Origin of the sequence: Streptomyces roseicoloratus (assembly GCF_004117935.1) — a bacterium.
GTDB lineage: Bacteria > Actinomycetota > Actinomycetes > Streptomycetales > Streptomycetaceae > Streptomyces > Streptomyces roseicoloratus.
Map to the genome: position 1 here is coordinate 56536 of NZ_SDOY01000140.1, position 57671 is coordinate 114206.

Consider the following 57671-nt stretch of genomic DNA (forward strand, 5'->3'; position numbering starts at 1 on the left):
GCACCGAGTCCGGTGAGCCGCTGCAGATCATGTACCGCGTCGACGGCGAACCCCACCTGACGGAGGAGGTGCTCGACCACCTGGAGGGCTACCGCCGATCCGCCCCCGTACGGGCGGGCAACGCCGCCGCCGACCAGATCCAGCTGGACATCTACGGCGAGGCCGCGTACGCGCTCGCCCAGGCCGAGGACATCGGCAGCGTCCGCGGCTGGAGCGCCTTCGTCCGCGTCATCGACTGGCTCGCCGATCACTGGGACCGGCCCGACGAGGGCATCTGGGAGACCCGTGGCGGACGCCAGAACTTCACCTACAGCCGGCTCATGACCTGGGTCGCCTTCGACCGCGCCGTGAAGCTCGCCACCGCGCACTCCCGTCCCGGCGACGTGAACCGCTGGACGGACGCCCGCGACACGGTCCTGCGGCAGATCCTCGAGCGGGGCTGGAGCGAGAAGCGACGGGCGTTCGTGCAGCACTTCGACACCGAGGTCCTCGACGCCTCGCTGCTCCTGATGCCCAAGGTCGGCTTCCTCACCCCGACCGACCCCGACTGGCTGACCACGCTCGACGCCATGGACACCGAGCTGGTCAGCGACAGCCTCGTCTACCGCTACGACCCCGCCGCCTCCCCGGACGGCCTGCGCGGCTCGGAGGGCACCTTCAACCTGTGCAGCTTCCTGTACGTGGAGGCGCTCGCCCGGGCCGGACGTCTCCACCAGGCCCGGTACGCCTTCTCCAAGATGCTCACCTACGCCAACCACGTCGGCCTGTTCGCGGAGGAGATCGGCCCGTCCGGCGAGCAACTCGGCAACTTCCCGCAGGCCTTCACCCATCTGGCCCTGATCGACGCGGCCCTCGCCCTGGACGAGGAACTCGACCGCGTCGAGGGCCGGGCGCGGTAGGGCGTGTCCTCCGGGCCGGGGCGCGACGCCGACGGCATCGGCCGGGATTCGGGGGTCAGGCCCGAGGCCGACCGGTGCGGGGCAGCAGGGCCGCGGCGGTCAGCCCGCCCAGGCCGACGACCGCGAGCGCCGCCATCGCCACCGCGTACGCGCCCTTGGTGAGCCCCGCCACCAGGATCGTGCCGGCGACGGCCGTGCCGAGGGAGGAACCGAGGTTGGAGACACTGCGCGACAGGCCGGAGATCTCGCCCTGCTGCGTTTCGGGGAAGCACGACTGGACCACGTTCACCGACGGGGTGAGCATCACCCCGAGTCCCAGGCCGATCAGCAGCAGGCCCGGGGCGAACGCCCAGGCGCCGGGCTGCCGGGCGACGAGGACCAGGAGCGCGGCGATGCCCACGAGCGTCACGACGAAGCCCGCCATGATCAGGGTGCGCTGGGCGCGACGCCGGGCCAGCTTCTCCGCGGCCAGCGAGGAGGCCAGGATGCCGAGGGTCGCGGCGGTGAAGATGACGCCGGTCTCGACCGCGTCATAGCCGCGGACGACCTGCAGATAGGCGGCGACGGTGAAGGAGACGCCCATCAGCATCAGCCACTGCGCGTTCTGGGTGACCAGACCGAGGTTCGAGGTGCGGTCGCGGAACAGGTCCGTCGACAGCAGCGCCTCCCGGCCGGAGCGCTCGCGCCGGCGCACCCAGGCGAAGAAGCCGGCCAGCACCAGCGCACCGGCCAGCAGCAGGCCCAGCGCCAGCCACCCGTTGTCGTCGACCGCCAGGATGCCTGTCACCAGCAGCACCAGGCCCGCCGCCGACAGCACGGCGCCGACCGTGTCGAAGGGCCGGGCCGGGTCGGGCGGCAGCGGATCGTCGATGTGCCGGCTGAGCAGCACGATCACCACGATCACCAGCGCCTGGAACACGAAGGCGGCCCGCCAGCTGATGGCGCTGGTGATCAGCCCGCCGATCAGCGGACCGGCGGCCGCCCCGACCCCGCCCATCGCCATGATGGCGCCGAACGCCCGTGCCCGGGACGCCGTGTCGGTGAACAGCAGCGTGGTCAGGATGTAGACCGGCGGGATCAGCAGCGCCGTGCCCACGCCCTCCAGGACCGAGTTCCCGAGGATCAGCACGCCCAGGCCGGGCGCGACCGCGCTGAGCACCGCGCCCACCCCGTAGATCAGGAGACCCGCCACCAGACAGCGTTTGCGGCCCCATGTGTCGGTGAGTTTCCCGCCCGGGATCATCAGCGCGGCCATCACCAGGAGGAAGATCGTGATCGCGACCTGGACGCCCTGCACGGTGGTGTCCAGGTCCTCGCTGATGTCGTTGATCATCACGTTCATGTTCGAGCCCGCGAAGCTGCAGATGAACTGCGCCAGCGCCAGCGGCGCGAGGATCCGCCGCGCCGTCGGCGCCGGTCCCGAAGCTCCCTCAGCGGCCCTTCCCGCCATATCGCCCGTCCCATCCGTTCGCCGTCGAGAAGCACGCGGCGCCGCTCTCGGCGGGCCGGCGCGGCGCCCTCGTGACCGTCTCACGAACACCCGCCGACATGGCGGAGACGCGCAGTGCGCGACCGGGGTCCGTCACCGCGACGACACCGGGCGCCGTACGGGAACGCCACCGCGACCCCATCGGCGTGCCGTACGGGGAGACGCAGCACACGCCGGGCGGGGGCGCGGCGTGGCCCCGGGCCGGCGCCCGGACCGGCACTCGCCGTCGTGACCGGACGGGGGATTGCTCGTCGTGCCCTGCGGTCATCGCTGCGGCGTCAGGGCGTGAACAGGATCTTCACCGCGCCGTCGCGCTTCGTCTGGAACATCTCGTACGCCTCCGGGGCCTCCGTCAGCGGCAGCCGGTGGGTGGCGAAGTCGTCGACGCCCAGCGGGTCGTCGTCGGTGAGCAGCGGCAGCAGCCGGTCGACCCAGCGCAGCACGTTCGCCTGCCCCATGCGGAGCGTCAGCTGCTTGTCGAACATCGCGAAGAGCGGCATCGGGTCCGCCGCTCCCCCGTACACGCCGGACAGCGACACGGTGCCGCCGCGCCGTACCAGTTCCACCGCCAGGTGCAGCGCGGACAGCCGGTCCACGCCGAAGCGGCGCATCATGGGCCGGGCGACGGCGTCGGGCAGGCAGGCGACCACGGAGTGCAGCGTGCGGGCGACCGGCGCGCCGTGCGCCTCCATGCCGACCGCGTCGATGACCGCGTCGGGGCCGCGGCCGCCGGTGGCGTCGCGGACCCGCTCGACCGGTCCGCCGTCCTCGGAGGGCTCGACGACGTGGACCCCGCGGGCGGCCGCCCGGGCGCGCCGCTCGGGGACGGGGTCGATGCCGATGACGAGGCCGGCGCCGCGGTGCAGCGCGATGCGGGCGGCCATGTCGCCGATGGGGCCGAGGCCGAGGACGGCCACCGAGCCGCCCGGCGGCACGTCCGCGTACTCGACGGCCTGCCATGCCGTGGGCAGGACGTCGGAGAGGTAGACGAAACGGTCGTCCGGCGGGCCCTCCGGGACGGGGATGGGCAGGTTGTCGCCGAACGGCACCCGCAGGTACTCCGCCTGTCCGCCCGGGACCTGGCCGTACAGCTTGGTGTAGCCGAACAGGGACGCGCCCGTGCCGTGGTCGTGGACCTGTGTCGTCTCGCACTGGGAGTGCAGGCCGCGCTCGCACATCGGGCAGGTGCCGCAGCAGACGTTGAACGGCACGACGACGCGGTCGCCGGGCTTCACCCGCCGCACCTGCGGCCCCACCTCCTCGACCAGGCCCATCGGCTCGTGCCCGAGCACGTCGCCCGGGTCGAGGAACGGCCCGAGCACCTCGTACAGGTGCAGGTCCGATCCGCACAGCCCGCTCGTCGTGATCCGCACGATCACATCGGTGGGCTCCTGGATGCGCGGGTCCGGCACGGTCTCCACCGCGACGTTCCGCCGGCCCTGCCAGGTGACGGCCCTCATGCGGGCACCTTCCTTCCGTCCGGTCGTCGGGAAGATCCGGTGAGATCTCCGGTGAGTCGGACCGGCGGCTACCCGCGCCGGGCCGCGCTACTCCCGGCGCGCCCCTCCTTCTCGGTCGCTGGGCCGGGCGTCCCGGCGGACGCGCAGGCTCGGGAAGCCGGATGGGAGCGGCGTGCGGACGTCGTCCTCGCGGGCCACCACCCAGGCGGTCCCGTCGACGGTCACGGAGGGCCGGGCTCCGTGTGCGGAGCGGCGGAGGGCGAGCGGGGCGCTGACGTACGTGCCGGTCCTCGGTACGGGCAGACGCAGGGCCTCGGCCATCGCGCGGCCACGGGCGTTGCCCGTGAGGAGCAGGACGCCGTCCTCGCGCAGGGCGGCGCCCGCGCGCCGGATCACCGGATCGAGGACGCGGTCCCCGAGCCGGTCGTGGACGAGGGGGCGGAGGGCGGTGGCGGGCACGGGCCGGAACGGGACGCGGCGGAAGAGTTCGGCGACCCGGCCGACGTCGTCGGGCCCGGAGAGGACGGACCGGCGGTCCTCCGGGGCGAGGGTGAGGAGGACGTTCTCGGGGAGCGGCGCGTCGCGGTGCAGCCAGACGACGGCGCCCGCTGCCGGGGTCTGGTCCCCTCGGCCCCGTACCAGCCCGGCCGACCACCGGGCGCGCGCGTCGTCCGCGTACAGGAGCAGGGACAGCGCGCCGTCGGGCAGCCCGGCGGGCGCGGTGAGCGGACGGCCGGCCCCCGGCGACACGACGACCGCGAACGGAACGGCTCCCTGGGGCCGTTGCCATGTCAGACCGCCGGCGGGGCTCCCGGTGCGGTCCTCGGTACGCCGCAGGCGGAAGGGCGCGACGCCCGCGTCCAGGGCCCGCGCGATCTCGTCGGCGACGCGCAGGCGTTCCCGGTCCGTGAGCTCCTCCGGGTCGAAGCGTCCCGTGGCCCGTGGGTCGAGGACGGTGTCGAGGGCGTCCCGCAGGATTCCGGCGAGGGTCCGGCCCTCGGGGTCGATCTCGTTGAAGACCCGGGCGAGTCCGAGGAGTTCGGTGTCGTACGCGGAGAGGTCGACGGGCGGGGTGAGGACGACGCACACCACCTCGCCCGAGGCGCTGCGCACCTCGCGCGCCGTGAACTCCCGTACCGGCGCGTCCTCGTCCTCCCCGGCGGCGAGGTCCGCGTACGCCTCGGGCGAGGCGCACAGCACCACGTCGTCCGGGTAGTTGGCCCGTGCCTTGCCGAACTCGGCCGAGCGGAGCATCGTGCGCGTGTACTCGACGGCCACGTCGGTCGCGGGATCGGTGCCGTCCATCGGGCCCCGGTGGACGGCGAAGCGTACCGCGCCGCGCTCCAGGCGGGACGGCAGCCGCTCGGCGAGGGCCCGGACCAGCCGCGGGAGAGGGACGGAGCCGTCGACGAGCAGGACGAGTTCGTCGCCGAAGGGGTGGGACGTGAAGCGGTGGGGCCCGACGTCGTCGAGTTCGGCGAGGAGCGCCGTCACCGCCCGGCCGGGCCGGCTGTCGGGGGACGCCGCCTGGAGGGCGATCACGACGCGCTCGCGCGGGACGGAGGGTGCCGGTGGGGCGGGTGGGGCGGACGGCTCGCTCAGGGCGCGGATCAGCCCGCGGGCCTCGTCCCTGGTCGCCGGGTCGTCGTCGGGGCCGAGCAGCGCCAGGGCCTGCTCGGCCTCGGCGAGCGCCGCCTGAGGTCTGCTCAGGCGTGCGTACGTGTCCGCGGTCCTGAGGTGGACGCGGGCCCGCTCGACGGTGTGCGTGCGCGGCAGGGCCGCGAGCAGCCGCTGCTGCGTGGCGAGGCGTTCCGTGTGGTCGTCCATCAGGGCGAGGGCCTCTTCGCGGCACCGCAACGCGTCCCGGTACTCGGACGAGCGCGTCGCCTCGACGCCCTCGACGCTCTCGAGGCCCCGCAGTGCCGCGCTCGCCCAGCGGACGGCCTCCTGGGGCCGACTGGGGTCGTCCGCCAGGTCCAGCTGGGCCTGGAGGAGGCAGATCGGGCCGTACAGCCGCTCGTCGGTCTGCCGCACGCCGGCCGCCAGGTCGAGCAGGAGCTCACGCGCGTTCGCCGTGCTGCCCGTGTCGTGACGGAAGCGTGCCAGGGCGTACGTGCCCCGGACGGTGGCGGGTCCCGGCCGTTCCGCTTGGGTCGCCATCCGATGGATCACGGCGCGTACGAACGTCTTGCGGTACGGAGGGGAGGCCGCGTCGGGGACCAGCAGCAGCAACGTCTCGGTGTCGAGGCCCCACAGGCCGAGGGCGTTGGCGACGCGGACGTCGTAGCCGGTCGCCGGCGACGGCGGGATGCCGAGAAGGGACGGCAGGACGCTGTCGGGGTGCCGCTCGCGGTACCGCACCGCGGCGGCTTCCCGGTAGAAGCGCCCGATGTCGTCCCTGGCCCGTTCCCTGCGGTCCTCGTGCCCGTCGACCCCGGCCACCTCGTCGCCCACGACGGCGGGAAAGGCGTAACGGCCGCCGCGCGCGTGGTCCAGGAGACCCTGGCGGACCAGTTCGTCGAGTGTCCGGCGCGTCGCGGCGGGGTGTCCGGGCAGGACGGCGCAGGCCTCGTCGAAGGTGAACTCCCCGTACGTCACCTCCGCGAGACGGATCAGGGCCGGCGCGCGCCCGCCGTCGAGGCCCTCGTCGAGCCAGTGGCGGACGAGCTGCGTGGGATCGCCGACGCCCCGCTGCCCGGCGGCGAAGCGCGCCGCCGCGTCCGCGACGTACGGTTCGGCGGAGCCCATGGCCGCGCCGAGGATCCGCAGCGCGAGCGGCGACCAGGCACCGCTCGCGACCGGCTCTCCCGTGCTCGCGCCGGACGCCCGCAGCAGGTGGGAGGCGTCCTCGCCGGTCAGCGGCGGCACGTCGACCGTGGTCGCGGCCGACGGGTCCGTCACGCTCGTCCCGCGGCTGGTGACCAGGAGGCCGCATCCGTCCGGCAGCCCGGCCACGAGCGGGGCGAACACCGTCTCGTCGTCCACGTCGTCCAGCACCAGCAGGACGCGCCGGTCCCTCAGCGCGTCGAGGACGGCCCGGACGTACCCGTCCGGGCCGTCGACGGGGTCGTCGTCCGGAACGCGGGGAAGGGCACCGAGCTCGTCGAGCAGCCCGTACAGCACGCTCGTCACCGGCTCCGGGCGGGCGCCCGAGGACCCGAACGGCACGAAGAACGCTCCGTCGGCATAGTGCCCTCGCATCCGGTGGGCCACGGTCAGGGCCAGAGCCGTTCGGCCCGCGCCGGCGAAGGCGGGATCACCGGCGGTGATCCGGACCACCCGTGGTCCCTCCGCGTCGCTCAGGGCGCTGACCACCCGTCCGACCAGGGCGTCGTGGCCCACGTACGGCTCCGGCGCCGGCGGCAGGTGCGCCGTGCCGCGAGGCGGTGCCGCGTCCGGGTCGTCGGCCGGCTGGGGGTCCGGGGCCGTCTCGGGTTCGGCGAGGCCGAGCAGTTCCAGGGTGCGGCGTGACGCCCGGGCGAACGCCTCCTGCTCCGCGGCGAGCGTCCGCGGGCCCTGTCCGTCGTACGCGACCGACGGCAGCCGGGCGCGGCCGGCGCCGCGGTCGGCGATGTGGTCGTCGAGGGCCTGGTGGAGGGCCCACACCTCGTGGGCCGGGAGGTGTTCGCGCAGGACCTCGCGGGCCTCGGGCGGCAGCGTCAGCTCGACCGTGCCGCCGCCGTCCTCCGTGATCCCGAAGACGCCGCTGGTGACGGCCTCGGCCACGTCGGCCACCGTCGCGTCCGGGACGAGCCGGGCGCGCACGAGGTGCAGCAGGCGCAGGCTCAGCCGGTCGAAGGGGGCGCAGAGGACGGTGAGCCGGGCGGCGCGTGGGGAGGCGGTCCGCAGGAAGCGGCGGGTGAGTTCGGCCGGTGGCAGCGGGGCGGCCGGAGCGCGGGCGGGGCCGGTCGCGGGGCGGCCGGTGGGCGGGACGAGGACGGCGGTGCAGCCTTCCGGGTCGCCGCGCATCAGCGTGTCGGACCAGCGGCCGAGGGCGTGCGGGGTGAGGGAGAGGACGGGTACGGGGAGCCAGTCGCCGTCCGCTTCCGCCGTCCGGCTTCCCGGGGCCGTGAGCGGGGGTTCGACGGGGACGCGGCTGCGGTGGGTGCCGGGTGCGGCCGGGGTGAAGCGGGTGGTGGGCAGGTTGAGGCCGCCGTGCCGCCACAGCTTGGTGGGCAGCGGGTTGAGGAGGGCGGTGGGCTGGGCGCCGGCCCACCGCCGGAGCAGGTGCCAGACCTCGGGGCGGCGCCAGGCGCCGGCCATGCAGTCGGAGACCAGGACGACGAGCCGGCGGCCGTCGGCGGCGCGCAGCGGGCCGGGGGCGTGGGGTTCGCCGTCCGCGCCGAAGGTGAGGTCGGTGACCTGGAGGGTGCGGAAGGCACCGAGCCGGTCGAGGACGGCCGTGAACTCGGCGACGGTCTCGGCCCAGACCCGCATGCCGGGTGACCGGTCGACGACCAGGACCAGGTCGAACCAGCGCTCGGGCGCGGGCCTGAGCACCGGGATGAGTTCGCCACTGCGGGCGTAGCCGTCCACGGTGGCGTCGATGTCGAGGGTGCTGCCGCGACCTTCGGGCCAGCGCCGTTTCCAGGGGCGCAGGGCGCGGGTGAGCTCCAGGGCGCGCGGCAGGCCGCCGGTGTGGGGTGCGGCGACGGCCCGGCCGGGGACGGGGGTGGCGCTGCCGGGGAGGCGTTCGTGGAGGGGCCGGGTGGCGGCGGTGTCGTCGGCGGCCCGCGGGGGCTGCGGGGCGGTGGGCGGCGGCGCCGGGTCGTCGGGGGTGCTCGTGGTGGCCGGTTCGGGTGCCTCGCCCGGCCGGTCGCGGCCCGCGTCGGTGTCGTCCCCTGCGGGCCGGGGCGCGGCCCCGTCGGTGCCGGCGGCCCGGTGGGCGGCGAGCCACAGTGCTTCGGCGAGCGCGGTGCCGTCCAGTCCGGGGACGGCGGTGCGCAGCGCCGAGAGCAGCCGGGGCAGCGGTTCAGGCATGCGAGAGCTCGCGCAGGATCAGCTCCTCGACGGCCCGGCGGCGTGCCTCGTCGGGCGCGTCGGTGCCGGAGAGGAGGTGGACGGCGTTGAGGAGCTGGTCGACGGCGAGGCTCTCGCCCGCGCCGAGCCGGTCGAGGAAGGCGCGGACGAGCCGGCCGGCCTCCGGCGCCCCGGCGGTGTCCGCGCCCATGTGGGCCTCGACGATGCGCAGCAGGGTCTCCGGCGTGGGCAGGGGCATGGTGAAGCGGACGCAGCGGCGCAGGAAGGCGGCGGGGAAGTCGCGTTCGCCGTTGCTGGTCATGACGATGAACGGGAACTCGGTGCACTGCACCCGGCCGCGGTGGACGTCGTGGTGCTCGTCGCCCTGCCATTCGCGTACGGCGACGACGTCCGTGCCGTAGCGGGCGAGTTCGGGGATCTCGAACTCGCCGCGTTCGAGGACGTCGAGGAGGTCGCTGGGCAGGTCGAGGTCGCTCTTGTCGATCTCGTCGATGAGCAGGGCGCGGGGCCGGCCGGCGGGCAGCAGGGCGGTGCCGAGCGGGCCGAGGCGCAGGAAGGGCGCGATGTCGTCGCCGCCGGCCGCGCCCTGGAGGCGCTGGGCGTGGATGCGGCCGAGGGCGTCGTAGCGGTAGAGGGCGTCGGCGAGGCCGCTGCGGGAGGTGATGTGCCAGCGCAGCACGGTGCCGAGGTCGAGTTCGGCGGCGACCTGTTCGATCACCGTGGACTTGCCGGAGCCGGCGGGGCCGGTGAGGAGGAGCGGGCGGCGCAGGGCGAGGGCGGCGTTGACGGCCTCGACGAGCCCGGCCGGAGGGACGAACTGACGGTGCAGCGGGCGGCGCGGGAACTCGCGCCAGGGCGGGGCCGCGGGCAGCGGGACGCGGTCCTCGGCCGTGGCGGGCGGGTTGCCGTGGCCCGCGTAGAAGGGCTGCCAGGTCATGCGTGTTCCTCCGGGTGCTGTGCGTGGTCCTCGCGGTCGAACCAGGTGCAGAAGTCGAGCCACTCGGGTCCGTCCCAGACGGTGCGGAGGCCGGCGAGGTGATGGGTTCCGGCGGCGCCGCCGGGTGCGGGCCGCTGTTCTCCGGGGGCGGCGCAGGCGCTCCACTTCTCCCGGTAGGCGCGGCTGAACTCGCCGGGCAGCAGGTGCCAGTGGGCGTCGACGGAGCGCCGTACGGGGGCGGGCACGGGGTCGTCGGCCGCTCCGGCGGCGGGTTCGTCGCCGGGCCACAGCACGATGGGCGAGGAGGCGAGCAGGGTCTCCATCAGGCCTTCGAGCTGGGCGGGCCGGTGGGCGAGGGCGACGGCGCGGGTGCGGGGTGCGCTCATCAGACGGGCGCGCAGTTCGGCGGCGCGGCGGGTGTCGGCCTCGTCGAACCAGTCGACGCGGCTGCCTTCGTCGTGCGCGTCGATGGCCTTGAGGATGTCGCGGGCGTGGTCGTTGATCCAGAACAGGTGGTCGGGTGGCCGGATCCGGTCGCTCCAGCGCAGCACGACGTCGTACAGGGCGCCGAGCCGCATGCCGAACTCGGCCTCCTCGGGCCGCCAGCCGGCGAGCAGCGGGGCGGGGGCGGCGATCTCCACCCGGCGCAGCGGCGCGCCGAGGGTGCGGGCCTGCCGGGTTGCCCAGCGCAGGACGGCGACGAGGGCGCGTTCGGTTCCGGCGCGGTCCTGCGCGGTGCAGGGGAACTCCTCGCGGTGCCGGACGTTCCCGTCGTCCAGGAGCCACGCCTCGAGGGTTTCGGGCCATTCGTCGCCGATGGCGGAGTGGAGGCTGACGACGAGCCGGAGCCGGAGCTCGGTGGAGCGTTCGGCGAGCCGGGCGAAGGCGTCGTTGAGGTCGATCACCGCTCCGGTGTCCTTGGCCCAGGCCCGCAGGGCCGGATCCTGGGGGTCGACGCCGGTGTCCCGGGCGAGGTGGGTGACGAAGCCGGCGAGCGGGGCGGTACGGCTCCGTCCGGCGCGCGGGGCGCGTAGCAGCAGGTGCTCGACGGCGTCGCGGAGGAGTGCCGCCCCGGTGGAGTCGGGGAGCGCGGCGGCCGGCGCGGCCGGGGCCTCGGTGCCGACGGCGGCGAGGGCGCGGCGCAGGAGGGGGGTGGTGAGGTCCGCGCCGGGCCAGGTGTCGAACAGGGTGAGGGTGCGGGCGGCGTCGCGCAGGGCGTCGAGGACGCCGCGCGCCCAGTGGCGTGCGGGACCGGGCAGTTCGGGCAGGCGGGCCCGGAGGGCGTCCAGGTCGCTCGGGTGGAGCAGGGAGTCGGCGAGGGCGCCGCCGGCCGGTGGCAGGTCCACGGGGTCACCGCTCGGGCCCGGGTGGGGCAACGACCGGAAGGCGCGGGCGAGTTCGGCGCGGGCGACCGGTCCGAGCGGGGAACCGGCGCCGGCGGTGGCGTGGCGGGCGTTGCGGGCGAGCCACAGCGGCCCGGTCGCGAACGCGGCGCCGTCGTAGTCGACGTAGTGGACGTTCTGGCCGATGGCCCCGCCGTCCTGCCGTACGGCCTGGGCCACGGCCGCGCCGGTCAGGGTTTCCCCCGCGTCCGCGACGCCGTCCTGGAGCACCTTGACGACGGTGGTGGTGAACCGCAGCGCGTAGGCCTCTTCGTCGGCGGCCGCGCCCATGAGCAGGGAGAGGCGGGTGTCGCCGCGCCGGATGCCGTGGGCGAGGGACGGCAGGTCGGGCAGGGCGTTGCCGGCGTGGCAGGTGTCGACGAGGGCGACGAGTCCGTCGAGGCCGGTGGTGTCGAGGAGGCCGCCGAGCAGGGAGCCGACGTCGACGGCGCTGAGCGGGTCCTCGGCGCGCGAGTCCTCCGCCATGTAGGAGAGCTGGGTGCCGGAGGCCATCCCGTGGCCGAGGAAGGCGAGGACGAGGACCGCCCCGGCCTCGGCGGCGGTGCGGCCGGCCCGCCGTACGGCCTTCTCGACGGCTTCCTGGGTGAGGCCGGGGCCGTACAGCAGGGTCGGGCCGTGCGCCGGGTCCTTGGCGCAGGCGCCGGCCCACGGCGAGGTGAGGGTGTCGTGCAGGGCGCGGGCCGCGGGTTCGAGGCCGTCGAGCATGCCGAGGTCGGGGCACTGGGCCCCGATCACCAGCACGTGCCGCGGTGCGCTCATCGCTCCGTGAGGGTGGTGAGCGCTTCGACGAGCGGTCCGGCGACGGCGGGCTGCGCCAGGTACTTGGCGGCCGGGTGCACCCAGGCGCCGTCGGAGTCGACGCGGCGGCTGGCGGGGACGACGGCGGCGGCGTTCGGCCGGACGACGTCCTCCAGGCGGGGCCGGGCGGCCACGAGGTCGTCGCGGTCCCAGAAGTTGAGCCAGCGTCCGACGGCGGCGGGCGTGCCGAGCGGGTGCGGACGGACCCGGGGCAGGACGGCGGTGCGGATGCCGAGCGGGGAGCCGAGGGTGACGAACAGCGGTACGTCGACGGGGTGTTCGTGCAGGGTTTCCAGGGCGACGACGGTGCCGAGCGAGTGGGCGACGACGATGTTGGGCCCTTCGGGGTCGAGGCTCTCGGCGACCCGGGCGCGGATGCGCTGGTCGAGGGTGGTGTCGCCGTCCGGTTCGCCGCGGTTGAGGTAGCGGGCGACCTGGCCGAGCATGCCCGCGGTGACGCGGGCGGTGAGCCGGCCGCCGAGCGCGCGCAGTCCCGGTACGGCGAGCAGGCTGGTGACGGCGTTGACGACGCGCCGGGCGGGGGCGCCCGCGCCCTGCGCGCCGGCGGGCGGGGCGAGCCGGACGCGGGCGGCGCGCAGCGCCCGGTGCTCGGCGGGGTCCGGCGGTGACGGGTCGGCGAGCCGTGCGTCGACGGCTTCGAGGAGCAGCGCGGCGAGCAGTTCGTCGTCCGGTTCCCGCGTGGCTCCGGCGGGTCCGGCGGGGGTGGCGCCGCCGCCCTGGGCACCGGCGGTACGGAACAGGTCGCCGTAGTACGCGAACCGGGCGTCGGCCGCCCAGCCGCCGGTGAGGCCCGAGACGCTGGCGGAGTGGCCGGCCGCGCGGGCGCCCGCGGCGACCGCGCGCAGCCATTCGTCCCGTTCGGCGGCGGCGTCGCGGGGAGCGCCGATGCCGTGGACGAAGACCAGGCGAGGCTTCATTGCTCCCCCGTTCGACGTGGTGTTCCGGGTGATCCTGACCGGTGCGGCGGTGCGGGAGCAAGCCGCTTCCGGCGGACCGTCAGGTCTCGGCCATTCTCGGCCAACTCGGGGGCTCACCTGGCGAGATGTCGACGGTCCGGTACGGGCCCCCGGCCGGGCCGGCGTCCCGTACCGGGCCGGGACGCCGGCCGGGGCCGTCAGGTGCGCGCCTGCCCGCCCCTCCCCTTGAAGACGGCTCGTTCCCCGAGCCCGCCCTCCCGTCCGGCCCGCGGACGGGGTGAGCGGGACGAACTCCCGCTACCGCCCGTACCGGAGGGCGGCCGCGTACGCCTCGTCCGGGTCGAGGCGGCGGAGTTCCTCGGCGATGAGCTCGGCGGTGGTGCGGACCTTGAGGGCCATCACGCGGGTCGGCTGGCCCGGGATGGACAGCCGGGCCACCGGGCCCTCGGGGCGGTCGATGCGGATCTCGCCGTCGGGCGTGCCCATGCGGACGGCGGTGACGACGGGTCCGTCGGTGACGACCCGCTCCACCGGGACGTCGAGCCGGTCGCCGAACCAGCGGGCGAGGAGCTCCGCGCTGGGGTTCTCCGCCTCGCTCTCGACGGCGGCCGTGGTCACCGACGTCCCGGCCTGGTCGAGCGCGGCGGCCAGCAGGGAGCGCCAGGGCGTGAGCCTGGTCCAGGCGAGGTCGGTGTCGCCCGGCGCGTACGAGGCGGCGCGGACCGCGAGCGCGCCGATCGGGTCGTCGACGGCGTACGTGTCGGTGATGCGGCGCTGGGCCAGGGATCCCAGCGGGTCCTCGGAGGGCACCTCGGGTGCGTCGACCGGCCACCAGACGACGACGGGCGCGTCGGGCAGCAGCAGCGGGAGCACGACGGAGTCGGCGCGGCGGGCCACTTCGCCGTGCAGCCGCAGCAGCACCGTCTCGCCCGCGCCCGCGTCGGTGCCCACCCGCACCTCGGCGTCGAGCCGGGGCACGCTGCGGGCGCGCGGGGAGCGGGCGTGCCGCTTGATGACGACGAGGGTGCGTGAAGGGTGCTCGCGCGCGGCCTCGTTGGCGGCCTTGACCGAGTCGTACGCGTTCTCCTCGTCGGTGACGATGACGAGGGTGAGGACCATGCCGACGGCGGGCGTGCCGGCGGCGCGGCGGGCCGACAGGATCGCCTTGTTGACCTTGCTGGAGTTGGTGTCCGTGAGATCGATCTTCATGACCGGCACCGGCCCCTTCCGTCGCGTCCTTCACGCCCGTCGCGTCCTTCACGCCCGTCGCGTTCGTCGCACTCGTCGCGTCCGTCGCGTGCCCGCATGCGCGGCCCCCCTGCATCTTTCCCCGTAGCACCGGATCGGCTCCTGGTGTTCCCGGTGTTCCCGCACAGTATTCAGGTCCTCAGGACCCGTCGCCGACCGAGAGCACCAGCTTTCCCCGTGTGTGGCCTTCGCTGTTGAGGCGCCAGGCCTCCGCCGCCTCCCGCAGCGGCAGCACCTTCTCGACGAAGACAGTGAGCCGGCCCTCGTCGGCGAGTGCGGCGAGCGTCGTGAGGCCGGCGCCGTCGGGCCGTACCCAGACGTGGTGGCCGCCGAGGGCCGCGGCGCGGTGGTCGGTGATCGAGGCGAGCCGGTCGGGCGAACGCAGCAGGTCGACGGAGACGTCGACGGCCTCGCCGCCGACGAAGTCGAGCGCGGCGTCGACGCCGTCGGGCGCCAGCTCCCGCACCCGGTCGGCGAGCCCGGGGCCGTACGCGACGGGTTCGGCGCCGAGGTCGCGCAGGAACGCGTGGTTGGCGGGGCTCGCGGTGCCGATGACCCGGGCGCCGCGGGCGGTCAGGATCTGCACGGCGAGCGAACCCACGCCGCCGGCCGCGGCGTGCACCAGGACGGTGTCCCCGGCGCCCGCCCGGACCCGGTCGGCGGACTGCAGGGCGGTGAGTCCGGCCAGCGGGAGGCCCGCGGCCTGGGCCCAGCTGAGCGTGCGCGGCTTGCGGGCGAGCATGCGGACCGCGACGGCGACCTGCTCCGCGTAACCGCCGTGCTCGGCGCTGTCCTTGCGGATGTAGCCCATGACCTCGTCGCCGGGTGCGAACTCGGTGGAGTCGAGGCCGTTGCGGGCGACGACTCCGGCGACGTCCCAGCCGGGGATCATCGGGAAGTGGGACACCATGATGGGGTCGAGCCCGCCGGCCGCGAGCTTCCAGTCCACCGGGTTGACGCCGGCGGCGGCGACGTGGACCAGGACCTCGCCCGGGGCGACCCTGGGTTCGGGGAGCTCCGTCAGGATGAGGGCGTCGGCGCCGCCGTACTGCGGCATGACCATGGCCTTCACGGGGTCAGCTCTCCCTCTCGCGGGCACTGGTGTGCTCGGGCTCCGGTTCGTCGTCGGCGTCGGCCTGACCGGAGGACTCGCCGGCGGAGCCGGCCTCGGACTGCGGGGCGGCGATGGTCTCGGCCCGGCGGCCGACGACGGCCGCGGCGGCGAGCGCCGTGCCGATGAAGGCGGTGGCGACCACCCAGGGCCGGTCGAGGACGTGCCCGGTGGCGTGGTCGAGCGAGAGCCGGCCGGCGCCGGTGACGCCGATGGCGGCGGCGGTGAATCCGAGGAAGGCGGGGTACTCGTAGCCGCCGCTCATGGCGAAGAAGCCGGACGGGGCGTGCACGGAGACGGCACCGGCCATGGCGCCCGCCGCGGCGGCGCCGGCCGCGGGCGTCGCGAGGCCGAGGGCGAGCAGGACGCCGCCGCCCGCCTCGCCCAGACCGGCGGCGACGGCGCTCTGCCGGCCCGGGTGGAAGCCCATGGCCTCCATCGCCTGGGTGGTGCCCTCGATCCCGCCCCCGCCGAACCAGCCGAAGAGCTTCTGCGCGCCGTGCGCGGCGAGTACGGCGCCGGTGCCGACCCGGAGGACGAGCAGCCCGAGGTCGCGTCGGTTGAATGCGGTCATGTCGGTCTCCGTTGCGGATACGGGTGCGGCGGGTGCGCGCGCCCTGCACAGTCGCTCTCCACTCTGCGCCGGACCACGGCTCCGTCCGATGCGCTGATCGCCCATACAGGTCATCTTTTGCGGCGTTCGTCCCGTCCTGCTTGAGTGAGAGCGCCGTCGGCGGCCCCCGGAAGGGCCACCGGAGGAATCGCGCCCGTCCGGCTCCGAGGGCGCGCCGAGAGGAGTGGAGCAAGACCATGTCGCAGACTCATGACCGTCCGGCGCGCGAGGACGTGCCGGCCGGACCGCTCGGCCTGCTGGCCGGCATGGCCTGGCAGGCGCTGCTGGTCGCCGGTGTCGTCTCGCTGGTCCTGGGCGTGCTCGTGCTGGCGTGGCCCAAGGCGACGCTGACCATCGTCGGTGTGCTCTTCGGCCTGTATCTGCTCGTCAGCGGTGTGCTGCAGCTCGTCGCCGCGTTCGGCACGCATGCGCAGACCTCGCTGCGGGTGATGGCGTTCATCAGCGGCGCGCTGGGGATCCTGCTCGGTCTGTTCTGTTTCCGGGGTGCCACGCAGTCGATCCTGCTGCTCGCGCTGTGGGTCGGCATCGGCTGGCTGTTCCGCGGGATCACCCAGACCGTGGCGGCGGCATCGGATCCGGACATGCCCGCCCGCGGCTGGCAGATCTGTCTGGGCGTCATCAGCACGCTGGCCGGTGTGGTGCTGATCGTCTCGCCGCTGGAGTCGGTGCGCGTGCTGACGGTGCTCGCCGGGATCTGGCTGCTCGTGGTGGGTGTGTCGGAGATCGCCACCGCCTTCGTGGTCCGCTCGCGGGCCAAGCAGATCCCGGCGGGCCTCTGAAGGCGGGCGAGGGCCTCGCGCCCTCCTGAGCGGGTTGTCGGGGTGCCGTGCCCGGTCCGGTCGGCGCCTGCGTCCGCCCGGGCGGCCGGCGTGCTCGCGCCCCGCCGACCAGGGCCGACCGGCCCTGCGCTACATTTTGCCGGTCCTTGACCGCGATCACTCACGATCACTTCCTTCCGGAGCCGGCATCCCATGAGCGACATCGTCAACGGCCTCGGCCGGACCACCGCGTACGGCGCCCTCGGCGTCGTCCTGCTGATCCTCGGCATCGTCCTCGTCGACATCCTGACGCCCGGCAAGCTCGGCCGGCAGATCTGGCAGGAGCGCAACCGCAACGCGTCCATCCTGCTCAGCTCGGCCCTGCTCGGCATAGGCGGCATCGTCTTCACGGCGATCTGGACGACGTACGACGACTTCGCCAAGGGCCTGCTGTCCACCGCCGCGTTCGGTCTGCTCGGCCTCGTGCTGATGGCGGTCGCCTTCCTGGTGGTCGACCTCGTCACGCCCGGCAAACTGGGCGCGACCCTGGTCGACCCGGAGCCGCACCCTGCGGTGTGGGTGACGGCGTCGTGCAACCTGGCCGTGGCGGCGATCGTCTCCGCGTCGATCGCCTGACGGCTTCCCTGTTCCCGGGCTCCTGTGCCGGAATCCGTCCGCCCGGCCGGTCGGCGCGCGGGGTGCGGCGGCGGGGTGCGGCGGGGTGCGGCGGGGTGCGGCGACGGCTTGTTAGCGGGGCGTTAGGCGTTCGTTGGCGGCCGCTGGAAGGCTCTTCCACGCCGGGCGGCCCGCACGGCGTCCGTCTCCACCCCCCATGGGGCCGGGGCCGAGCGGGCGACCCGGCATCCACCGGAAGACGAGTGACCACAAGGAGTCACCCCCATGGGTTTATCCATCGTCCGCGCCACCGCCCTCGCGGCCACCACCCTCGCCCTGTCCGGCGCCGCCTTCGCCGGTGTGGCCTCGGCCGCCCCGGCGCAGGGACCGGCCTCGGCGGCCGCGGCCCACTGCAGTGTGTCCGGCCTCGGCGGTGCCTACATCTGTGAGTACGGGGAGGCCTGGCACACCTTCCCGAACGGGACGCGGCAGGTGTTCGTCGTCGGCACCGACTTCGCGGTGTGGACCCGCTTCAACAACACGGCCGGCACCTGGTCCAGCTGGCAGTCGTTGGGCGGCACGGTCCGCAGCGGTGTGTGGGTCGACGGCTCCGGCACGTGGAACCCCACGATCTCCGTCGTGGGCATGGACGGCGAGCGCTGGTTCCGCCACCGTCTGAGCAGCGGCAGCTGGACCGCCTGGCAGAGCTGACCGCTCCCGAAGACACCGGGCGGGAGGGGTGACGCCTCTCCTCCGCTCCCCTCCCGCCGGGGTGGCACCGACCGTGAGGCGCGCAGGCCGTTCCCGGCCTGCGCGCCTCACGCGTTTCCCACCGCCGCGCGGCAGTCCCCGGAGGGGAAGGTCTCTCAGGGGATGTCCGGGCCGACCGGCTCGACCTCCAGGAAGCGGTGACGGCGCGGGCCCTTGTAGAGGAGCGCGTCCCAGCCGAAGCGCTCCAGGGCGGCGGCGCAGGCACGGAGGGCCGCTTCCTCCTCCTGGGCGGCGCCCGACCCCGGCGGGCCGAGCCATGCGACCACCGCGGTGCCGGGGCGCTCGCCCGCTGCCACCCGGTAGCCGGTGGCGACCCGGGTGCCGGAGGCGTCCAGGGCCGAGGGCGGCCGGCCGGCCGCCTCCAGGAGCAGCGCCACCGCCCGTACCGGCTGCCGGCGCTCCCAGTCGGCCGGCCGGGCCGCCGGATCGCCTCCCCCGCCGCCGGCGGTCACGCGCCGGATCTGGAGCAGCCCGTCGAGCGCCGCCCGCACCTCGCGCGAGCGCTGCTCCGCCTCGAGGTCCGGCAGCGGCGGCCCGTCCCCGGTGGCCGCCGCGAAGGCGCCGCTCACAGCAGTCGCCTGATGTCGCCGCGGACCCGGTAGAAGCCGCCGGACGCCGGGTGCAGGGCGTCGACGACATAGCGGGCGCCGGGCTCCCGGATGGCGCGGGGGAACTGCACGTTCCACCCGGGCTCGTAGCCCGCGGTCACCACGTGGACCCGCATCCGGCCGCCATCCTGAACGCACTCCACGACCACCGAGCCGGCCGGGACGGTGCTGACCGCGTCGACGGCGGCGACCGTGGTCGCCGGGGCGTACGTGGGCAGCGCCGCGGCCAGCTTGACGTCCTGGGCGACCGGGACGGTGCCCTGCTGGGCGGCGGCGATGGCCGCCTCGCTCGCGTCCACGCAGAGCAGCGAGCCGTCCGTGGTCACGAGGTAGAGGCGCTCGTCGCGGTACTGCATGGAGAGCGCCGAGCCGCCGCCCGTGCCCAGCTTCCACAGCCGGGTGCCGTCCTCGGCGAAGCAGTAGACGGACGAGGCGCTGTCGCCGGCGAAGACGAAGCGGCCGCCGGGCGAGGTGGCGCACGAGTACACCACGCTGTCGCAGGCGTAGACGGCCTCGGTCCTGCCGTCCTTCTTGGCGAGGCGGTGCACCTTCCTGCGGCCGGTGCCCGCGTACACCGCGGTGTCCTCCTGCCAGCCGAACAGCACGCCGCCCTCGGTGCCGGTGTGCCAGAGCTCGCGTCCGCCGTCGGGGGTGTGGGCGGTGACGCCCCGGCTGTCGCCGTAGTACACGGCGTCGGCGTCGGCGCGCACCATCCAGGCGTGTTCGCCGCGGCCGCCCCGGGACCACTGGTGCTCGTCCTCGTGGTCGATGACGGTGAGCCGGCCCGAGCGGTCGGCGACGTTGAGCACGCCCTCGTGGATGTCGAGCCAGAAGATGTCGACGTCGGCGGCGATGTCGTAGGCGGCGAAGGGCAGCTTGGAGGACAGGTCGTACACCCGGCCGTCGTCGCAGCCCGCGTAGATCCAGAAGTCGTCGGCGACCAGGCACTTGACGCCGTCGGGCAGGCTGTAGCGGGCCAGGACCTCGCCGGTGTGGCCGAGGGTGAAGACCTCGCCGGCCTGGTTGCCGACCCAGCAGCGCTCGTCGTCGACGTGGATGCCGAAGGCCGCGGAGCCGGTGCGGAAGCGCCACAGCACGGGCGCGACGGCGCGGGCCGTGGACGGCGCGGAGGTGACGGCGCGCCGGGTGACCGAGCGGGGCGCTCGCTGTCCCTGGACCGCCGGCGCGTACCCCTTGCGGACCTTCTCGCCTATCTTCTTGGCTGCCGCGGCCTGGGCCTTCTCGGCCGTCGGGAAGGTCGAGGTCTGGGTCTGTCCGGCCGCGCCGATCCGTCCGTAACGGACCGACACCACCGTGCCCTGCACCGTCACTTCGTAGAACTTGTGCGCGCCGCCGCCGTCCTGCGACAGCTCCAGATAGGTCTTCGTCGTCATGTCCTGAACGGTAGGGGCTGCCACTGACAACGGGCCGGTGACGAGCCGGTCCCGGAGGTCCGCGGCAGTCGGCCGGCCCGCCCGCGGGGTCGGCCCGGACGGGCGGAGCCGGCGTCAGCCGCCGTACGCCAGCGGGTCGGCGAGGATGTCGCGGAGCACCAGGGCCGCCGCGCCCCGGGCGGCGTCGGCGGTACCGGCGGCGGCGCGCAGCCGGCCCCTCGCCGGGGTCCAGAGTCCGGAGACCACGCGGCCGGCGAGTTCGGCCTCGGCGGCGGGGGCGATCCAGGGCATGAGGCGCGGATAGATCCCGCCGAGGACGACGGCCTGCGGGTCGAGCAGGTTCACCGCGCCGGACACGGCGACGCCGAGCATCCGGCCGGCCTGGTCGAGCGCGGCGACCGTGCGCGGTTCGCCCTCCTCGGCGCGCCGGACGAGGGCGTCGATCCCGCTCGCCCCGGCGGCGCGCAGCAGGGCCGACTGGCCGGCGTAGCGCTCCAGGCAGCCGTGGGAGCCGCAGCGGCAGCGGAGTCCGTCGGGCACGACGGTGAGGTGGCCGATCTCGCCCGCGAAGCCGTGGGCGCCGCGCAGCAGTTCGCCGTCGAGGACGATCGCTCCGCCGACGCCGATCTCGCCGGTGACGTGCAGGAAGCTGCGGATGCCGCCGAGGTCGCCGAACCACAGCTCGGCGAGGGCGGCGACGTTGGCCTCGTTGTCGGAGGCGACGGGCAGGGCGGGGGCTCCGGCGGGCCGGGCGGCGCCCAGCGCGCGGGCGAAGAGGACGTCGGCGTCGACCCGGTTCCAGCCCAGGTTGGGCGCCTGCTGGACGGTGCCGCCGGAGACCAGTCCGGGCAGGGCGAGCCGTACGCCGGTGGGCCGCAGGTTCCGCTCGGCGGCCTCGGCGAGCACGTCGGCGGTGAGGCCGGCCGCGCGGCGCAGCACCTCGACGGGTGCGAGGGCACGGTTGTCGAGCCGGACGGTGCGGCGGATCCGGTCGGTCCCGCCGAGGTCGGCGACGCACACGCTCACGTAGTCGACGTTGAGCTCGACGCCGAGACCGGCGGGTCCGGTGTCCGCGGGCTTGAGGACGGTGCCGGGGCGGCCGGCCTGGCCGCTGAAGGTCTTGCCGGACTCGACGAGCAGTCCGCTCTCCAGGAGCTGTTCGACGAGCGAGGACACGGCGGCGCGGGTGAGCCCGACGCGGGCCGCGACCGCGGCGCGGGTCGTCTCGCCCGCCTCGTGCACGGTGCGCAGCACAAGGCTCAGGTTGTGCCGGCGTACGCCCGCCTTGTCGGCCTTGTCGGCCCGGGGCTCCGGAGTGTCCTTGCGGGTGTTCATCGTGCGCAGAGCCTAACCGCAGGGGTGGTGGAACGGCCCGGTCAGGTGCTACGGGGCCACGAAGAGGCGGGGGAAGCGGAGGCCGAGCCGGGGTCTGCGGCCCCGGGCGAGTGCCCGGCCGGTGGCCACGACGGGCACCGGGTCGACGCGCCCGAGGGCCCTCCGGCAGCACGCCCGTGTCTCCCCCGGCCCCGCCGCCCCGATGGTCGGGGCGCGAGGGCGGGGGGTGGTCCCGGCACCTGCCCAGGGCCGGGACCACCCGTTCCGCCTCACGCCCGGGCGAGCCGCAGCGTGAGGAGCTGGAAGGGGCGCAGCTCGACGAGGACGCCGTCGTCGTCGACCGCCGCGTCCTCGTCGTCGCGGGGCCGCTCCAGGAGGTCGCAGCGCCGGACGGTGGCGAGGGCGAAGCCGGCGGTGAGGCGGGTGCGGGCGCGGGCGCCCCGCGACTCGTAGAGGCGGACGACGACGTCGCCGCTGCCGTCGTCGGCGAGCTTGACGGCGCTGAGGACCACGGCCTCGTCGCCGACGGTCACCAGGGGCGGCACGTCGGCGCCGCCGGGGACCCGCCGCTCGGGGAGGTTGATGCGGTAGCCCTCGCGCACCGCGTCGGCCACGCCCGCGCCGGGCACGAGGGCGTGCCGGAAGCGGTGGAGGCCCTGGTCGGTGTGCGGGTCAGGGAAGCGGGGGGCGCGCAGCAGGGAGACCCGTACGGTGGTGGTCGTGCCGCCGTCGTCCGGCCGTACGGTACGGGTGACGTCGTGGCCGTACGTGGAGGCGGTGACGAGGGAGACGCCCCAGCCGGGTTCCTCGACGTGCACGAACCTGTGGTTGCAGGCCTCGAACTTGGCCGCCTCCCAGCTGGTGTTGGTGTGGGTGGGGCGGTGGAGATGCCCGAACTGCGTCTCGGCGGCGTAGCGGTCGGTGTGCAGGTCGAGCGGGAAGGCGGCCTTGAGGAACTTCTCCGTCTCGTGCCAGTCCACCTCGGTGCCGAGGTCGACGCGCTTGGCGCCCGCGGTGAGGGTCAGGGTCTGGACGGCGGTCGACGTGCCGAAGGAGCGGGTGACGCGCACGCACGCGGTGTCCGGGGTGTCGACGGCGACGGTCACCTCGTCGGCTTCGGTGAGGTCGGTGACGGTGTTGCGGTAGAAGCGGTCGACGTCCCAGGCGTCCCACATGTTGGGGAAGTCGGGGTGCAGCTGGAGGAGGTTGGCGGCGGCGCCCGGGGCGAGGGCCTCACGACCGGTGTCGAGGTCGACGAGGGAGACGAGCAGCCCGCGGCCGTCGACGGCGGCCCGCAGCAGGCCGTTGTCGAGGACGAAGCCGCCGTCGTCGCGGGGCCGGACGGCGCAGCGGCGGGGCGCGGCGGGCAGCGTGTCGGCGCGGCGGGCGCCGCCCGCGGGGACGCCGGCGTCCGAGGTGTGCGGGGCGCTGTTGAAGACGACCTCGGCGCCGTCCCGCGCGGGTGTGCCGGCGAGGGCGCGCTGGGCGCGTTCGACGATCCCGCCGAGTTCCCCGGCCACGGCCGCGTAGGTGCGTTCGGCCTCGCGGTGCACCCAGGCGATGGAGGAGCCGGGCAGGATGTCGTGGAACTGGTGCAGCAGCACCGTCTTCCAGATGCGGTCCAACTCGGCGTATGGGTAGGGCAGTCCGGTGTGCACGGCGGCGGTGGCGGACCACAGCTCTGCCTCGCGCAGCAGGTTCTCGCTCGCCCGGTTGCCCTGCTTGGTGCGCGCCTGGCTGGTGAGTGTCGCGCGGTGCAGTTCCAGGTACAACTCCCCCACCCACACCGGTGGTTCGGGGTATTCGGCCTGCGCCTTGGCGAAGAACTCGGCGGGCCGCTCCCAGCGGACCGTCGCCGAGCCCTCCAGGTCACGCAGCCTGGCCGCCTTGGCGATCATCTCACGGGTGGTGCCGCCGCCGCCGTCGCCCCAGCCGGTCGGCGCGAGGGAGTGGCGGGCGCGGCCCTTGTCCTTGAAGTTGCGTACGGCGTGGGCGATCTCCTTGCCCCGCATGGAGCAGTTGTAGGTGTCGATCGGCGGGAAGTGGGTGAAGATCCGGGTGCCGTCGACGCCCTCCCACCAGAAGGTGTGGTGCGGGAAGGAGTTGACCTGGCTCCAGGAGATCTTCTGCGTCAGCAGCCACTTCGAGCCGGCCTCCTTGATGATCTGCGGGAGCCCGCCGGCGAAGCCGAACGTGTCGGGCAGCCAGGCCTCCTGGTTCTCGATGCCGAACTCGTCGAGGAAGAACCGCTTGCCGTGCACGAACTGACGGGCCATCGCCTCGGACGAGGGCATGTTGGTGTCGGACTCCACCCACATGCCGCCGGCCGGGACGAAGCGGCCCTCGGCGACGGCCTTCTTCACCCGGGCGTAGACCTCCGGCCGGTGCTCCTTGATCCAGGCGTACTGCTGGGCCTGGGACATGGCGTAGACGAAGTCGGGTTCGTCCTCGAGGAGCGCGGTCATGTTGGCGGTGGTACGGGCCACCTTGCGGACGGTCTCGCGCAGCGGCCACAGCCAGGCCGAGTCGATGTGGGCGTGGCCGACGGCGCTGATGCGGTGCGCGGAGGGCTCGGCGGGCGAGGCGAGGACGCCCGCGAGCTCGGCGCGGGCCGCGGCGGCGGTGCCGTTGACGTCCTGGAGGTCGACCGCGTCGAGGGCGCGCTCCACCGCGCGCAGGATGTCCCAGCGGCGGGCGCCTTCGACCGGCAGCTCCGCCATCAGCTCGCCCAGCACCTCCAGGTCGTTGACGAGCTCCCAGACCGTCTCGTCGAAGACCGCGAGGTCGAGCCGGGCGAGCCGGTACTGCGGGCGGTCGCCCGCGGTGTCCTTGCCGCCGAGGTCGGTGGGCAGGAAGGGGTGGTAGTCGAGGATCACCGGGTTCGACGCGGCCTCGACGTGCAGCAGCACCTCCTCGCCGCCGGCCGCCGGGGCGGCGATCCGCACCCACTGGTTGCGGGGGTGGAGGCCCTTCACCGGCGTGCCGTCGGGGCGGTAGACGAGGCCCTCGCACTGGAAGCCGGGCATGTTGGCGTCGAAGCCGAGGTCGATCAGGGCCTCGACGGTGCGGCCGGCCCACTCCTCCGGCACCGTGCCGGACACGGTGAGCCAGCTCGTGCCCCAGGGCGCGCCCCAGGCGTCGCCGACGGCGATCGGGGTGCGGGGGGCGGCGAGGCCCTCGGCGACCGGGACGGGTTCGCCGGGGGCGGTCCAGATGCCGGCGTCCAGGGGCACGGAGACGGGGTGGACGGCGGGGCGGATGCGTTCGTCGAGGACGCGCTTGAGGCGGGACTCGGTGAGGGTGCGGTCGTCGTGCATGCGGGGTGCTCCCTGGGTGGGCGGGATGGGGGTGGGGCGGCGAGCGTGCGTGCCGGGCGCCGCCGGGCAGACGGGACTTTCGACGCACGCCCTAACCGAGGTCGTCCAGGGTGACGAGTTCGGTGATGCCGCGGGCCGTCAGGTACGGCTTGTCCGTGGTGTGGGTCGACAGGATCGTCGTCGGGCGCGCGCCGTCCGCCGCGAGGCGCATGAAGGCGTCGAACCAGCGGCCTCCCGGGGCGCAGTCCGAACGCTCGGGGCCGTGCTCCGGCAGGTCGAGGACCAGGGCCGTCGTGCGGGGAGGTGCGGGGGCGTGGCTTTCCGCTGCCACGGCCGCCAGGGTCGTGGCCGTGGGTTTGGGGTGGCGGTCCGTGGTCAGCAGGCCCAGGGTGTACTCGAGTTCCGGGAAGTCCGCCAGCGCGCGGTCGACGTCGTGGGAGCACCACCATGTGATACCCCACAGGTCGGGGCAGTCGAGCGCGGCGGTGACGGTCGTCCGGGTGAACGCGGCCGCCTGCCCGGGCGGTACGTGCGGGGCGGGTGCGCCGACCTCCTGGAGCCAGACCGGGCGGTGGGGGTCCTGGGCCCAGGCCTTGGAGAGTTCGATCAGGTACGCGGCGTGCTGCCCGGCGGCGAAGGAGTCGCCGCCGTACTGCTGCGCGGTGCCGTTGAAGACCCAGGAGTGGACGGCGGTGGCGCCGCCGATGCGGGCGGCGTGTGCGGGGGTGAAGGGGTGGTCGTCGCGGTACCAGGCGGCGTCGTACGCGGCGTGCAGGTGGAGCCTGCCGGGTGCGCCGTCCTCGCAGGCGGCGAGCATGCGGCGCAGCCAGCTCGCGGCCCGGTCGGGGGTGACGCGGTCGGGGTCGGGGTGGGGGTCGCCGGAGAACTGGTCGAACTCGTTGCCGACGGTCATGCCGAGGAAGTTCGGCCGGTCGGCGAGGGAGGCGGCGAGGGTGCGCAGGTAGGTGGCCTGGCCGTCGAGGACCTCGGGGTCGGTGAAGAGGTTGCGCCGGTGCCAGGTCCGGGTCCAGGACGGCAGGAAGTCGAAGCTGGAGAGGTGTCCCTGGAGGCCGTCCACCGCGACGTCGAGGGCGAACTCGGCGGCCGCGTCCACCAGTCGGCCCAGCTGGTCGAGGGCCTGGGGCCGGATCAGGGTGCGGTTGGGCTGGAAGAGCGGCCAGAGCGGGAAGGCGCGGATGTGGTCGAGGCCGAGGGCGGCGACGGAGTCCAGGTCGGCGCGGATCGCCTCGAGGTCGAAGTCGAGCCAGTGGTGGAACCAGCCCTGGCTGGGGGTGTAGTTGACGCCGAAGCGTGGAGTGGTCCTGTGGTTCGTCATGGGTTCCTCCGGGGATGGGGTTCCTCCGGTCATCCCTTGATCGCGCCTTCCTCGACTCCCTTGAAGAAGAAGCGCTGGAGCGCCGCGAACACCGCCACGACCGGCAGGAAGGCGATCATGGTGCCGGCGGCGATCAGGCGGGGGTTGGCCGAGAAGGTGCCGTCGAGGTACTGGAGGCCGACCGTGAGGGTGTAGCGGCCGGGGTCGTCGAGGACGATCAGCGGCCACAGGAAGTCGTCCCAGGCGGCGATGAACGTGAAGATCACCACGACGCTCAGCATGCCCCGGACGTTGGGCAGGCCCACGTGCACGAGCCGTTGCCACGCGTTCGCCCCGTCGACGAGCGCGGCGGCGTCGAGCTCGGGCGGTACCGCGCGGAAGGCGGTGTACATGAGCAGCACGTTGAGCATGCCGATCGCGCCGGGCAGGGCGACGCCGAGGAGGGTGTCGGTGAGGCCGAGGCTGCGGACCGTCACGTACTGGGAGACGATCGTGACCTCGCCGGGCAGCACCAGCGTGGCGGCGAACAGGCCGAACGCGAGCCGGGCGCCCCTGAAGCGGAGCCGGGCGAGCGCGAAGCCGGCGAGGGTCGCGCCGACGGCGTTCCCGGCGACCGCGATGCCCGCGACGACCAGCGAGTTGGCGGCGTAGGTCCACACCGGGATGGTGTCGGCGACCTGCGCGTAATTGGCGAGTGTGGGTGCGTCGGGCAGGAAGGACGGGGTGCGGGACCAGATGTCGTCGTCCGGTCCCTTGAGCGAGGTGGACAGCTGCCACAGGAAGGGGCCGATGGTGAGGAGCAGGACGAGGAGCAGCAGCAGGTAGCGCACCGTCCTCTCGCCGGCGCGCGGCGCGCGGCCCGGGGTGGTCATGGGTCAGGCCGCCTTCCGGTTGAGCCGGGCGAGGACGAGCATCGGTCCGACGGTGAGGACGAAGAGCAGGATGCTGAGGGCGGAGGCGTAGCCGATGTGTCCGGTGAAGCCGCGGCTGTACATCTGGATCAGCATGACCACCGACATGTCACGCCCGCCCGGGCCGCCGGTGCCGTTGGACAGTACGTGGAGCTCGGAGAAGATCCGCAGCGCGGAGACCGAGACGAGGACCGAGATCAGCAGCATCGCGGGGCGGACGCCGGGCAGGGTGACGTGCCAGAACCGGCGGGTGGCGGAGGCGCCGTCGACGGCGGCGGCCTCATGGAGCTCGCGGCCGACGTTCCCGAGCGCGGACAGGTAGATGACCATGTAGTACCCGAGGCCCTTCCACACCGTGAGGGCGATGGCGCTGAAGAGGAGCAGCCAGCGGTCGGTGAGGAAGGAGACGGGCCGGTCGGCCAGGCCGAGCTGGTGGAGCAGGCCGTTGAGGAGGCCGCGGTCGTCGAGGACCCAGCCCCAGACGAGGCCGACGACGACGGCGGACGCCACGACCGGGGTGTAGAAGGCGGTGCGGAAGAAGGTGATGCCGGGCAGCCTCTTCTCGACGAGGAGCGCCAGCAGCAGCGGCAGCAGGGTGAGCAGGGGCAGGCAGACGAGGAGGTAGACGACGCTGTTGACCAGGGCGTCGGTCAGCTGTTCGTCGTCGAGGGCCCGTCGGTAGTTCTCCAGGCCGGTGAAGTGTCCGCCGCCCAGCGGCCGGGCGTTGGTGAAGGACAGGATCACCGTGTTGACCGCGGGCCACAGGTTGAACACGGCGAGCCAGACCAGTGCGGGACCGGCGAGCAGCCAGGGCGTGAACCAGCGCCGGTGGGTCATGGGATGCCTTTCGTTCAGTCCTTCAGCAGTTGGTTGGCGCGGGCGACCGCCGTGTCCAGGGCCTCCTTCGAGGAGGTCTGGCCGCTGACGGCGAGGGCGATCTGCTGGTTGATCAGGGTCTTGACGGCGTCGTTGGCCTGGACCGGTTCGAGGACGCGCGCGGAGGCGAGGGAGCGGAAGGCGGTGACCTTGGCGTCGCCCGCGTTGCTGCCGTCGCTCTTGCCGAAGAAGGGGTCGGAGGCGGAGGCGGTGGTGGACGGGAAGATGCTGGTCTGGCGGGCGAAGGCGGCCTGGTTCTCCGCGTTGGTGACCCAGCGGGCCAGCGCGAGGGCGGCGGCCGGGTTCCTCGTGTTCTTCGGGACGGACAGGCCCTGGACGTAGAGCGGCGGGGTGCCCATGGCGGGCGAGGAGACCACCTTGGGGGCCAGGGTCGGGTTGTCGACGGCGAGGCTGGTGATGTAGTTGGCGCCGGCGGTGGTCCAGGCGGCGGTGCCGGAGGCGAACAGCTTGGTGTTGCCCGCGTAGGTCTCGGTGAGCACGTCCTCGGGCAGCAGGCCCTCCGCGAAGGCGGCGCGGTAGGTGTCGAGGACGGCGGCGGCCTCGGGGGTGTTGAAGGTGAAGGTCCTGCCGTCGGCGGACATGACCGGCACACCGGCGTTGGCGAGGTCGACGAGGTTGGGCTTGCGGCTCATCAGGTAGGTCCGGCCGCCGGACTTCTCCTTCACGGTACGGGCGGCCCTGACCAGCTCGTCGAGCGTGGTCGGCGGCTTCTTCGGGTCGAGTCCGAAGCGGGTGAGCAGCTCGCCGTTCCAGTAGTTGACGTCGGTGTTGAGGTACCAGGGGTAGCCGTAGGTGCCGTCGTGGCCGGGGAAGCGGTAGGCGTCGAGACCGCCCTTGACGTAGTCGGCGGCGGCCGCGGGGTCGGACTTCCCGATGTCGAGCAGCAGGTTCTGCTTCACCAGGGGCAGCGCGAAGTCCGGCGGCAGGTTGACGACGTCGGGAAGGGTGCCGCCGGCGGCCTGGCCGAGGACCTTCTCCGAGTAGCCCTCGCCCGGCTGGTCGAGCCATTCGACCTCGACGCCCGGGTGCTTCTTCTCGAAGCCGGCGATCACCCCTTCCACGTAGGCGGTGAACTTGGGCTTGAGCGCCCAGGTCTGGAGCGAGACCTTGCCCTTGACCTCGCCGCCGGTGCCGACGGGGCCCGGCGTGCCGGAGTCCTCGGCGCCGCCGAGGCCGCAGCCGGCGAGGGTCAGGGCGGCCAGGACGGCGGCGGTCCACCGGACCGGCCGGCTCCTTCGGATGTGTCGCACGAGGGCGTCTCCTTGCTCGGATCGTCGCGGGGGAAGTGCGCGGACCTTGCTCGGTGCTTGACTAAACCGCTCTAGCGATGCGGGACTATCCTCCCGGCTAAACTCCGGTGTCAAGAGAGCGTGCGGAAACGCGCAGGACGAGGGAGCGCCCGATGGCCCGACCGACCATCGCCGACATCGCCAGGGAGGCGGGCGTCTCGAAGGGCGCGGTCTCCTTCGCGCTCAACGGCCGTCCGGGCGTCAGCGAGGCGACCCGGGAGCGCATCCTGCGGGTCGCCGAGCGGATGAACTGGCGTCCGCACAGCGCGGCCCGCGCCCTGGGCGGGGCGCGGGCCGGCGCCGTCGGCCTCGTGCTCGCCCGGCCCGCCCGGACGATCGGCCTCGAACCCTTCTTCGGCCAGCTGCTGTCCGGGCTCCAGGCGGCGCTCTCCACCCGCGGCACGGCCCTCCAGCTGCTCGTCGTGGAGGACACGGCCGCGGAGATCGAGGTGTACCGGAGGTGGGCCTCGGAGCACCGGGTGGACGGATTCGTCCTGGTCGACCTCCAGGTGCGCGATCCGCGCGTGCCCGTCCTCGAGGAACTCGGGGTGCCGGCCGTGGTCCTCGGCGGACCCGGCAGGCACGGGCGGCTGCCCGCCGTGTGGGCCGACGACCGGGAGGCGATGACCTCGATCGTCGAGTACCTGGCGGCCCTCGGACACCGCCGCATCGCCCATCTCGCCGGTCTGCCCTCGTTCCAGCACACCCGGCGCCGGATCCGGGCGGTACGGGACGCGGCGCGCCGGCTCGGACTCGACGAGGCGGTGTCCGTGCCGACGGACTTCAGCGACGCGGAGGGCGCGGCGGCCACCCGCGCCCTGCTGGCCCGGCCGGGACGGCGACGGCCGACGGCGCTGGTGTACGACAGCGACGTGATGGCCGTGGCGGGACTCGGGGTCGCCGCCGAGATGGGCGTCGCGGTGCCGGGCGAGGTGTCGGTCGTGTCGTTCGACGACTCGGCCCTCGCCCGGATCGTCCACCCCGCGCTCACCGCGCTGTCCCGCGACACCTTCGCCCTCGGCGAGCAGGTGGCGACGGTCCTGCTCGCGGTGATCGACGACCCGGCGTCGGCAGCGCGGGACATCAGGAACCCGACACCGCGGCTCACGGTCCGCGAGAGCACGGCGGGGCCGGCGGAGGGGCGATAGACGGCCGACGGAGGGGCGACCGACTGCCGACGCCCTCTTGACCGGTCTGCTAAAGCCGTTTAGCCTCCGCACCGGACGGGGTCCGTACGGCCACCGCACGGTCGGCCCCGGCCGCGCACCCCCCGCACCATCGCGCCACCGGCACCACCAGCCCCTTCCCCCTCCGCTGGACCACCGGAGCTCCGATGAGAAGAAGATCCCTGCGCCTGCTCGCGGCCGCGGCCGCGGCCTTGTCCGCGGCCGCGCTCGGCCTGGCCGCCACACCGTCCGCCTCGGCGTCCGCGTCGGCGTCCGCGTCGCCCGCCCCGGCCTCGACGGCGTCCGACAACGTTGTCGCGCCTGCCGCTGCCGCCGGCAACCAGCCCTACGCCTCCTTCTGGTACCCCACCACCATCCTGGACTGGGACCCCGCCACCGACCCCGACGCCCGGTTCAACCGTTCGCGGGTGCCGCTCCGGCCGCGCGTCTCGGATCCCGCCCTCAAGGCGAACGCCGACGCCCGCGCCGGCGAGGGCGGGATCGTGTCGCTGGTGTCCTTCGCGCCCACGTCGAACAACCCCTCCCAGGGCTCGCTCGATCCGCGCTACTACGCCTTCGGGCACTGGCAGTACGTCGACAAGCTGGTGTTCTGGGGCGGTTCGGCCGGCGAGGGACTGATCCTCGCGCCGAACCCGACCGTCATCGACGCCGCGCACCGCAACGGTGTGAAGGTGTACGGCACGGTGTTCTTCCCGCCCACCGCGTACGGCGGCCGGATCCAGTGGGTGCACGACTTCGTCAAGAAGTCCGGCACCCGCTACCCCGTCGCCGAGAAGCTGGCCCAGGTCGCGCAGCACTACGGCTTCGACGGCTGGTTCGTCAACCAGGAGACGGCCGGCGGCGACGCCGCCCTCGCGACCGAGTTGCGCAACACGATGCGCTACGCGCGCTCGCTCGGCCCGGTCGAGTTCATGTGGTACGACGCGATGACCGAGTCCGGTTCGGTCAGCTGGCAGGACGCCCTCACCGGCGCCAACGACGCCTTCCTGCAGGAGGGTTCGCAGCGCACGAGCGACTCGATGTTCCTCGACTTCGGGTGGGGCACCTCCGCCCTGGACTCCTCCCGGACCCTCGCCCGGAGCCTCGGCCGCAGCGAGTACGAGCTCTTCGCCGGCGTGGACACGGAGGCGAACGGCTACGACACCGGCGTCCCGTGGAGCGCGGTCTTCCCGGCCGGCCGTCCGCACACCACCTCGCTCGGGCTCTACCGTCCGGAGTGGACCCACAACTCCTCGACGAGCCGCGCGGATTCGTACGCCCGTGAGGCCCGGTTCTGGGACGGCGCCAACGGCGACCCGTCGGACACCACGACCACGTCGTCCTGGAAGGGGCTCGCGACCTACGTCGCCGAGTCCTCGCCCGTCACCGCCAAGCCCTTCGTGACCTCTTTCGACGCGGGCCAGGGCGACTTCTACCACTCGGGCGGGGTGCGCGTGTCGTCGTCCGGCTGGAACAACCTCTCCCTCCAGGACGTGCCGCCGACCTACCGCTGGCTGGTGCGGTCCGACGGGACGAAGCTGAAGCCGTCGATCGACTTCACCGACGCCTACGAGGGCGGCTCCGCGCTGCGCCTGACCGGCACCCTGGACGCGGTGAACACCGTACGGCTCTACCAGTCGCGCCTCCCGGTCGCCGCCGACACCAGGCTCTCGGTCGTGCTGAAGACCCCGGCCGCCGGTCCGACGCACCTCAAGGCCGCGGTGGCGTTCACCGACTCCCCCACCACGTTCACCACGTTCGACCTCGGCTCCACCACGTCGACGGGCTGGGAGCGCAGGACGCTCGACCTGTCCGCGTACGCCGGAAGGACGATCGCGCAGATCGGTCTCCGGACCACCGGCACCACCGCCTCCTACGACATCAGGGTGGGCCAACTCGCCGTGTACGACGGGACGGTGGACGCGCCGTCCGCGCCGACGGCGCCGACCGTCCTCGGCACGACGGACACCGGCGCGGGCACCAGGTCGCTGCGACTGGCGTGGACGGCGTCGTCGGCCGGGGACGTGCACCACTACGAGGTGTACCGCCGCGACCCGGACGGCGGCCGCACCTTCCTCGGCGCGACCCCGAACGACAGCTACTTCGTGCCGAAGCTGGAGCGGGTCGGCACGGAGACGTCGACGACGCTCGACGTGGAGGCGGTGTCCACGGAGTTCGGCCGCTCACCCGCCGCGAGCACCACGGTCACGTGGTCGGCGACGACCTCCACCAATCTGGCCCTCAACCGTCCCGCGACGGCGTCGGGCCAGTGCAACGGCACGGAGACGCCGGCCAAGGCGGTCAACGGCAGCGTGGCCGGCGGCAACGGCGACAAGTGGTGCACGCTGACCACCGCCAAGTGGCTCGAGGTGGACCTCGGCGCCTCCCGCACTCTCGACCGCTTCGTGGTGAAGCACGCGGCGGCGGGCGGTGAGAGCGCGAGCTGGAACACCCGGGACTTCACCGTCCAGGTCCGCGAGAGTACGACCGCGCCGTGGACCACGGCGGTGACCGTCACCGGCAACACGGCGGCGGCCACGACCCATCCGGTCGCCGTCACCGCCCGCTACGTCCGCCTGGCGATCACCCGGCCCACGCAGACGACGGACCCGGCCGCCCGCGTCTACGAGTTCGAGGCCTGGGGCTCGTAGCCCCGCCGCTCGCGGGCCCGTTGCTCGCGGGCCCGTTGCTCGCAGCGCGCGGCGAGCGGCTCGCGGTCCGCCGTCCGCCCGCCCCCGACCGGTCCGCCCCCGCCCCCGGGGGCGGACCGCCGTCATGCCGTCCGGGAGGCCGCGGCGACCTCGACGCCGGAGCGGCGGCACGGACGCGCCGGGCCGGCCGGCGGTGAGCGCGGCACCGATCCGTACGAGGCCGGGGGCGTGGGGCGTCAGTCGGCGGGTTCGGAGATCCGCCGCAGCAGGTCGTGCAGGACCGTGCGGTCCTCGTCCGTCAGGGGCGCGAGCAGGCCGTCCGTGACGCGGCGGCTGGTCCGGTCGGTGTCCTTGAGGAAGCCGCGGCCGGCGTCGGTGAGGACGACGATGCGGCTGCGCCGGTCGCCGGGCGCGGGACGGCGTTCCACGAGTCCGAGCCGCTCCAGGTCGTCGACGAGGCCGACGATGGCGCTGGGGTCGTAGCCGAGCCGGTCGCTCAGCTCACGCTGGAGCGCGCCGTCGACGCTCGCCAGGTAGCGCAGCAGGGCGTAGTGGCGCAGCCGCAGCCCCGACTCCTGAAGTGCGGCGTTGAAGAGCTGCCCGGAGCGCAGACCGAGCCGGTAGAGGAGATAGCCGGTGTCGGAGTGCAGTCCGAGCATCCAAGGTTCGTCCCTGTCGTCCATGGCAGCAGCATGCCGCAGGAATGCTGCCGACAGCAACCATTGACGTCGACAATGATTGGTCTTAGCTTCCTTTCAGCGGACGGCGCGGGACGCCGATCGAGCGTGAGCGCTCCCGTCCCGCCGCCGACCGCCGCCTCCTCCTCCCTGGCACTTGCCATCCGCTGCCTTCCGCTTTCCGAAGGGACCCCCATGCCGCACTCCGCCACCGTCGACCTCTCCGGGAAGGTGGCCGTCGTCACCGGCTCCGGCCGCGGCCTCGGTCTCGCCTACGCCTCCGCGCTCGCCGCGGCCGGTGCCGCGGTCGTCGTCAACGACATCGACGAGGACATCGCGCGGAAGGCCGCCGACTCCCTCGTCGAGGCCGGCGGCCGGGCGGTGGCCGAGGCCGTCGCCGTCGGCACCGCCGAGGCCGCCGACCGGCTCGTCGACCGCGCCGTCTCGGCCTTCGGCCGGCTCGACGTGCTGGTCACCAACGCGGGCATCCTGCGCGACCGCGTGCTGTGGAAGATGACCGACGAGGACTTCGACGCCGTCGTCGCCACCCACCTCAAGGGCACCTTCACCTGCGCCCGTGCCGCCGCCGTCCGCATGCGCGAGCAGGGCGAGGGCGGCCGGCTGATCCTCGTCGGCTCCCCGGCCGGCCAGCGCGGCAACTTCGGCCAGACCAACTACGCCGCCGCCAAGGCCGGCATCGCCGCCATGGCCCGCACCTGGTCGATGGAGCTCGCCAAGGCCGGCATCACCGTGAACGCGATCGTGCCGGTCGCCGCCACCGCCATGACCGAGACGATCCCCGTCTTCGCCCCGTACGTCGACGCGATGCGGCGCGGCGAACCGCTGCCCGACGCCCTGCGCAAGGGCGAGGGCTTCGGCACGGCCGAGGACTGCGCCGCCCTCGTGCCCTTCCTCGCCTCCGACGCCGCCCGCGACGTCACCGGGCAGTGCGTCGGCATCGGCGGCGACCGGCTCGCGCTGTGGTCGCACCCGCAGGAGGTGGCGACCGCCTACGCCGAGGGCGGCTGGACGCCCGGGACGATTGCCGCCGCCTGGCACACCTCGGTGGGCCGCGAGCCGCAGTCCGTCGGCATCCCCGCGCCGCGCCTGCCGGAGACCCGGTGACGGGCCTCGACGTCGCCGCCCTGGAGGCGATCGACGTCCACACCCACTGCGAGGTCTCGTCCCGGGGCCACGCCTCGCTCTCCGACGAGCTCCACGCCGCCTCCGGCGCGTACTTCAAGGTCGAGGGCGAACGGAAGCCCACCCTTGAGGAGATGGCCGCCCACTACCGCGAGCGGCGGATGGCCGCGGTGGTGTTCACGGTCGACGCCGAGCACGCCACCGGCACCCCGCCGATCCCCAACGAGGAGATCGCCGAGACCGCCGCCGCCCACTCCGACGTCCTCGTCCCGTTCGCCTCGGTCGACCCGTTCCGGGGCCGGGCGGGCGTGCGGCAGGCCCGGCGCCTGGTCGAGGAGTACGGGGTGAAGGGCTTCAAGTTCCACCCCAGCATCCAGGGCTTCTTCCCCGACGACCGTCTCGCGTACGGGCTCTACGAGGTGATCGAGGAGACCGGCGCCATCGCCCTGTTCCACACCGGGCAGACCGGCATCGGCGCGGGAGTGCCGGGCGGGGGCGGGATCCGGCTCAAGTACTCCAACCCCCTGCGCGTGGACGACGTGGCCGCCGACTTCCCGCACATGAAGATCATCCTGGCGCATCCGTCCTTCCCGTGGCAGGACGAGGCCCTGGCCGTCGCCACGCACAAGCCGGGCGTGCACATCGACCTGTCGGGGTGGTCGCCGAAGTACTTCCCGCCGCAGCTCGTCCACTACGCCAACACCCTGCTCAAGGACAAGGTGCTCTTCGGCTCCGACTACCCGGTGCTCAGCCCGGACCGCTGGCTGGCCGACTTCGCGAAGCTGCAGATCAAGGACGAGGTGCGCCCGAAGATCCTCAAGGAGAACGCCGCCCGGCTGCTCGGACTGACCGATTCCCTCCTCTGAAAGGGCCCCGTGATGCGCAACGAGGGACTGGGGTCGTGGCCCGCACGCCGGGCCCGCAAGACCCCGCACCGCACCGCTCTGATCCACGGCTCCGCCACCGTCACCTACGGCGCCCTGCACGAGCGCACCACCCGGCTCGCGCACGCCCTGCGCACGGCCGGCGTCCGGCGCGGCGACCGGATCGCCTACCTGGGACCCAACCATCCGGCCTTCCTGGAGACGCTGTTCGCCGCCGGGCTGCTCGGCGCGGTGTTCGTGCCGCTCAACACCCGGCTCGCGGCGCCCGAGATCGCGTACCAGCTGGCGGATTCCGGCGCCGGCGTCCTGCTCCACTCCCCCGCCCACGCCGCCACGGCGGAGTCGGTGACGGGCGGGCACGGAAGGCCCGGGGCGCTGGGGACGACCGGAGTGCGGACCGTCGTCGAGACAGGCGGCGACGCGTACGAGGAGCTGCTCGCCGCGTCCTCCGCCGAACCGCTCGACGAGCCGGTCTCGCCGCAGGACGTGTGCGTCATCATGTACACCTCGGGCACGACCGGGCGTCCCAAGGGCGCCATGCTCACCCACGGCAACCTCGTCTGGAACGCGGTCAACGTCCTCGTCGACCACGATCTGCTCGCCGACGAGACCGCCCTGGTGTCCGCGCCGCTGTTCCACACCGGCGCGCTCAACATGCTGGCGCTGCCGGTGCTGCTCAAGGGCGGCGCCTGCGTCCTCGCGGAGTCCTTCGACCCCGGCGGCACCCTCGAACTCGTCGAACGGCACGGCGTCACCTCCATGTTCGGGGTGCCGACGATGTTCGACCGGATCGCCCGGCACCCTCGCTGGGCCACGGCCGACCTGTCCAGCCTGCGGCTGCTCAACTGCGGCGGCGCGCCCGTGCCGACCCCGCTCATCGCCGCGTACCAGGAGCGGGGTCTGACCTTCCTCCAGGGCTACGGGATGACCGAGGCCTCGCCCGGGACGCTGTTCCTGGACGCGGAGCACGGGGTGACGAAGGCCGGTTCGGCCGGGGTGCCGCACTTCTTCACCGACGTACGGGTGGTGCGGCCCGACCTCACGCCCGCGGCGGCCGGTGAGACCGGTGAGGTGCTGGTCCGCGGCCCGCACGTGATGGCCGGCTACTGGGGTCTGCCGGAGGAGACCGCCGCGGCCTTCACCGACGGCTGGTTCCGCAGCGGCGACGCGGCGCGGGTCGACGCCGACGGCTACGTCACCATCGTCGACCGGTTCACGGACATGATCATCTCGGGCGGGGAGAACATCTACCCGGCCGAGGTCGAGGACGCGCTCCTGGCCCACCCCGACGTCGCCGAGTGCGCGGTGATCGGCGTGCCGGACGAGAAGTGGGGCGAGACGGCCCGAGCGGTCGTCGTCGCCCGCGAGGGCACCGCGCCCGACCCGGCGGCCGTGCTCGCGTCCCTGACCGGACGGCTCGCCAAGTACAAGATCCCCCGGTCCCTGGTCCTGGTCGACGCCCTGCCGCGCACGGCCTCCGGAAAGCTCCTCAAGCACGCTCTGCGCGCCCGCCACGGCGCCCGCTGAACCCACCGACCGACCATCCGAAAGGAACCGTTCCCATGACCCTCACCGTCGACGGCATCGACGCCCTGAAGCAGCTCGTCGGCAGCGAGCTCGGCACCAGCGAATGGATCGACGTCACCCAGGACCGGATCGACGGCTTCGCCGACGCGACCGGCGACCACCAGTGGATCCACGTGGACGTGGAGAAGGCGAAGGCGGGCCCTTTCGGCGCGCCCATCGCCCACGGCTATCTGACGCTGTCGCTCTTCATCCCGCTGTTCACCGGGCTGCTCGACGTCCGCGGCGTCACCACGAAGGTCAACTACGGCCTCGACAAGGTCCGTTTCCCGTCCCCCGTGACGTCCGGATCCCGGCTGCGCCTGGTCGCGCGGCTCGCCGAGGTCCAGGACGTGCCGGGCGGCGTCCAGATAGCGGTCGACGGCACGATCGAGATCGAGGGCGCGACGAAGCCGGCATGCGTGCTGCGGAGCCTGTCCCGGTTCTACGCCTAGGTGTGTTGATCACGCGCGGACGCCTGGCCAGGTGGTGCTCTACGCCTCGGCCAGGAGCTCCCGCAGACCCCGCGCCAGACGCCCGTACTCCTCCGGGCGGTTGTAGATCTGGGCGCTCACCCGGATGCCGCCGCCGGTGGGCCACGGCCAGACCAGGACGCGGCAGCCGAGGCGGGCGGCGATGTGCTCGCGGAGTGCGGCGGCCTCGGGGTGGGTACGGGCGAGCCCACGGCGCAGCCTGAGCGAGCGCATGGCCAGGGACGCGTCGTACGGGAGCGGCGACAGGTCGGGCAGTTCGGCCAGCAACCCCGCTCCGTACGCGGCGAGTTCGGCGTTGTGCGCGCGGACCTTCGCGGCGCCGAGGGCGGCCAGCAGGTCGAGTCCCTCGGGCGCGGCGAGCAGCCCGGTGTAGTCGGTGGTGGCACGGTACTCCACCGCGCGCGGGAAGCCGTGCTCGTCCTCCCAGGAGGGCACCGGGGCCGGAACGCGGCCGCGGTGGTGCGGGGCGACGGCCAGGACGGCACAGCCGGCGGGCGCGTACGCCCACTTGTGCAGGTTGCCGAACCAGAAGTCCGGCTCTCCGGCGAGCGGTGCGGCCAGCATCCCGGGCGCGTGGGCGCCGTCCACCACGGTGACGACGCCGCGTTCGCGCAGTGCGCCGATCAGGGCGGGCCCGGCGATGACGCGCGCGGTGGGCGAGCTGACGGCGTCGAGCAGCGCCACCTTCGTCCGGGGCGTGACCGCCGCGAGCACGGCCGCCGCGACCGCGCCCTCGTCCGGCAGGTCCGGGTCGAGGGCGACGGTGGTGACGCGGGCCCGGCGCGCGGCGGCACCGGTGACGGTGCCGTATCCGTGGTCGGTGACCAGGACCTCGTCGACGGGGCCCAGGCCGAGGGCGTCGAGGGCGAGGTTGGCCGCCTCGGTGGCGTTGCTGACGAGGGCGATGCCCTCGGGATCGGCGCCGAGGCGGGCGGCGATCCGCCGCCGCGCCTCGGCGAGCCGGGCCGGAACGGACAGGAAGAAGGCGTCCGGGTCGGCGTCGGCCTCGGCCGCGAGGCCTTCGCGGACCCGGGAGACGGGAAGCGGTACGGCGCCGAAGGACCCGTGGTTGAGGTGCGCGACCGCCGGGTCGAGCCGGAAGAGCTCCGCGCCGCCGGGAAACGCACCGGGACCGGTGGTCCCGGACGCGGTTCCGGTTCCGGGTGCGGTTCCGATTCCGGGTGCGGTTCCGGTCCCGGTTCCGGGTGCGGTTCCGGGTGCGGTTCCGGTCCCGGATGCCGTCCCGGTCCCGGGCGCGGGTGCGGCCCCGGTCCCGGGTGTGGCCGGCCTCCCGGGTGCTGTTCCGGCCCCGGAGGCGGTTTCCGTACCGGACGTCGTCGTCCGCTGTGTCGCCATGGTCCGGCCGCCTCCTTCTCGCCCCGCCCCTCGGCACCCGGCCCGCCCGGTTGCCGCCCCCTACGCCGCCGAAGTATGCCGTGCGGCCCGGTCTCCGTCGACGGCGCCGGGGCCGGGGCCGGGGCCGGAGCCGGGGCGAGCGGGCCGGACATCTCCGTCGGACTGCCCGGGCGCGCATCGCCACCCTCCAGCTCAGCTCGTCTCCGCCCGGCTCAGCTCCGCTCAGCTCGTCTCCGCCCCGCTCAGCTCCGCCGGGGCGGGCGTGTCGGCGAGGAAGCCGCCCGACTGGTGCTGCCAGAGCTTCGCGTACGGGCCGTCGGCGAGGAGCAGTTCCTGGTGCGTGCCCTGTTCGACGACGCGGCCGCGGTCGAGGACGACCAGCCGGTCCATGCCGGCGACCGTGCTCAGGCGGTGCGCCACGACGAGGGCCGTGCGGCCCTCCATCAGCTTCCACAGCGCGTCCTGGACCAGGATCTCGCTCTCCGAGTCGAGCGCGCTGGTGGCCTCGTCGAGCAGCAGGATCGGCGCGTCGCGCAGGATCGCCCGGGCGAGCGCGACCCGCTGGCGCTGGCCGCCGGACAGTTTGACGCCCCGCTCGCCGACCATCGTGTCGAAGCCGTCCGGCAGCGCGTCGGCGAACTCCGTGACGTGCGCGGCCTCCGCCGCGCGCCGGATCTCGTCCTCGGTGGCGTCCGGCCGGGCGAAGGCGATGTTGTCCCGCAGGGTGCGGTGGAACATGGCCGGTTCCTGCGGCACGTACGCGATCAGTCCGCGCAGGTCGGACTGGCTCATCCGGCTGATGTCCTGGCCGCCGACCAGGATGCGGCCGGAGTCGACGTCGGTCATCCGCAGCAGCAGCCGGGTGAGGGTGGTCTTGCCGCCGCCGGAGCGGCCGACGAGGCCGATCTTCGTGCCGTCGGGCACGTCGAGGTCGAGACCGTCGAACAGCGGCGCGGCACCGCTTCCGGCGCCGCCGTGCGTGAAGGTCACCTGCTCGAAGCGGACGTGTCCGCTGCGGGAGCGCAGCGGCTCCGGGTGCTCCGGGTCGGTGACGACGGGCGGGGTGAGCAGCAGTTCGGTGAACTGGGCCGCCTCGGTCATCGAGCTCTCGATCCGGCGGTAGATCTGGTTGAACTCGAACATGATCCGGGTGGCGTTGGAGTAGTACGTGAAGGCCACGATGACCGCTTCGACGCCGTGCTGTCCGGCGCCGAGCAGCAGGGCGACGACCAGGCCGAGGACGTTCGTCAGTACGGACATCGGCGCGACGACGGTGTCGATGCGCAGGTTGCCGTAGTCCCAGGAGCGCAGGGTGAGCCGTCGTGACTCGGCGACGCGGGACCGGTGTTCGGCGGCCTCGCGCTCCTCGGCCGCGAAGGCCCGGACGGTGTCCATGTTCATCAGGCTGTCGGCGACGTGCCCGGACACCCGGGCGATGGCCTCCTCGCGCCGGGCGACGAGCTTCTGGCGGCGCCGGATCAGCGGGACGACGCAGAGGGCGGTGAGCGCGATCATCAGGAGCAGCCCGGCCACGAGCAGCGGCTCGTACTGCCACAGCACGACCGAGGCGAAGAGCAGCGGCACGAAGCTGCCCATGACGTTGAAGGTGAGCGTGTCGACGAACTCCTCGAAGCGGGAGGCGAAGCTCAGCACCCGCTTGGTGAGCGAGCCGGCGAAGTTGTCGTGGAAGAACGCGGCGTCCTTGGCGAAGAGTTCGTCCATGCCGACGACGTAGAGCCGCTCGATGCCGAGGGCGTCGAGGCGGTTCAGACAGTGCAGCCCGACCCGCCAGAGTGCCTCGGAGAGGAGGAGGACGGCGGCGAAGCCGAGGACGTACGGCAGCATGGCGCCGAGGCCGGTGGCGCCGCCGGGTCCGTCGGTGTCTCCGCCGGCGATGCGGCCGACGAGTTTGGCGACGATCAGGGGCGCGATGTAGGCGATGCCGATGTTGCCCAGCGCGGGGAGCAGGAGCGCGGGGACGGTCATGCGGCGGAGTCGGGCGAGTTCTCTTCCGTAGTAGCGCAGTGCGAGGAGGACCGGGCCTCGGCCCGGTGGACGTTCGGCTGATTCAGGCGAATCCATTGCAACCCTGCTTTGTCGGACCATCAGGGACAAGAGCGCAGTGTCCCGTGACGGACCCTCAGCCGTCCAAGCCTTTTCCGGCGGACCGGGGCGCGGGTGTGCGGGCGGCGGGCGTCCGCGCCGGGCCGACGCGCGGGCTGACACCCGGACGGAATTGAGTTAGGTTAGGCATACCTAAGTAGACGTCCGAGCGTCTACGGCATCCGCCGGGAGAACACGCATGCATCCGCACACCGCCCGCTCCACCCACCCGACACCCGCCGAGCGGCTCCGTTCGATCATCGCGTCCGCGCACTCCATGACCGTGATGACCGACGGCCGGTACGAGGAGGTCCACAGCCTCGACGGAACGGGCCCGATGGGCCGCGTCCACCTCCACGACCCCGGTACCGGCCACGGCGACGCGGCGCGCATCCCCATCCGGATGGAGCTCACGGACGTCTCGCCGGTCCCCGTACGCGACCGGGTGCGCGCCCGGGTGACGCTCTCGGGCCTGGTGGCGGCACCGTACGACGCCGACTCCGGGGAGAGCACCTGCGTGGAGTTCGGCCAGGCGGTGCTCCAGGACGCCCGCGGCCGGACGTACGTGACGCTGGAACAGATCCAGGCCGCGGAGGTCGACCCGCTGGCCGACTGCGAGGCCGGCATGCTCCACCACCTGGTCTCCGGTCACCCCGAGCTCGTCACCCTGCTGCTCCGGCTGGTCCCGCCGGCCGCCCGGCGCGGCCTCGTGCGGACGCTGCCGCTCGCCCTCGACCGCTACGGCCTCACCCTGCGCCTCGAGTACGCCGCCGGGCAGCGCGACGTCCGGCTGCCGTTCCCGACCCCGCTCGCCGAGGTCGACCAGGCCGGCCTCCAGATCCACGCCCTCCTCGCCGCCGCCCGCCGCTCCTCCCACACCCGCCTGCCCGCCTGAGCGGCCCCGGGCGCGCGGGCCCGCCGGGCGGCGTCCCCGTGCGGGCCGGCGCGGGGCCGCGCATGCTCGAAGCATGTCCGAGGTCACGACCACCGACCTGTACGAGGTCACGATGGCGCTCTCGTACCTGCGCGAGGACATGCGGGCCCCGGCCACGTTCAGCCTCTTCGTGCGCGAGCTGCCGCCAGGACGCGGCTACCTCGTCGCCGCCGGGCTCGAGCCGGCCCTCGACCTGCTGGCCCGGTTCCGCCTGGGCCGCGCCGACCTGCAGGAGTTCGCCGACGTGCTGCGGCGGCCCGTCGAGGACCTCGAACCGCTGCGCGGCCTCTCCTTCGACGGAGAGGTCCGGGCGGTTCCCGAGGGACGCCTCGTGTTCGCCGGGGAGCCGCTCCTGGAGGTCACCGCGCCGCTGCCGCAGGCCCAGCTCGTCGAGACGTACCTGCTGTCGCTGGTCTGCCACCAGACCGCGGTGGCCTCCAAGGCCGCCCGATGCGTCCTGGCGAGCGGCGGACGGCCGGTCGTCGACTTCTCCCTGCGCCGGTCGCACGGACCCGAGGCGGGCACGCGGACGGCGCGCGTGGGCGCGCTCGTCGGCTTCGCCGGGACCAGCAACGTCGCCGCGGCCCGCCGCTACGGCATCCCGGCCGCCGGCACCATGGCCCACTCGTACGTCGAGGCCTTCCCCTCCGAGGAAGCCGCGTTCCGGGCCTTCGCCCGGACCCACCCCGGCCCGGTGACCTTCCTGGTGGACACGTACGACACCGAGCGCGGCGTGGCCACGGCGGCGCGGGTCCTGAAGGACCTCGGACTCGGCCCCGGCTGCGGGATCCGCCTCGACAGCGGTGACCTGGGCGCGCTGGCCCGGCGGGCCCGCGCCCTGCTCGACGCGGCGGGGCTCGCGGAGGTACGGATCATCGCGAGCGGCGGCCTGGACGAGTACGCCGTCGACCGGCTGGTGCGGGAGGGGGCGCCGATCGACGCGTACGCCGTGGGGACGAAGGTCGGCACGGCCGCGGACGCCCCGTACCTGGACGCCGCCTACAAGCTGGTCGAGTACGACGGCCGGCCGGTCATGAAGCTGTCGGCCGCGAAGGTGACCGCGCCGGGCCCCAAGCAGGTCTTCCGCGGCCCCGGGCTGCGCGACGTCATCGGCCTCGCCAACGAGGAGCCGCCCCCGGGTACGGAACCGCTGCTCAGGACGGTGATGCGCGGCGGGCTGCGGACGGAACCGCCGGACACCCCGGCGGCCGCCCGCGCCCGCTTCGAGGCCGACGCCGCCGCGCTCCCCGAGGAGGCCCGGCGGGTGACGGACCCGGTGGCGCCGGTGCCGTCGGCGTCGACCAGGCTGACGGTCCTGACGACGGTCGTGCGCCACCGGATCGAGGGACGCACCGGCGCCGGCGGGCGGAGGGACGACGGTGGGGCGGACGGGACACGGGCGGGCCTGGACTGAGACCCGGTTCCGGGCGATCGCGGGGGCGGCGGTGAGGAATGGCTCCCGGCGGCGGCCCCAGGCGGGCCTTCTGCGGCGGCGCCGAGGCGCGCTCTTGCGGCGGGTTCGCGCCGCCGCGCGGCGGCAGGCGGGTTCCCCGGCCGGTGGCCACGGATACCGCGGCCCGGCGGCCGCGCGGCGTTTCAGGCGCGGCCGGGGCGGCCGAGGCGGTAGCGGGAGGTGAGACGGCGGCGGCGTTCGCGGCTTGCCCGGGTGTGCCGGTCGAGTTCCTCCATCAGGCGTCGGCCGCGGTGCTCGGGGTCGAGTTCGTCCAGGACGCGGTCGATCTCGGCGAGCATCGCTCCGTACAGCTGCCAGTGGCCCGGCTCGCGCAGCGCGGAGGCGAGGAGGAGGCGGGCGGCGCGGTCGCGGCAGGTGCGGGCGGCGCGGAGCTCGCCCGCGAGCCGGGTCTCGGCCGGTTCGGCGGCCTCGCTGCCGGAGGCGGTGACGAGGACGGCGTAGCTGACGAAGGCGTCGGCGGTGTGCTGTGCCGTCTCCTGCACGGCGAGGGCGGTCGGTCCGGGCAGCAGCTCCTGGCCGGACCGCTGCTTCGCCAGGTCGGTGAGGGTGCGGGTGAGGACCCGCAGCACGACGGCGCAGATCTCCAGCGTGTCGAGGCCGGTGCGCAGCACGATGCGGTGCAGCAGGCCCTCCTTGACGCGCGGATTGAGCCGCAGGCTGTCCTCGGCGGTGCGCAGCGCGGCGTCCACCTCGGCCACGTCGTTGTCGAGCCGCCGTGCCTCGTGCAGCCGGGCCGCGGCGCGCCCGACGTGGGGTGCGCCGCCGAACTCCTCGGCCGCCTCCAGCAGGAGCCTGCGCATCCTCCGGGCCAGGTCCTCGATGGAGTCGCCCGCGGTCTCCACCCACACGGGCGGGGCGAGGACCAGGTTGAACAGCATGCCGACGACGGCACCGATCAGCGTCTCCAGGACCCGGTCCCAGGCGGTGTCGGCGACCTGGGTGACGCCGAGCACCAGCATCGCGCTGATGGCGACCTCCGGGATGAACTCCTCGACCCGCACCAGCCGCCCCACGAGGAGGGACGCCAGGATGACGAGCGCGAGGCTCCACCAGGAGAGTCCGACGAGCACGCTGAACGCGATGGCGATGAGCACGCCCACGACGACGGAGTTCACCCGGCGCAGGCTCGTGGTGAGCGTGGAGTACAGCGTGACCTGGACGACCAGCAGCGCCGTCAGCGGCGCGGTGAGCGGCGCCGGCTCGCTGCTGAGCTGGAGCGCCACGACGTACGACAGCGTCGCCGCCGCCGTCGACCGCACCGTCTGCACGGTGAACGGGTCGCGCCGCAGCCGTTCCAGCCGGTTCCTGGCCGCTTCCCGCCGGGCGCCCCACCTGCTGCGTCGCGTCACGTGTTCCTCGCCTCGCTCCCGGTCACCGGCCACCGGCCCGCCCGGACCTGCCGTCCGGCTCGACCGTGCCACCCCGGCCGCGCCGGGGCACGCCCGGCACGCCGTGCGCGCGGTCGCCCGAGACCGTGCCTTCGCGGATCCGGGGCTGACCTTCGCGGCCCGTGGCCGTAGCGTGGAAGGGTCGGATTCCCGCACACCGGGGTGATCAAGCAAGGCGGTCTGGCTCCATGACCCGTTCCCGTCGTACCCGTACGGGCGTCGCCGCGGCCCTCGCGGCTGCGGTTCTCGGCGCGGGGGCGGGCGCGCTGACGGGCTGCACGCCGACGGACCTCGCGGGGCCGGGTTCCGGGCCGGGGTCGTCCGTCACACCGCCCGCGACGGCGCCGGCGGCTCCGCCCGTGGCCGTGACGCCCGTGGTGCCTCCCTCGCCGCCGGGGCCGGTGAGCCCCGCGACCGCCCCGGCGGCGTCGACTCCGCCGGCCTCCGTGGCGCGCCCGGCGCCGCCCGCACCCCCGGCTCCCTCGGAGACCGCGGTGCGGCCGCCCGTCGCCGAGCTGGACATACCGTCGATAGGGGTCGACGACCTGCGGGTCGTCCCGTACGAGGGCACGACCGACGACCGCCCCGGCACCCGGATACAGGACCGCGGCATCGCGGCCAGCCCGTACGGGAAGCGGGGCGGGGTGGGTCCGGGAGACGTCGGGAACTACCTGGTGACGGCGCACCGCCTGTCCGCGGGGGGACCGCTGCGCGAGCTGCCCGACGTCGACGTGGGCGACAAGGTGCTCGTGACGGCCGAGGGCCGGGTCTACGAGTACCGCATCACCGACACCCGCTCGACCTCCTTCCGCTCGGCCCGCTCCCTGGCCGAGCAGCGTGCCCCGGTGCCGGGTTCTCCCGGCGAGCGCCCCACCCAGGCCATGATCACGCTCTCCACCTGCGCGACGCCGGAGGACGACGCCGCAGGCAACACCTGGCGCGACGCCCAGGGCAATCCCGAGCACCGGATCGACAAGGTCGGCGTCCTGGTCTCGGTCCGGCCGGGCCCGTAGCGCGCCTGCGGTCCGGGCGCGTGCGGCGCGCGCCGCCGGGACCCTCGCGCGGGTGCGGCGGGCGCATCAATCCCGGTGGACGGGGCAACCGCGGTGGAGAACCCGCTTCCGAGAGGAGTCTCGTGATGGCCATGCGCAAGGGCTCGGTCCAGAAGGGCAAGGGCAAGATCAAGGAAACCGCCGGCAAGGCGACGGGCAACGAGCGGATGGAGATGGAGGGCAAGGCCGAGAAGATGGAGGGCAAGGCCCGCGAGGGCGCGGAGTCGGCGCGTGACACCGCCCGGAAGGCCCGGGACGCGATGAAGCGCCGTACGTCCTAGCCGCCGCCCTCGGCGTGATGCCACCCCAGGCCGTGTCCTCCGGGACGCGGCCTGGGGCCGTCCGGCGGTCGGGCCCGGACCGCCCCCGGGCCGTCTCCACCGGATCCGGGCCGGGTCCGCGATCCGGAGGAATCGGCTAACGGTACGTCGCGAGCTCGCCCTTGCGGCGGACGTCGAGCGTCACGCAGTGGAAGCCGCCGCCGAGCGTCCTGGAGTGGGTCAGCTGCGCCGGGATCACTTCCACGGCGTGCCGCTCGAGCTCCTTGATCAGACCGGTCTGGCGCTTGTCCACGATCGCCTTGCCGGGCGCGACCACCAGGAAGTTCATCCCGATCCACACGGAGGACTTCGGGTGGTCTCCGACGAAGCCGGTGTCCACGAGTTCCGGGCAGACGATCCGGTCCCAGCCCCGCAGGAACTCGGGCATGTTGTCGTCGTTGACGCGGGACGGGTTCACCAGGACCAGGCCGGGCCGCAGCGGAACGATCGTCGAGTCGATGTGGGTGGAGGTGTACAGGCCCTCGCAGGCGTGCACCGTGTACGTGTCGCCGAGCGCCGCCTGCAGCCAGCGCGCGCCCATCTTGTTGCCGCTGTCGGAGACCTGGTAGAGTAGGTCGGTGCCGAACCTGAGGACGTTCGCCGCGTCGAAGACCGGCTCCAGGTCCCGCAGCCGCTCTCCGGGCGGTGCGGTCGGCTCGTACAGGTCGTCGGTCAGCCGGGGCTTGGGCGCCGACAGCCAGCGGGCGCCGCTCTCCAGGTACTCGATGAAGAGGTCCTTGTAGGCGAAGCCTTCGAGGAAGCGGGAGCGCAGCACCATCGGTGACTCGATGAGCGAGGTGCCGACCGTGAGGAAGCCGTCCCGGGGGCAGTAGTCGTAGAAGCCGTCGGTGCTCCAGTCGGGGGTCGAGACGGTCGACTTGTGGTCCCGGCCGCCGGGCCGGCGCACCTTCACGCCGAGGCCGGTGAGGATGTCCACCAGCTCGTCGAGCTCGGCCTCGGTCCGCTCGACGACATGGCCCGGATAGGGGCCGGAGGGGATCCGCTGCGGGTCGTCCGCCTTCTCCGGGTACTCGACGGCGACCAGGCTCCGGTCCGGGACCGGCACCCGTGCGCCTGCCATGGTCCCGACCACGATCTCTTCGAGCGGATCCCATTCGGTGTGCACGTCGACGAGGCTCATCGGGGGGTCTTTCCTCTCTTCGGAGGTCAGGGCGAGCCGACTCAAACACGCTGCGGTCGAGGCGGTCAACATGCCAAGGTCATATTGGTCAAGTGTGGCGCTGTGCAGGGAAGTTGACCTTGTGGAGACCTGTGGGTGACGGCCGGAAGGGGCTGCTTGACACTCGATCAAGGCGTGGATTAGAACCTCATGGGCCCGCTCCACAACTCCAGAGAACCGCAGCTGCCCATGGCTCCATGGGCACGATCCGTCGCAGGAACAGAGCCGTCCGATCCGACTCAGCTTTGGCGCGTTCACGACCCACGTCCGTGTCGCCCCGTCCCCGGTGTGGACACCGGAGCGGCCGCCCGCGCAGGCTGGAGACGAACCAGCCTCGCGGTCCGTACCAGGAGGCGACGAGGTGCACGACAACGCTGTCCGACACCGCCTGAGATCCAGGCACAGGGCAGCCGACAGACTTCCACCTACACCCCCACCAAGGCGGAAAAGTGACCATTCGTGTACTCATCTGCGACGAACTGCCGGTCATCGGCGACGGCTTACGCACCCTGCTCGACGCCGTGCCCGACCTCGACGTGATCGGCACGACCGACAACGGCATGGAGGCCATCGTCCTGGTGCGCACCAAACGCCCGGACGTGATAGTCACGGATCTCAGCCTGCGGACCATCGACGGACTGGAGATGATCCGCAGGCTCGGCAAGGAGGAGACGCGGCCGAACATCGTCGTGTTCACCCGGTCCGACACCGACAAGACGGTCAGCGACGTGCTGCACGCCGGCGCGAGCTGCCTGCTCGGCAAGGACGCCAGCCCGCAGGAACTGGTCACCGCGATCCGGGCGGCGGCGGCCGGCCGGACGATGCTCGCACCGGACATCGCGCACCGCCTGGTCACGTGGTTCCGCGAGCAGCCGGACACCCCGGAGTCGGCGCCGCACCCGGAGGTCACCGAACTGACCCCGAGGGAGCGGGAGGTGACCCAGATGGTGGCACGGGGCATGTCGACCGAGGAGGTGGCCCGTGAGCTCACCATCGGCGTCGCCACCGTACGCACCCACCTCTACCGGGTGCGCACCAAGCTCGGCGTCCGCGACCGCGCCCAACTCGTGTCGCTCGCCTATCAGTCCGGCCTGATGTAGGTCGATGCACCCGGTCCCCGGCCGGGTCGCCCCCCCGGCGCCGGAAGAAGCGCCCTAGGACCGCTCGGGCCGGCCCGCCGCCACGGTGGTGCGCCCCGCGTCGTTCTCCCCGGCGGCGCGCCGGGCCAGGTCGAGGCGGGCGGCGCCGGCCAGTCGCCACAGTGCGGCGGGCTCGCCGTACCGGTTCGACTCGGCCGCGGCCAGCCGGAAGTGGCGGTGCAGGCCGAGCTCCGACGTCATCGCCCGTACGCCGCAGCTCTGCATGCACAGCCGTACGACGTCGCGCGCGGTCTCGGCGGCCGTCGCGAGCGCCACGACGGGCGCCGTACCGACGGCTCCGGCACCGAGGGCCTCGGCACCGGTGCCTTCGTCGGTCCGGTCCCCCGCGGTGTCGACCAGCCAGGCACCGCGGTACACCGCCGCCCTCGTCGCCCGCAGCGCCACCGTGGCGCGCGCCAGCGGGAAGGCCACCGCCGGCAGGTCGCGCAGCCGGGTGTCGAACTGCCGGCGGGTGCCGGCGTGGCGCACCGCGATCCGGTGGGCGCCGTCGGCGATGCCGAGGAGATAGGCGGCCTGTCGGAGCCGGGCCCGCGCGAGCGGTCCGGCCGGTGCCTCGGCCGGACCGCCGACGACGTCCGCCGTGCCGACCGGGGTGGCGTCGAGGCGGACGACGGGCGGCCAGCACGTGCCGTCGACGCGGACGCCGGGCGCGCCGGCCGGTACGGCGACGAGCACGGGGCCGGCGTCGGTCCGGGTGGCGACGAGCAGGGGCCGTCCGGCGTCCGGGGCGTCGACGGTGGCCGTGCCGCTCAGCTCCCAGCCGCCGTCGCGCGGGCTCGCGGTGATCCCGGTGCCGGCCGGCAGCGCTTCGAGTCCGGCCAGTGCCGCGCCCGCCGGGCCGCCGGTGTCGGCGGCGAGCGCGTCGGCCCGGTACGGGTTGCCGCGGGCCGCGCGGCCGAGTTCCTCGCTGACGAGCACGCCGGCCGTCAGCCCGAGGCCGAGGCCGCCGGCCGCGGCGGGCCGTTCGAAGGCGGTCGCTTCCAGCCGGTCGAGCACCGCCCGCGCGGGCCCGGAAGGTCCGTCGGTCACCGGCGCGCCCTGCACCTCGGGCCGCGGGGGGACGGCGGCGAGCGCCCCGCGCAGGGCCTTGCGCAGCTGCACGAGCAGCGGATCGGGGGTGAGGTCCATGTCAGCGCTTCTCCTGTCCGATGGAGTCGAACGCGGCGGCGATGATCTGCAGCATCACCTCGGAGGTTCCCGCCGACAGGGTGAGCCCGGGGGCCTCGCGGAGGGCGGAGTCCAGGATCGCGGCGGCCCTGGTGCGGTCGGCCCGCTGCCGGGGGCTCGGGATGTCGGCGGCCCACGCGGCGACGCTCTGGGCGAGTTCGCTGCTGTGGTACTTGGCGACGGCGGCGGCGACCTCGTCGACGCGGTCGTCGGCGATCCCGGTGATCACCTCCCAGGCGAGGGCGTGGTCGGCGAGGAGCGCGCCGTCCCAGCGGCCGATCCGTTCCAGGTGGGCCTCGTGCGGATCGCCGGGGGCCTGGTCGACCAGGGCTTCGAGGGCGGCGTCCAGCCAGTGCTCGGCCTTGAGGTGGTAGTCGAGGCCGGTGCGTTCGATGGCCAGGGCCTGGTTGAGCAGCGGCCATCCCTGGTCGCGTGCGCCGATGAGGTCGTCGCCGGACACCGCGACGGCGTCGAGCTCGACGTGGTGGAACTGTTCGTCGTTGACGCTGGGGATGACGTGCACGGTGACGCCGGGGGCGTTCATGTCGACCAGGAACAGGCTGATGCCCTGGTACTTGCCGGTTCCCGGGGTCGTACGGGCGGCGCACAGGCCGAGGTCGACGAAGCGGGTCTTCAGGCTGAACACCTTGGTGCCGGTGATGCGGTAGCCGTCTCCGTCGGGTTCGGCCACGGTCCGCAGGGCACCGAGGTCGGAGCCGGCGTCGGGTTCGGTGTACAGGACGGAGCCGAAGCGCTCGCCGCTCGCCAGGGCGGGCAGGTGCCGACGCTTCTGCTCGGCGCTGCCGGCCATGAGGAGGAACTGGCCGATGATCTGGATGGTGTTGACGTGCAGGGTGTCCGGCACGTCGGCGCGCACCAGCTCCTCGGCGACGATCGCGGCGTCGGTGAGCGGCCGGCCCGATCCCCCGTACTCGGCCGGCCAGTGCACGGCCAGCAGTCCGAGCTTGCCGAGCAGGCGGTACAGCGGCCGCTGGTCCGGCTCGACGCCGTCCACGGGGGTGGCGTCCGCGATCGCGGCGCGCACCTCGGCGGTGCGCAGTGCCGTGCGCACGTCCGCCCGGAACCGTTGTTGTTCCTCGGTGAATCCGAAGCGCATGGGCGTCTCCTCAGCTGGCGAGTGTGCGTTCGATCGCGGCGGCGATCCGGCCGAGCGCCGGTTCCGTGAACAGCGTGTAGTGGTCGCCGGGCAGTTCGGCGGCCCGGAAGGGGCCGGTGCAGGCGCTGCGCCACTCGGCCTCGACGGCGGCGTGGTTCGAGGCGGTGAGCAGCGTGACGGGTCCGCCGTACGGGGTGGGCGGGCGGTACTCCTGCTGTGCCAGGGCGCAGGCCCGGAAGGTGGCGTAGCGGGCGGCCAGCTCCGCGTCGTCGAGTTCGGGTGCGACGCCGAGCGAGGTCAGGATCTCCCTGAGGTCGGCCCGGCCGGCCGCCGGGTCGTCGAGCACCGCGCGTACGGCCGGTCCGTCCTGGCCGGCCAGCCGGGCGACGTCGTGCACGAACCGCTGCCGTACCGTCCGTTCGTCGAGCGGGACGAGGTCCTCGTCGTAGGAGGCGTCGAGGAGGACCACCGGTGGCCGCGCCCCGGTGTCCCGTTCCAGCTGACGGGCGACCTCGAAGGCGAGGACGCCGCCGTAGGACCAGCCGGCCAGGCAGAACGCGTCGGGCGGGCCCGGGGTGGCGAGCGCCCGGGCGATCCGGGCGGCGGTCGCCGTCACGCCTTCCTCGGGTGGCAGGGCGGCGTCGCGCGGGTCGGCGGCGAAGCCGGCCACGCCGATGCCCTCGCCGAGGGCCCTGACCAGCGGTACGTAGCAGAAGAGTTCGCCGCCGGAGGGGTGCAGCAGGACGACCCGCGCCGGGGCGGGCGGGCGCATCAGCGCCGGGGCCCGGTCGCCGGTCGCCGCGGCGCCGCTGTGCCGGTCCCGCCGCTCGGCCGGGCCGGCCAGGTGGTCGAGCGGATCGTCGTCCGTGGTGCGGCGGGCGGCCCGGACGGCGTCGACGGTGGCGGCGAGGTGGGCGACGGTGGGCGAGGTGAAGAAGTCGCCGAGCGCGATCTCCACGCCGAACCTGCGGGTGATGGCGGACATCAGCTGGGCGGCCTGGAGGCTGTTGCCGCCGGCCAGGAAGAAGTCGTCGTGGACGCCGAGCCGGGCGTTGCGCAGCAGCGGGCCGAGGACGTCGTGCAGCAGGACCCGCTCGGTGGCGGTGCGGGGTGCGTCGCCCGCGCCGTCGCCGCCCGCCTTCGGGTCGGGCGCGGGGAGCCTGCGCCAGTCGACCTTGCCGCTGCTGGTGAGCGGGAGTTCGTCGAGGACGACGAAGTACGAGGGGATCATGTACGAGGGCAGGACGGTGCCGAGCTGTTCGCGTACCGAGGGCAGCCGTTCCTCGGTGATGCCCGTCAGGTAGGCGACGAGGTGCTTGTCGCCGGTGTCGTCGGTCCAGGGCCGCGCGGTGACCTGTCCGATGCCGTCGACGCCGGCCAGCGCCGACTCGACCTCGCCGAGTTCGATCCGCAGGCCGCGGATCTTGACCTGCTGGTCGATCCGGCCGAGGAAGACGAGGCGGCCGTCGGGCAGCCGTTTGACCAGGTCTCCGGTGCGGTAGAGGCGTCCGCCCGGCGCGGTGCCGAACGGGTCGGCGACGAACTTCTCCGCGGTCAGCTCGTCCCGGTCGAGGTAGCCGCGGGCCAGTCCGGCGCCGCCGATGACGAGTTCGCCGGGCACGCCGACCGGTACGGGGCGCAGGTCGCGGTCCAGGACGTGCGCGACGTGGTTGGTCATGGGCAGGCCGATCGGCGGTGAGGTGTCCCAGGTGCCCGGGCACTCCTCGACGATCATGGTGACCGTGCACTCGGTCGGGCCGTAGCCGTTGAACAGCCGCCGGCCCGGGTTCCACCGGTTCACCAGCTCGCCGCTGAAGGCCTCGCCGCCGACGAAGGCGATCCGCAGGTCGGTGAACTTCTCCGGGGCGAGCAGCGGCATGACCGTCGGCGGCAGGTCGATGACGGTGATGCCGGCGCGTTCCATCAGCGACTGGAGCCGGTCGATGGAGAGCCGTTCGCCGTCGGTGGCCAGGACGAGCCGTGCGCCGGTGAGCAGCGCGGAGAAGGTCTCGAACACGGAGACGTCGAAGGTGACGGAGGCGAAGCCGAGCACGCGGTCGGCCGGTGTGAGGTCGAACAGCTCCTGGGCGGAGTCGATGAAGTTGACCACGCCGCGGTGTTCGAGGAGGACGCCCTTGGGCCGTCCGGTGCTGCCGGAGGTGTAGATGACGTACGCGAGGTCGCCGGGTTCCGCCGCGAGCGGCGGGTTCGTGGCGGGCAGCGCCGCGAGTTCGGCGCGGACCTCGTCCAGGATCACGACGGGCGCGGTGACGGCGCCGACGGTGGCGGCGACCTCGGCGTGGGCGATCACGGTGTGCAGGCCCGAGTCGGCGGCGATCTCCGCGACGCGTGCGGGCGGGTGGGCCGGGTCGAGCGGGACGTAGGCCGCGCCGGTCTTGAGGACGGCGAGCACGGCCGTGGTCAGGTCGGCGTTCCTGCGCAGGCACAGGCCGATCCGTGCGCCGGGCGCGGCGCCGCGTTCGCGCAGCAGGGCGGCGAGCCGGTTGGCGCGGGCGTTGAGTTCGGCGTAGCTCGTGGTGACGTCCTCGACGACGAGGGCCACGGCGTCGGGGGCCTCCTGGACGCGGGCCTCGAACTGCTCGACGACGGTCGTCTCGCGGACGGGGCGCACGGGTCCGCTGCCGACGCGGGCGAGGAACTCCTTGTCCTCGGCGCTGAGCACGTCGGCCGCGGACAGCGGGGCGTCGGGGGCGGTGGTGAGGGTGCGCAGCAGTCCCTCGTAGTGCCGGGCGAAGCGGGCGACGCTGTCGTCGTCGAAGAGGTGGGCGTTGTACGCGATGTGCAGGACGGCGTCGGTGCCGGGCCGGGCCGGCTCGGCGAGGGTCCAGCTCATGTCGTGGCGGGAGGTGTCGGCGGGGACGTCCTCCCGGGTGGTGGCCAGGCCGGGCAGCGCCGGCGGCGCGCCGGCGTCCCCGCGTGCGAACACGACGGGGAAGAGCGGTGCGCGCGCGAGGTCGCGGGCCGGGTCGACGGCGTCGACGAGCTCGGGGAACGGCAGTCCGCCGTGGTCGTGCGCCGCCGCGATCACGCGGCCGACCCGCCGGACCAGTTCGCGGAAGGTCGGGTCGCCGGTGAGGTCGCCGCGCAGCACGGTCGTGTCGGCGAACCGGCCGATCACGCGCGACACGGCCGCGTGCCGGCGGTTGGCGTCGGGCGCTCCGACGACCAGGTCCTCCAGGCCCGAGTAGCGGTGCAGCAGGACGAGGAAGGCGGCGAGGTGGACGTCGTACGGTGTCGCCGCCTCCTCGCGGGCGAGGTTCCTGGCCCGTTCCAGGGCCTCGTGGCCGATCGTGAAGCCGCGGGCGCCACCGGCGTAGGTCGGCGTGTCGCCGCGCGGCCGGTCGGTGGGGAGCTCCAGGACCTCGGCGCCGGCGAGCGTGTCGCGCCAGTGGCCGGCCAGCCGGTCGCGCTCGGCGCCGTCGAGACGGTCGTTCTGCCACACGGCGTGGTCCGGGTACTGCACCGGCAGGACGGGCAGCCGGGGGGTGTCGCCGTCCTTCGACGCCCGGTAGGCCTCGGCGAGCTCGCCGGCCAGGAGGTCGAGCGACCGCTCGTCGCACACCAGGCGGTGCGCGGCGAACAGGAACAGGTGGTCGTCGGGCGCGACGCGGACGAGCAGCGCGCGCCACAGCGGCGCCCGGCCGGTGTCGAAGGGGGTCGCGGTCCGTTCCGCCACGAGCGCCCGGGCGGCGGCGAGCCGCTGTCCGTGGTCGTCGCCGGGGGCTTCGACGAGCGGCAGCTGGACGCGGACCTCGGGGGCGACGACCTGCACGGGACCGCCCTCGCGCGTCACGACGGCGGTGCGCAGCGCCTCGTGCCGGGCCACGACCGCGGCCAGCGCCGTGCGCAGGGCGCCGGGGTCGAGGTCGCCGCGCAGCCGCAGGCACAGCGGCAGCGCCGTGGCGGGGCCGTCGGCCGCCGGACGGCCGGGGTCCCCCAGGGTCCGCTGCGCGGACGACAGCGGTGCGGGTCCGGTGTTCCCGCGCGGTGTCGGGCCCTGTGCCGCCGCGTCCTCCACCGTCGCCCTCAGCAGGGCGAGGAAGCGCGCGCGGCGCTCCTCGGGCAGCGCGGCGAGACGCCGGCTCAGTCCGGTCAACGGAGGCTCCCTTCGGACAGCGGCGCGCCGGTGACCTGCTCGTCCGTACGGACGGGGAGGTCCGACAGCTCCGAGATGGCGTGGGACAGGACGTCGATGCCGCGCAGGAAGTCGGACAGCACGATGTGCTCGGTGTCGGCGTGGTCGAGCCTGCTGTCGCCCGGGCCGTAGGTGGCCATGGGGATGTCCCAGACCTCGGCGAGGGTGTTCATGTCGGAGGTGGCCGTCTTGACCACCAGCCGGGGCTGGGCGTGCACCTTGCGGATGCCGGAGACGAGTGCGCGGACGGCCGGGTTGGAGCGGTCGGCGCGGCAGGCCTCCACCGCGTTCAGCACCTCCAGCCGGCCCGCGGGCAGCCGTTCGCGCAGGCCGGTCACGAGGCCTTCGGTGTCGAACCCGGGCGGGGTGCGGACGCTGAGGTCCACGGTCGCCGAGGTGAGGTCGGCGTTGACCTGGACGAGCGTCGCGCCGGGCTTGGCGAAGGCGTCGTGGCCGGCGTCGGGCCCGAGCAGGTCGAGCAGCGCGTTCCAGGACTCCACGGCCAGTTCGGACGCCTTGGGTTCCGGGTTGCTCGGGTGGGTGGCGGGACAGGTGACGGTGTAGCGCAGGTCGAGCTTGCCCTTGTAGCCGATCACGACGCTCGACCAGCCGCTGGGCTCGCCGACGATGAGCGCGTCGGGCCGGTCGTGGGTGGCGCGGATCGCCATCGCGCCGCGGGACTTGGGGGTCTCCTCCTCGACGACGCCGATGACGACGATCCGGCCGGGGAAGTCGGCCGCGCTGGCCGCGGCGCAGATCATCGCGGCCAGCGGTCCCTTGGCGTCGACGGCGCCCCGGCCGTACAGCCGGCCGTCCTCGGAGCGGACCGGGACCTGGCCGGGGACGGTGTCGAGGTGGCCGAGCAGCATCAGGGTCGGTCCGTCGCCGCGTTCGATGACGCCGATGACGTTGCCGACGGTGTCGATGTGGGCCCGGAAGCCCAGGTCCGCCATGGCCTCGGCCAGGTGGTCCGCCAGAGCGCGCTCCTGGTAGGACGAGGAGGGAATCTCCAGCATGCCGCGCAGCAGCCCGACGGCCCAGGTCTCGGTGACGTGGCCGGACGACGTGAATGCCCAGTTCATCGTTGCGCTCGCTTCCCGAGGTGTTCGACGATGCGGTCCGCGACGTCGACGCGGTCGCCGAGGGCGGACTGGAAACCGGAGAACTCGACCCGGTGGTTGACCTCGAGGACGAGCAGCCTGCCGTCGCGGTCCTCGATCAGGTCGACGCCGGCGATGTCGGCGCCGACGGCGGCGGCGGCCTCGACCGCCAGCCCGGTGAGCTCCGGTGTCGTCTCGCACGGCAGGGTCCTGCCGCCGAGCGCCACGTTGGTACGGGTCGACTCGCCGGTCCGGTAGACGGCTCCGAGGAGTTCGCCGCCGACGACGACGGCCCTGATGTCCCGGCCGGGCTTGTCGACGAGCTCCTGCACGTACACGAGGTGCGACTGCGGGCTCGGCAGCGCGCCGACGTATTCGAGCACGCCCTCCGCGGCGGCGCGGTCGTGCAGGGGGACGATCAGCCGGCCCCAGGAGCCGACCAGCGGCTTGATCAGTGCCGGGTAGCCGAGGGAGTCGAGGGCCGCCAGCGCGGCCTGCGGGGTGAGGGCGAGCGTGGTGCGCGGGATCGGCAGGCCGGCCGTCCGGAGGGCCAGCGTGGTGCGCCACTTGTCGCCGCAGACCTCGGTCGCGTCGGCGCTGTTGACCACCTCGGCGCCGGCCGCGGTGAGGCAGCGGGCGGCGTACGCCGCGCGGGCCTGGCCGATCTCCCGGTTCAGGACGAGGCTCCAGGGCAGGGCGCGCCGCCCGGCCGGGAACCACTGCGCGCGCGTGTCGACGTGGTCGAAGGCGACGCCGCGCCGGTCGAACGCGTCGAACAGCCGTTTCTCGTCCGCGCCGACCCTGCTGGCGAGTACGGCGATCCCGCCGCCGCCGGGGTGCTCTGCTGTCGCTGACACGTGACCTCCGTAGTAGGACCACTGGTGGACCGGACGGCACGACCGGTCTGCCGCGTCGCACGGACGTTACGGGCGCGCGGGCACCGCGCGCGTCCGCGACAAGTTCAACGGCGGGGACGCGTCGCGTTTACTTCGCGCTCCTCCGGCTGCTCATTTCGCTTACCCGGACCGGGCGTCCCCCGTGTCACGCTGGTCGGGATTCCGGTCGGCGGCCGCGGAGTTCACCGTGCGCTTTCCTTCCGGTTTCGGTTTCACACCCGGGCGGGGCCAGAGCGAAGGGGAAACCGTGGACCACGAATCCCAGGGGATACCGGTACTCGCGCTGTGGAGCGCGCCGCGATCCCGTTCCACCGCTTTCGCGCGGATGATGGCGGAGCGGGGAGACCGGGTCGTCGTGCACGAACCGTTCTCCCAGGTGGTCGACTTCGGCGAGGTGAAAGTCGGCGAACGGGTCGCGCGCAGCGAGCGGGACGTGCTCGCGGAACTGCGCGGACTCGCGGCCCGGCAGCCGGTGTTCTTCAAGGACACGACGGACTTCGCCTATCCGGCGCTGCTCGCCGACGAGGCCTTCCTGGCGGCGGCGACGCACACGTTCATCATC

General features: G+C 74.1%; 43 protein-coding genes (2 of these 43 only partly in view). 16 read left to right on the top strand and 27 right to left on the bottom strand.

The genetic code is table 11. From position 1 onward, the window contains the following. Positions 1-899 carry the final stretch of a glycoside hydrolase family 15 protein gene (locus tag ESG85_RS22115; RefSeq protein ID WP_128981931.1) on the top strand. The gene continues 958 nt to the left of window position 1, outside the view, so 899 of the gene's 1857 nt are visible here — the last part of the coding sequence; its start codon lies off the left edge, out of view; its stop codon occupies positions 897-899. Positions 900-954: 55 nt separating this feature from the next. Here ESG85_RS22115 and ESG85_RS22120 read toward each other — a convergent pair whose 3' ends face one another. The 9 genes from ESG85_RS22120 to ESG85_RS22165 form a co-directional block, all read right to left on the bottom strand. Further along, a complete protein-coding gene (locus ESG85_RS22120) occupies positions 955-2349 on the bottom strand; it encodes an MFS transporter (protein ID WP_128981933.1) in 1395 nt (464 codons plus the stop codon). 317 nt (positions 2350-2666) lie between these two features. Next, positions 2667-3848: an alcohol dehydrogenase catalytic domain-containing protein gene (locus ESG85_RS22125; protein ID WP_128981935.1), complete on the bottom strand. Its 1182-nt coding sequence runs from the start codon at positions 3846-3848 to the stop codon at positions 2667-2669. An 87-nt stretch (positions 3849-3935) separates the two neighbouring features. After that, positions 3936-8828, bottom strand: coding sequence for a NaeI family type II restriction endonuclease (locus ESG85_RS22130; protein ID WP_128981937.1), 4893 nt, complete (start codon positions 8826-8828; stop codon positions 3936-3938). Then, a complete protein-coding gene (locus tag ESG85_RS22135; RefSeq protein WP_128981939.1) occupies positions 8821-9765 on the bottom strand; it encodes an AAA family ATPase in 945 nt (314 codons plus the stop codon). The genes ESG85_RS22130 and ESG85_RS22135 overlap by 8 nt, the downstream gene beginning before the upstream one ends. After that, on the bottom strand, positions 9762-11927 hold the full coding sequence (locus ESG85_RS22140) for a vWA-MoxR associated conflict system protein (RefSeq protein ID WP_128981941.1): 2166 nt from the start codon (positions 11925-11927) through the stop codon (positions 9762-9764). The genes ESG85_RS22135 and ESG85_RS22140 overlap by 4 nt, the downstream gene beginning before the upstream one ends. Further along, a complete protein-coding gene (locus tag ESG85_RS22145) occupies positions 11924-12904 on the bottom strand; it encodes an alpha/beta hydrolase (protein WP_128981943.1) in 981 nt (326 codons plus the stop codon). The genes ESG85_RS22140 and ESG85_RS22145 overlap by 4 nt, the downstream gene beginning before the upstream one ends. Before the next feature lie 297 nt (positions 12905-13201). Next, positions 13202-14113, bottom strand: coding sequence for a glucose-6-phosphate dehydrogenase assembly protein OpcA (gene opcA, locus ESG85_RS22150; protein ID WP_128981945.1), 912 nt, complete (start codon positions 14111-14113; stop codon positions 13202-13204). A 178-nt stretch (positions 14114-14291) separates the two neighbouring features. After that, positions 14292-15224 carry an NADP-dependent oxidoreductase gene (locus tag ESG85_RS22160; RefSeq protein WP_128981947.1) on the bottom strand — a complete coding sequence of 311 codons (933 nt, stop codon included), beginning with the start codon at positions 15222-15224 and terminating at the stop codon, positions 14292-14294. A gap of 4 nt (positions 15225-15228) precedes the next feature. After that, the gene (locus ESG85_RS22165; RefSeq protein WP_128981949.1) at positions 15229-15837 is read right to left on the bottom strand and encodes a DoxX family protein; all 609 of its coding nucleotides are present in this window, start codon (positions 15835-15837) and stop codon (positions 15229-15231) included. 236 nt (positions 15838-16073) lie between these two features. Between ESG85_RS22165 and ESG85_RS22170 the strand changes: the two genes are divergently transcribed. From ESG85_RS22170 to ESG85_RS22180, 3 genes are all read left to right on the top strand, one after another. Next, positions 16074-16676 (top strand): HdeD family acid-resistance protein, encoded by a 603-nt coding sequence (locus ESG85_RS22170; protein ID WP_128981951.1) that lies wholly within the window; start codon positions 16074-16076, stop codon positions 16674-16676. Between the two features lie 192 nt (positions 16677-16868). Continuing rightward, complete coding sequence (locus ESG85_RS22175) at positions 16869-17291, top strand: DUF350 domain-containing protein (RefSeq protein WP_128981953.1); 423 nt, start codon at positions 16869-16871, stop codon at positions 17289-17291. 264 nt (positions 17292-17555) lie between these two features. After that, a complete protein-coding gene (locus ESG85_RS22180) occupies positions 17556-17981 on the top strand; it encodes a DUF8189 domain-containing protein (protein WP_128981955.1) in 426 nt (141 codons plus the stop codon). A 155-nt stretch (positions 17982-18136) separates the two neighbouring features. On the opposite strand, the gene ESG85_RS22185 is transcribed toward ESG85_RS22180, so the two are convergent. The 8 genes from ESG85_RS22185 to ESG85_RS22220 form a co-directional block, all read right to left on the bottom strand. After that, positions 18137-18610, bottom strand: coding sequence for a hypothetical protein (locus ESG85_RS22185; protein ID WP_128981957.1), 474 nt, complete (start codon positions 18608-18610; stop codon positions 18137-18139). Continuing rightward, the gene (locus tag ESG85_RS22190) at positions 18607-20043 is read right to left on the bottom strand and encodes a WGR domain-containing protein (RefSeq protein ID WP_128981959.1); all 1437 of its coding nucleotides are present in this window, start codon (positions 20041-20043) and stop codon (positions 18607-18609) included. Before ESG85_RS22190 ends, ESG85_RS22185 begins: the two co-directional genes overlap by 4 nt. A 114-nt stretch (positions 20044-20157) precedes the next feature. Continuing rightward, complete coding sequence (locus ESG85_RS22195) at positions 20158-21378, bottom strand: ROK family transcriptional regulator (protein WP_128981961.1); 1221 nt, start codon at positions 21376-21378, stop codon at positions 20158-20160. A 269-nt stretch (positions 21379-21647) separates the two neighbouring features. After that, positions 21648-24695 carry an alpha-mannosidase gene (locus ESG85_RS22200; protein ID WP_128981963.1) on the bottom strand — a complete coding sequence of 1016 codons (3048 nt, stop codon included), beginning with the start codon at positions 24693-24695 and terminating at the stop codon, positions 21648-21650. 91 nt (positions 24696-24786) lie between these two features. Beyond that, positions 24787-26031, bottom strand: coding sequence for a glycoside hydrolase 5 family protein (locus ESG85_RS22205; protein ID WP_128981965.1), 1245 nt, complete (start codon positions 26029-26031; stop codon positions 24787-24789). Positions 26032-26060: 29 nt separating this feature from the next. Beyond that, on the bottom strand, positions 26061-26903 hold the full coding sequence (locus ESG85_RS22210) for a carbohydrate ABC transporter permease (RefSeq protein WP_128981967.1): 843 nt from the start codon (positions 26901-26903) through the stop codon (positions 26061-26063). Between the two features lie 3 nt (positions 26904-26906). Next, positions 26907-27779 (bottom strand): carbohydrate ABC transporter permease, encoded by an 873-nt coding sequence (locus ESG85_RS22215; protein WP_128981969.1) that lies wholly within the window; start codon positions 27777-27779, stop codon positions 26907-26909. A 14-nt stretch (positions 27780-27793) separates the two neighbouring features. After that, entirely contained in the window at positions 27794-29089 is a 1296-nt protein-coding gene (locus tag ESG85_RS22220) for an ABC transporter substrate-binding protein (protein ID WP_219825211.1), read from the bottom strand. 152 nt (positions 29090-29241) lie between these two features. On the opposite strand from ESG85_RS22220, the gene ESG85_RS22225 reads away from it, so the two are divergent. Together ESG85_RS22225 and ESG85_RS22230 are read left to right on the top strand one after the other, a co-directional pair. Then, entirely contained in the window at positions 29242-30276 is a 1035-nt protein-coding gene (locus ESG85_RS22225) for a LacI family DNA-binding transcriptional regulator (RefSeq protein WP_128981971.1), read from the top strand. Between the two features lie 185 nt (positions 30277-30461). Beyond that, a complete protein-coding gene (locus ESG85_RS22230; protein ID WP_128981973.1) occupies positions 30462-32945 on the top strand; it encodes an endo-beta-N-acetylglucosaminidase in 2484 nt (827 codons plus the stop codon). A 236-nt stretch (positions 32946-33181) separates the two neighbouring features. On the opposite strand, the gene ESG85_RS22235 is transcribed toward ESG85_RS22230, so the two are convergent. Next, positions 33182-33628: a MarR family winged helix-turn-helix transcriptional regulator gene (locus ESG85_RS22235; protein WP_246095215.1), complete on the bottom strand. Its 447-nt coding sequence runs from the start codon at positions 33626-33628 to the stop codon at positions 33182-33184. Between the two features lie 189 nt (positions 33629-33817). Between ESG85_RS22235 and ESG85_RS22240 the strand changes: the two genes are divergently transcribed. Genes ESG85_RS22240 through ESG85_RS22255 form a run of 4 tightly spaced genes read left to right on the top strand, consistent with a single transcriptional unit; the run spans position 33818 to position 37667 of the window. Further along, entirely contained in the window at positions 33818-34747 is a 930-nt protein-coding gene (locus tag ESG85_RS22240) for an SDR family NAD(P)-dependent oxidoreductase (RefSeq protein WP_128981975.1), read from the top strand. After that, positions 34744-35631, top strand: coding sequence for an amidohydrolase family protein (locus tag ESG85_RS22245; protein WP_128981977.1), 888 nt, complete (start codon positions 34744-34746; stop codon positions 35629-35631). Before ESG85_RS22240 ends, ESG85_RS22245 begins: the two co-directional genes overlap by 4 nt. A gap of 12 nt (positions 35632-35643) precedes the next feature. After that, positions 35644-37176, top strand: a complete 1533-nt coding sequence (locus ESG85_RS22250; RefSeq protein WP_128981979.1) for an acyl-CoA synthetase — start codon at positions 35644-35646, stop codon at positions 37174-37176. A 35-nt stretch (positions 37177-37211) separates the two neighbouring features. Next, the gene (locus ESG85_RS22255; protein WP_128981981.1) at positions 37212-37667 is read left to right on the top strand and encodes a MaoC family dehydratase; all 456 of its coding nucleotides are present in this window, start codon (positions 37212-37214) and stop codon (positions 37665-37667) included. A gap of 39 nt (positions 37668-37706) precedes the next feature. Here the strand turns inward: ESG85_RS22255 and ESG85_RS22260 are convergent, their stop codons facing one another. Continuing rightward, positions 37707-39062, bottom strand: coding sequence for an aminotransferase class V-fold PLP-dependent enzyme (locus ESG85_RS22260; RefSeq protein WP_128981983.1), 1356 nt, complete (start codon positions 39060-39062; stop codon positions 37707-37709). Between the two features lie 222 nt (positions 39063-39284). Next, positions 39285-41144: an ABC transporter ATP-binding protein gene (locus tag ESG85_RS22265; protein ID WP_128981985.1), complete on the bottom strand. Its 1860-nt coding sequence runs from the start codon at positions 41142-41144 to the stop codon at positions 39285-39287. 220 nt (positions 41145-41364) lie between these two features. Between ESG85_RS22265 and ESG85_RS22270 the strand changes: the two genes are divergently transcribed. Next, a complete protein-coding gene (locus ESG85_RS22270; protein ID WP_128981987.1) occupies positions 41365-42060 on the top strand; it encodes a DUF2470 domain-containing protein in 696 nt (231 codons plus the stop codon). 73 nt (positions 42061-42133) lie between these two features. Then, on the top strand, positions 42134-43513 hold the full coding sequence (locus ESG85_RS22275) for a nicotinate phosphoribosyltransferase (RefSeq protein ID WP_128981989.1): 1380 nt from the start codon (positions 42134-42136) through the stop codon (positions 43511-43513). Positions 43514-43695: 182 nt separating this feature from the next. On the opposite strand, the gene ESG85_RS22280 is transcribed toward ESG85_RS22275, so the two are convergent. After that, a complete protein-coding gene (locus ESG85_RS22280; protein WP_128982043.1) occupies positions 43696-44871 on the bottom strand; it encodes an FUSC family protein in 1176 nt (391 codons plus the stop codon). A gap of 278 nt (positions 44872-45149) precedes the next feature. On the opposite strand from ESG85_RS22280, the gene ESG85_RS22285 reads away from it, so the two are divergent. Further along, the gene (locus ESG85_RS22285) at positions 45150-45974 is read left to right on the top strand and encodes a class E sortase (protein WP_246095216.1); all 825 of its coding nucleotides are present in this window, start codon (positions 45150-45152) and stop codon (positions 45972-45974) included. 125 nt (positions 45975-46099) lie between these two features. Further along, the gene (locus ESG85_RS22290; RefSeq protein WP_219825212.1) at positions 46100-46294 is read left to right on the top strand and encodes a CsbD family protein; all 195 of its coding nucleotides are present in this window, start codon (positions 46100-46102) and stop codon (positions 46292-46294) included. A 136-nt stretch (positions 46295-46430) separates the two neighbouring features. Here ESG85_RS22290 and ESG85_RS22295 read toward each other — a convergent pair whose 3' ends face one another. Further along, on the bottom strand, positions 46431-47474 hold the full coding sequence (locus tag ESG85_RS22295) for an inosamine-phosphate amidinotransferase 1 (protein ID WP_128981991.1): 1044 nt from the start codon (positions 47472-47474) through the stop codon (positions 46431-46433). A gap of 488 nt (positions 47475-47962) precedes the next feature. Here ESG85_RS22295 and ESG85_RS22300 point away from each other — a divergent pair, with 488 nt between their 5' ends. Beyond that, entirely contained in the window at positions 47963-48613 is a 651-nt protein-coding gene (locus tag ESG85_RS22300; RefSeq protein ID WP_128981993.1) for a response regulator, read from the top strand. A 54-nt stretch (positions 48614-48667) separates the two neighbouring features. Here ESG85_RS22300 and ESG85_RS22305 read toward each other — a convergent pair whose 3' ends face one another. The 5 genes from ESG85_RS22305 to ESG85_RS22325 are packed head-to-tail and all read right to left on the bottom strand — an operon-like array spanning position 48668 to position 57070. Continuing rightward, complete coding sequence (locus ESG85_RS22305; protein ID WP_128981995.1) at positions 48668-49801, bottom strand: acyl-CoA dehydrogenase family protein; 1134 nt, start codon at positions 49799-49801, stop codon at positions 48668-48670. A gap of 1 nt (position 49802) precedes the next feature. Then, positions 49803-50957, bottom strand: coding sequence for an acyl-CoA dehydrogenase family protein (locus ESG85_RS22310; RefSeq protein WP_128981997.1), 1155 nt, complete (start codon positions 50955-50957; stop codon positions 49803-49805). Positions 50958-50967: 10 nt separating this feature from the next. Further along, on the bottom strand, positions 50968-55074 hold the full coding sequence (locus ESG85_RS22315; protein WP_219825213.1) for a non-ribosomal peptide synthetase: 4107 nt from the start codon (positions 55072-55074) through the stop codon (positions 50968-50970). Then, positions 55071-56195 (bottom strand): M20/M25/M40 family metallo-hydrolase, encoded by a 1125-nt coding sequence (locus ESG85_RS22320; protein ID WP_128981999.1) that lies wholly within the window; start codon positions 56193-56195, stop codon positions 55071-55073. The genes ESG85_RS22315 and ESG85_RS22320 overlap by 4 nt, the downstream gene beginning before the upstream one ends. Beyond that, complete coding sequence (locus tag ESG85_RS22325; RefSeq protein WP_128982001.1) at positions 56192-57070, bottom strand: RimK family alpha-L-glutamate ligase; 879 nt, start codon at positions 57068-57070, stop codon at positions 56192-56194. Before ESG85_RS22325 ends, ESG85_RS22320 begins: the two co-directional genes overlap by 4 nt. Positions 57071-57356: 286 nt before the next feature. On the opposite strand from ESG85_RS22325, the gene ESG85_RS22330 reads away from it, so the two are divergent. Next, positions 57357-57671 carry the 5' portion of a sulfotransferase-like domain-containing protein gene (locus tag ESG85_RS22330; RefSeq protein ID WP_128982003.1) on the top strand. 417 nt of this gene lie beyond the right edge of the window, so only the first 315 of its 732 coding nucleotides appear in the window; it begins with the start codon at positions 57357-57359; its stop codon lies beyond the right edge, outside the window.

Excerpts from the sequence above, each read along its gene's own strand:
- ESG85_RS22195 (WP_128981961.1), bottom strand. The coding sequence starts at position 21,378 with ATGAACACCCGCAAGGACACTCCGGAGCCCCGGGCCGACAAGGCCGAC.
- ESG85_RS22130 (WP_128981937.1), bottom strand. The coding sequence starts at position 8,828 with ATGCCTGAACCGCTGCCCCGGCTGCTCTCGGCGCTGCGCACCGCCGTC.
- ESG85_RS22210 (WP_128981967.1), bottom strand. The coding sequence starts at position 26,903 with ATGACCACCCCGGGCCGCGCGCCGCGCGCCGGCGAGAGGACGGTGCGC.
- ESG85_RS22175 (WP_128981953.1), top strand. The coding sequence starts at position 16,869 with ATGAGCGACATCGTCAACGGCCTCGGCCGGACCACCGCGTACGGCGCC.
- ESG85_RS22310 (WP_128981997.1), bottom strand. The coding sequence starts at position 50,957 with ATGCGCTTCGGATTCACCGAGGAACAACAACGGTTCCGGGCGGACGTG.
- ESG85_RS22125 (WP_128981935.1), bottom strand. The coding sequence starts at position 3,848 with ATGAGGGCCGTCACCTGGCAGGGCCGGCGGAACGTCGCGGTGGAGACC.
- ESG85_RS22140 (WP_128981941.1), bottom strand. The coding sequence starts at position 11,927 with ATGAGCGCACCGCGGCACGTGCTGGTGATCGGGGCCCAGTGCCCCGAC.
- ESG85_RS22240 (WP_128981975.1), top strand. The coding sequence starts at position 33,818 with ATGCCGCACTCCGCCACCGTCGACCTCTCCGGGAAGGTGGCCGTCGTC.
- ESG85_RS22225 (WP_128981971.1), top strand. The coding sequence starts at position 29,242 with ATGGCCCGACCGACCATCGCCGACATCGCCAGGGAGGCGGGCGTCTCG.
- ESG85_RS22275 (WP_128981989.1), top strand. The coding sequence starts at position 42,134 with ATGTCCGAGGTCACGACCACCGACCTGTACGAGGTCACGATGGCGCTC.
- ESG85_RS22230 (WP_128981973.1), top strand. The coding sequence starts at position 30,462 with ATGAGAAGAAGATCCCTGCGCCTGCTCGCGGCCGCGGCCGCGGCCTTG.
- ESG85_RS22305 (WP_128981995.1), bottom strand. The coding sequence starts at position 49,801 with ATGGACCTCACCCCCGATCCGCTGCTCGTGCAGCTGCGCAAGGCCCTG.
- ESG85_RS22165 (WP_128981949.1), bottom strand. The coding sequence starts at position 15,837 with ATGACCGCATTCAACCGACGCGACCTCGGGCTGCTCGTCCTCCGGGTC.
- opcA (WP_128981945.1), bottom strand. The coding sequence starts at position 14,113 with ATGAAGATCGATCTCACGGACACCAACTCCAGCAAGGTCAACAAGGCG.
- ESG85_RS22295 (WP_128981991.1), bottom strand. The coding sequence starts at position 47,474 with ATGAGCCTCGTCGACGTGCACACCGAATGGGATCCGCTCGAAGAGATC.
- ESG85_RS22320 (WP_128981999.1), bottom strand. The coding sequence starts at position 56,195 with ATGAACTGGGCATTCACGTCGTCCGGCCACGTCACCGAGACCTGGGCC.
- ESG85_RS22285 (WP_246095216.1), top strand. The coding sequence starts at position 45,150 with ATGACCCGTTCCCGTCGTACCCGTACGGGCGTCGCCGCGGCCCTCGCG.
- ESG85_RS22135 (WP_128981939.1), bottom strand. The coding sequence starts at position 9,765 with ATGACCTGGCAGCCCTTCTACGCGGGCCACGGCAACCCGCCCGCCACG.
- ESG85_RS22145 (WP_128981943.1), bottom strand. The coding sequence starts at position 12,904 with ATGAAGCCTCGCCTGGTCTTCGTCCACGGCATCGGCGCTCCCCGCGAC.
- ESG85_RS22180 (WP_128981955.1), top strand. The coding sequence starts at position 17,556 with ATGGGTTTATCCATCGTCCGCGCCACCGCCCTCGCGGCCACCACCCTC.
- ESG85_RS22235 (WP_246095215.1), bottom strand. The coding sequence starts at position 33,628 with ATGGACGACAGGGACGAACCTTGGATGCTCGGACTGCACTCCGACACC.
- ESG85_RS22215 (WP_128981969.1), bottom strand. The coding sequence starts at position 27,779 with ATGACCCACCGGCGCTGGTTCACGCCCTGGCTGCTCGCCGGTCCCGCA.
- ESG85_RS22205 (WP_128981965.1), bottom strand. The coding sequence starts at position 26,031 with ATGACGAACCACAGGACCACTCCACGCTTCGGCGTCAACTACACCCCC.
- ESG85_RS22270 (WP_128981987.1), top strand. The coding sequence starts at position 41,365 with ATGCATCCGCACACCGCCCGCTCCACCCACCCGACACCCGCCGAGCGG.
- ESG85_RS22260 (WP_128981983.1), bottom strand. The coding sequence starts at position 39,062 with ATGGCGACACAGCGGACGACGACGTCCGGTACGGAAACCGCCTCCGGG.
- ESG85_RS22200 (WP_128981963.1), bottom strand. The coding sequence starts at position 24,695 with ATGCACGACGACCGCACCCTCACCGAGTCCCGCCTCAAGCGCGTCCTC.
- ESG85_RS22250 (WP_128981979.1), top strand. The coding sequence starts at position 35,644 with ATGCGCAACGAGGGACTGGGGTCGTGGCCCGCACGCCGGGCCCGCAAG.
- ESG85_RS22120 (WP_128981933.1), bottom strand. The coding sequence starts at position 2,349 with ATGGCGGGAAGGGCCGCTGAGGGAGCTTCGGGACCGGCGCCGACGGCG.
- ESG85_RS22265 (WP_128981985.1), bottom strand. The coding sequence starts at position 41,144 with ATGGATTCGCCTGAATCAGCCGAACGTCCACCGGGCCGAGGCCCGGTC.
- ESG85_RS22290 (WP_219825212.1), top strand. The coding sequence starts at position 46,100 with ATGGCCATGCGCAAGGGCTCGGTCCAGAAGGGCAAGGGCAAGATCAAG.
- ESG85_RS22255 (WP_128981981.1), top strand. The coding sequence starts at position 37,212 with ATGACCCTCACCGTCGACGGCATCGACGCCCTGAAGCAGCTCGTCGGC.
- ESG85_RS22170 (WP_128981951.1), top strand. The coding sequence starts at position 16,074 with ATGTCGCAGACTCATGACCGTCCGGCGCGCGAGGACGTGCCGGCCGGA.
- ESG85_RS22190 (WP_128981959.1), bottom strand. The coding sequence starts at position 20,043 with ATGACGACGAAGACCTATCTGGAGCTGTCGCAGGACGGCGGCGGCGCG.